The organism is Streptomyces sp. NPDC033131 (assembly GCF_055578365.1).
This window is the reverse complement of the sequence record NZ_JBVIPA010000007.1, coordinates 1-55,059: the sequence shown is the minus strand read 5'-3', so window position 1 is coordinate 55,059 and position 55,059 is coordinate 1. Positions and strand designations below refer to the sequence as shown.

Here is a 55,059-nt window from a genome sequence, read left to right as displayed (position 1 = left end):
GTGGCCAGCCACAGCACCGTCGGTACGACGATCGCGGCGACCAGCGTGCCCCAGGTCGCGCCGGTCAGGACCAGGGAGACGGCGAGGACGCCCGGCGGCACGCGCAACAGCTCGCGGGAGGGCGCCTCGCCGACCTCGTGTGCCGTCTCGGGCGCGAAGCCGGCGGCGCGGGCGAGGAGTTCCGCGCGCAGGGCCCGCGCCTCGCCCTCGCCCAGGAAGGCGAGTTCGTCCTTCTTGTCCGCGCCCACGACGTCGAGTTTGAGTTTCGCGACCCCCGCCACCCGGGCGAGCAGCGGCTGGGTGACGTCGACGGCCTGGATGCGTTCGAGCCGGATGTGCGCGGCGCGCCGGAACAGCAGGCCGGTACGGATGCGCAGTTCGGTGTCGGTCACCGCGAAGTGAGTGAACCACCAGGTCAGAAAGCCGTAGAGCGCGGCGGCCGGCACGAACACGGCGAGAGAGATCAGCAGCGTGGTCGTGGTCAGCCTCGTCAGCTGTTCCTGTGCCTGGCTGGGGTCGTGCACCGCCCACCCGATGATCACGGCGATCGGCGCCCAGGCCCGCCTGAGCGGCGTCACCGGGTGCAGCCGCCGCTCGGTGACCGGCGGCTTCTCGGGTATGGCCTCACCCACGCCCGGCGCCGTCACAGGCCCGCCGATCGGGCCTCGCCGAGTTCGGTGAGCCGGTCGCGCAGCCGTTCCGCCTCGTCCGGGGCGAGGCCCGGGATGGTCGCGTCGGTCGCCGCGGCCGCGGTGTGCAGCTGCACGCTGGCCAGCCCGAAGTGGCGTTCGACGGGTCCGGAGGTGACCTCGACCAGTTGCATCCGCCCGTACGGCACGACGGTCTCCTCCTGCCAGAGGACGCCCCGGCTGATCAGCAGGTCGTCGGCGCGCTCGGCGTAGCGCCAGGAACGCCAGTTGCGGCCGAGCATCACCCAGCCCCACACCGTCAGGGCCGGCGGCAGCAGCGCGAAGAGGGACCAGACCGGCCCCACGAGCAGGCCGAGCAGCAGTCCGAGCCCCAGAGCCAGCAGCCCCAGCCACACCACCAGCAACATCCGCCGCATCCGCAGCAGCCCCGGTGGGAGCCCGATCCACACCGGCTCGTCCCCCGTGGTCCCCGTGTCCGCCGTGCTCCCCGTCTCCATACGGCCAGCGTACGTAGGAGAGACTGTGTCCATGACTCCTACGACGGAGACCATGGTCGGTATCGGCGGCGCCGCGGAGAGCACCGACATGGTGCTCAACATCGGGCCCCAGCACCCGTCCACCCACGGTGTCCTACGCCTCAGGCTGGTGCTGGACGGCGAGCGGATCCAGCACGCGGAGCCGGTCATCGGCTACATGCACCGCGGCGCGGAGAAGCTGTTCGAGGCGCGCGACTACCGCCAGATCATCATGCTCGCCAACCGCCACGACTGGCTGTCGGCCTTCTCGAACGAGCTGGGTGTCGTCCTCGGGGTGGAGCGCATGCTCGGCATGGAGGTCCCCGAGCGCGCGGTGTGGACGCGCACGCTCCTCGCGGAACTGAACCGGGTGCTGAACCACATGATGTTCCTCGGGTCCTATCCCCTGGAGCTCGGCGGCATCACCCCGGTCTTCTACGCGTTCCGGGAGCGCGAGACGCTCCAGAACGTCATGGAGGAGGTCTCCGGCGGGCGCATGCACTACATGTTCAACCGCGTCGGCGGCCTCAAGGAGGACCTCCCGGCCGGCTGGACCACACGCGCGCGTGCCGCCGTCGCCTCCGTGCGCTCGCGGATGGACGTCTACGACGATCTGGTGCTCGGCAACGAGATCTTCCGGGGGCGCACCCGGGGCGTGGGCGTCCTCGCACCGGAGGCCGTGCACGCCTACGGAGTGAGCGGGCCGATCGCGCGCGCCTCGGGCGTCGACTTCGACCTGCGCCGCGACGAGCCGTACCTGGCCTACGGCGAGCTGCAGGACACCCTGAAGGTGGTGACCCGGAAGGAGGGCGACTGTCTCGCCCGCTTCGAGGTCCTGCTGGAGCAGACGCACAACGCCCTCGACCTCGCGGACGCCTGCCTCGACCGGCTCGCCGGTCTGCCGCCCGGGCCGGTCAACCAGCGGCTCCCCAAGGTCCTCAAGGCGCCCGAGGGCCACACGTACGCGTGGACCGAGAACCCGCTCGGCATCAACGGCTACTACCTCGTCAGCAAGGGCGAGAAGACCCCGTACCGGCTGAAGCTGCGCTCCGCCTCGTACAACAACATCCAGGCACTCGCGGTGCTGCTGCCGGGCACGCTGGTCGCGGACATGGTGGCGATCCTGGGGTCACTGTTCTTCGTGGTCGGCGACATCGACAAGTAGGCCGTCCAGTGGTGCGTCCGGGGTTCCGGCCGGAATGCCCACCGGCTGCAGCAGCCACCCGAAGTCGCCGAGGCCGCCCGTCGCCGTGAGCTCGGCGGCCTCCCCGGCGCTCGCCAGGGCGCGCACGTAGGCCGCGGGCTGGGTGGAGGCGAGCGCGAGCGGGGGGCGTGCGCCGGAGATGTCCAAGGCGCGCAAGGCCTCGCGCTGGGTCAGCACACGCCCACCGGGGAGCGCGCACGCGTCCAGGGCGACGTGCGCCGTGATGTCGCACGACCCGTCCGGCACGGGCGCCGTCTCGCGTCCCTCCCGGAAGCCGGTGAGCGTCCCGAACGGGGGACGCGCGCCCGCGGGGTGCGCATAGTCCACCGCCACCGCGAGCCCTCGGCCGACGGTCGCGACCGCCGCCGCCCACGCCTCGTCCCTGGGCAGGCCGATCTCGGCCCGCAGTCCCTCCTCGGCCGGCAGGGGCCACCAGCGCGCGAGCCACCGCGCCGCAGGACCGGAGACCGGCTCCCCGAGCCGCTCGCGCCCGTCCCGCCGTACGAGCACCTGCCGCGGTACGCCCGCGGAGTCGGCCTCGGCGACGTCCACGGGCACGTTGTCCAGCCACTCGTTGGCGAACAGCAGGCCGGTGATGCCCTTCGGCGGCTCGGCCAGCCACTCGATCCGGTGATCGAGGCCGGCGGGCCGGTCGGCGACCTCGACGGCGTACCCGCGCGCGCGGGAGGCCACGTCGGCGGGCAGCGCGGCCAGCACGCCGGTGACCAGCTCGCCCCGCCCCGCGGCCAGGTCGACGAAGTCCAGCGCCCGGGGCCGCCCCAGCGCCCCGTCGACCCGGCACAGCAGCCGGGCCACGGCCTCGGCGAACAACGGGGAGGCGTGCACGGACGTACGGAAGTGCGCACCCGGGCCCTCGGGCCTGCGGTAGAAACCCTCCGGTCCGTACAGAGCGGCCTCCGTGGCCGCCCGCCAACCGAGCCATTCACCCACCGTCTCCTCGCGCGTCACGCCGTCAGGTTAGGCGTACAGGGGAACGGGGCCTCCACCTTGCGGAGTATGCGCGCGGGACAGGGATCGGTCCTCCGGTTGACCCCTGCACGCATCTCCCTTCCCTACGCTGGGTTACGTGCAACGCCTCTATGACTTCCTCCGCAGGCACCCGACGTGGGTCGACGGCTTCTGGGCCGTCTTCCTGTTCGGGATCTCGGTGGTGGGGGAAACCACCCGTCAGGAGGCGCGGGGCACCGACGCCCCGGCGGTCGTCGTCCCGATCGTTCTCCTGTTGTGCCTGGTCATCGCGCTGCGCCGGCGCATGCCGGAGAACATGCTGCTGCTGGCCATGGCGCTGGGCGTGGCGCAGCTCGTGCTGGACGTGGAGACGACGGCCGCCGACTTCGCCTTCCTGGTGATCGCCTACACCGTGGCCGCGACGGGCGCCCGCTGGGCCTCCCGGCTCGCGCTGGCCGCAGGCCTGTTCGCCGCTCCCCTGGCACAACTGCGCTGGTGGAACGACGACACTGGCACGCTGGGCAACCTCGCGCAGATGATCTTCCTGACGGTGCCGTTCGTGCTGGCCTGGGTGCTGGGCGACTCGATCCGCACCCGCCGCGCCTACTTCGCACAGCTGGAGGAGCGCAACGCGCGCCTGGAGAAGGAGCGCGAGGCCCAGGCCAAGGTCGCGGTCGCCGCCGAGCGCGCCCGGATCGCGCGCGAACTGCACGACGTGGTCGCGCACAACGTGTCGGTGATGGTGGTGCAGGCCGACGGCGCCGCCTACGTCCTCGACGCCGCCCCCGACCAGGCCAAGAAGGCCCTGGAGACGATCTCCTCCACCGGCCGCCAGGCCCTCGCCGAGATGCGCCGCCTGCTGGGCGTGCTGCGCACCGGCGAGCACCAGGAGGGCGGCGAGTACGTTCCGCAGCCCGACGTCGAGCAGATCGACGAGCTCGTCGAGCAGTGCCGGGGCTCCGGCCTGCCCGTCGACTTCAAGATCGAGGGCACCCCGCGGCCGCTGCCCAGCGGCGTCGAACTCACCGCCTACCGCATCGTGCAGGAAGCGCTCACCAACACCCGCAAGCACGGCGGGCCGAACGCGGGTGCGAGCGTCCGCCTGGTCTATTTCGACGACGGGCTCGGTCTGCTCGTCGAGGACGACGGCAAGGGCGCCCCGCACGAGCTGTACGAGGAGGGCGGGGCCGATGGTGCCGGTCACGGCCTGATCGGCATGCGTGAGCGGGTCGGCATGGTCGGCGGCACCCTGGACGCGGGCCCGCGTCCCGGCGGAGGATTCCGCATCAGTGCCCTGCTCCCGCTCAAACCGGCGCACTGACACCGACGCACGTCTTTCGTTGACACCTGTAACGACCCAGCAAAAAGAGAGGCCCCGATGACGATCCGCGTGATGCTCGTCGACGACCAGGTGCTGCTGCGCACCGGGTTCCGGATGGTGCTCGCCGCCCAGCCGGACATGGAGGTCGTCGCGGAGGCGGGCGACGGCGTCGAGGCCCTCCAGGTGCTGCGCGCGAGCGCCGTCGACGTCGTGCTGATGGACGTGCGCATGCCGAAGCTGGACGGGGTGGAGACCACCCGCCGCATCTGCATGGAGTCCGACCCCCCGAAGGTACTGATCCTGACCACCTTCGACCTGGACGAGTACGCCTTCTCCGGGCTGAAGGCCGGTGCCTCCGGCTTCATGCTCAAGGACGTGCCGCCCGGCGAACTGCTGGCCGCCATCCGCGCGGTGCACAGCGGTGACGCCGTGGTGGCGCCCTCGACCACGCGCCGCCTGCTCGACCGCTTCGCGCCCATGCTCCCCAGCGCCGGCAAGGAACCCCAGTTCAAGGAGCTGGAGCGGCTCACCGACCGTGAGCGCGAGGTCATGGTGCTGGTCGCCCAGGGTCTGTCCAACGGCGAGATCGCGGCCCGGCTGGTGCTGTCCGAGGCGACCGTGAAGACCCATGTGGGCCGCATCCTGACCAAGCTGGGGCTGCGGGACCGGGTGCAGGTGGTGGTCCTGGCGTACGAGACGGGGCTGGTCCGGGCGGGCGGACTCGGCTGAGGCGGCTTTCTGCCGCTAGCGGAGTACGCCCTCCAGGAAGTCGCTGCCCAGCCGGGCCACCACCGTGACGTCCAGCTGGTGCAGGACGTACCGGCCGCGGCGGCGGGTGGTGACCAGGCCCGCCTTCTTCAGCACGCTCAGGTGCCGGGATATCTCGGGCGCGGTCATGCCGTGCACCAGGGTCAGCTCGCCGGTCGTGAACGCGCTGCGGGCCAGGCTGCGGCACAGCCGCATCCGCACCGGGTGGGACAGGGCGGCCATCCGAAGCGTCAACTGCTCGACCGAGGGCGGGGCGGCGAGTGCCGGCGAGCCGACCGGGTAGTGCAGCACCGGCTGCCAGTCGTGCCGGTGCAGGACCATCAGGTGGGGCCGGCCGAGGCTGGTCGGGACGAGCAGCAGACCGCCGTCCTTCGTGGCCGTATGGCCGTCGCCGAGCTTGTCGACGGTGATGCGCGCGGCCGACTCGTCGAGCGCCACCGCCGGGGACACCGAGGCCAGTGCCTCGGCCAGGCCCCTGCGCCGCAGGAGGTCCGTCTTGTGCCGCGCGTCCGCCGCCAGTTGGTGGCGCAGCCGGGACCAGGTCTCCGCGAAGAACGCCTCGTCGCAGTCCTCCAGGAACTGCCGCAGCCAGGCCCGGATCCGCGGCGGGTCGGCCAGCAGCCGTTCACTGAACCGCACCTGCTGCGGCCCGCGTGCTGCGGCCAGCTCCAGCGCCCGCCGGCGCAGCTCGGGGTCGGCGAGCACGGCGGGCCCGCTCGAGGTGTAGGGCAGGGCGCAGGTGAACTCCAGGGCCGCGTCCACGAACTGTTCGTCCGTCAGCTTGTCCAGCAGGGACAGTTCCTCGGCGAGGGTCGCACCGGGCAGCGCGGCCCGGCCCGGGATGCCCGCGCACGGCAGGAAGAGGTCCGAGAACGTCGTGCGCCACAGGAAGTCCGCCTCGCACATCCGGTCGGCCAGATGCGGGTCGAGCCCCGCGGTCACGCTCGTCACCCAGCCCTGCAGGCCCGGATGGTGCCCCGGCTCGGACAGCGCGTGCAGCGCCATGCCGAGCTCGGCCAGGGGCGAGGTCACGACGGCGACCCGCTCCGGCCGCAGCCCCGCGACGTCGATGCTCACGCTCATGCCCTCATGGTGCACCCCGCCACTGACAACGCCGCCCTCGATTGACGGCGGCCGTCAATCGACGCGACGTCGCCGCCGCAGGGGGCGCAGCCTGGGATCACCGGGGCGGCCGCGAAGCCCGTCCCCGTCCCTGGAAAGCGTCCCGAGAAGGCGATCCGCCATGAGCATCACGCAGCAGTACCTCCTCGACACCTACCGGGCCCAGCGCCTCGGTGAGCCCGCGCCGCCCGCGCCCGGCGCGCACGACCGGCAGGCCGTGCGCGAGCTGCGCGCTGACGCCCGGTTCCGTGCGGTCATCGCCGAGCGCCCGGCCCGCGGGCGGGTCCGTCAGGCCCTGGGCCGGTGGCTGCGGCCGGGCCCGCGTTCCGCTTGCTGACCGCCTGGGCTGTTGCCGCCGCTGCACCGGCCACCTCGGTCACGCGCGCGACGAAGTCCGCGACCGCTGCCTTCACGTCGTCGGCCGTCCACCCGAGGCCGTCGGCGCGCACGGTCACCTCGGTGGTGCCCAGGCCGGGTCCGCCCCGGCCCCAGGGGACGCCGAAGAGCAGTGTCTTCGTCTCCTCGGCCTGCCGGACGGCCGCCTCGGCGAGGACGTCCGGGTCGTACGGCAGCCAGACCTGGAACTCGTGGGTGTGCGGCTGTTCGGGAAAGACACGCGCCCACGAAACGCCGGACTCGGCGAAGCCCTCGCGCAGCGCGGCGGCGACCACGCGCGCGTGGGCCACGTACTGCGGCAGCCGGGGCAGCTCGCGTTCCAGGCCCACCAGCGCCGACAGCACTGTGGGGAACTGCTGGAAGATCATGCCGCCGTACCGGTGCCGCCAGGTCTTCGCCTCCTCCACGAGGGCCCCGGGGCCGGCCAGGGCCGCGCCGCCGAAGCCGTCGAGGGACTTGTAGAACGACACGTAGACGCTGTCCGCCAGCGCCGCTATCTCGTCCAGGGGGCGACCGAAGTGGACGGTGGACTCCCACAGGCGGGCGCCGTCGAAGTGCACCACCGCGTCGCGCTCGCGCGCCGCCTCCACGACCTCCGTCAGCTCCTCCCAGGAGGGCAGCACGAAACCGGCGTCCCTGAGGGGCAGTTCCAGCATCAGCGCCCCGAAGGGCTCCTCGAAGCCGCGCACCTCCTCGGCCGTCGGCAGCCGGGGCTCGCTCGTCAGGCGGACCGGGCGCAGCCCGGCGACCTCGCTGAGCGCGCCTCGTTCGTGCACCTCGGGATGGGCCAACGCGTGCAGCGCCACGGTGGGGTTGCCGGTACGGCCCGCCCAGCAGCGCAGGGCGATCTGCTGGGCCATGGTGCCGGTCGGGAAGAACGCGGCCGCCTCCGTGCCCAGCAGCGCGGCGACCCGGTCCTCGAGGGCCTCCACGATCCGGTTGCCGTACATGTCGCCGGGCTCGTCGAGGTCGTACACCTGGGGTGCCGCCTCCTGCAGCCATGCGAGCCGTTCGCGCAGGGTGCCGCGGAAGCCCGCTCGGGACAGGACGCGCTCCGCCCCCAGGCAGGCGGCCGCCCGCCGCTCCCGCAGCCGCTCCGGCGCCGACTGTTCCCCGTCCGGTTCCACCGTGTCCGTCATGCTCCGGATCATGCCGTGCGCCGGTCTGCGGGGGCATGCGCATTTCCGTCCTCCCGCAACCCACAGCCTGTGGACAACCGGACGCCCCCGGAACCGATCGCGTTAACATGACGAGAAATCGTCCGGTACCCAGAGCGGACTGGAACGGGAAGGCCGTCGTCGCGTGAGTACAGTCCACCAGCCAGATCCCAAGGACCGCCCCGCGCGGCTCACCGTCGGTGTCGTAGGCGCCGGCCGGGTGGGCCCCGCACTGGCCGCGTCCCTGCAACTCGCCGGACACCGCCCGGTAGCCGTCTCCGGGGTCTCCGACGCCTCCAGGAGGCGCGCCGCGCAGATGCTGCCCGACGTGCCGATCGTCACGCCCGCCCAAGTCCTGGAGCGTGCCGACCTCGTGCTGCTGACCGTCCCCGACGACGCGCTGCCCGGCCTCGTCGAGGGCCTTGCCGAGACCGGCGCCGTGCGGCCGGGACAGCTGCTCGTGCACACCTCCGGGCGGTACGGCGCGAAGGTCCTCGACCCCGCCCTTCGCGCGGGCGCGCTGCCGCTGGCCCTGCACCCGGCGATGACGTTCACCGGCACCGCCGTCGACGTGCAGCGCCTGGCCGGCTGCTCCTTCGGCGTCACCGCGCCCGACCAGCTGCGGCTGGCCGCCGAGGCGCTCGTCATCGAGATGGGCGGCGAACCCGAGTGGATCGCCGAGGAGAACCGGCCGCTCTACCATGCGGCCCTCGCCCTGGGCGCCAACCACCTGGTGACGCTGGTCGCCCAGTCCATGGAGCTGCTGCGCACAGCCGGCGTCGAGGCCCCCGACCGGATGCTCGGCCCGCTGCTCGGCGCCGCCCTCGACAACGCCCTGCGCTCCGGCGACTCGGCCCTCACCGGCCCCGTCGCGCGCGGGGACGCGGGCACGGTCGCCGCCCACGTCACCGAGTTGCGCAGGCACGCCCCGCAGGCCGTCGCCGGCTACCTGGCGATGGCACGCGCGACCGCGGACCGGGCACTCGCCCACGGACTGCTGAAACCGGAACTCGCGGAGGACCTCCTCGGGGTACTCGCCGACGGGAGCACCGGGACCACCGGCACCGAAGGGGACGCCTGATGACCACCGCCCTGCTGCGTACCGCCGATGAGCTGCACGCACGCGTGCGCGTGGGCCGCCGCGCCGTCGTGATGACCATGGGTGCCCTGCACGAGGGCCACGCCACCCTGATCCGCACCGCCCGCGAGATCGCGGGACCGGACGGCGAGGTCGTGGTCACCGTCTTCGTGAACCCGCTGCAGTTCGGCCAGGGCGAGGACCTCGACCGCTACCCGCGCACCCTGGACGCCGACCTCAAGATCGCCGAGGACTCGGGCGCCGACGCCGTGTTCGCACCCGGCGTCGAGGAGGTCTACCCGGGCGGCGAGCCCCAGGTCCGCGTCAGCGCCGGCCCCATGGGAGAGCGCCTGGAGGGCGCCTCGCGGCCCGGCCACTTCGACGGCATGCTCACCGTCGTCGCCAAGCTGCTGCACCTCACCCGCCCCGACGTCGCCCTGTACGGCCAGAAGGACGCCCAGCAGCTCGCCCTGATCCGCCGCATGGCACGGGACCTGAACTTCGGCGTCGAGATCGTCGGCGTACCGACCGTGCGCGAGGAGGACGGCCTGGCCCTGTCCAGCCGCAACCGCTACCTCGAGCCGGAGGAGCGGCGCACGGCACTCACGCTGTCCCGCGCGCTGTTCGCGGGCCGCGACCGGCACGCGGCGCAGGAGGCGCTGCGGGCGCGGGCACGTGAGGTGCCCGCCACGCACGCGCGTGCCGAAGCGCTGAGTGCCATAGGGGAGTCCCGCGCGGCGGCCGACACCCACGCCGTCGCCAAGGCCCGCACGTCACCCACCACCGCCCCAGGCCACGACGCTGCGCGTAGCCCCGGCCCCACGGGCGGCCCCGCGGCCGTCCGCGCGGCCGCCCGCCTGGTCCTCGACGACGCCGGCCGCCTGAACCCGCCGCTCGCGCTGGACTACCTGGCCCTCGTCGACCCGTCCGACTTCACCGAGATCGAGGACGACTTCACCGGCGAGGCCGTCCTCGCCGTCGCCGCCCGGGTCGGGACGACCCGGTTGATCGACAACATCCCCCTCACCTTCGGAGCCGCCTCGTGACCAGCACAGGCATACGACTGCACGCGCCCGCCCCGGGCTGGTCCATCGACGCCGACGTGGTCGTCGTCGGCTCGGGTGTCGCCGGCCTCACCGCCGCCCTGCGCTGCGAGTCCGAAGGCCTGCGGACGGTCGTCGTCACCAAGGCCCGCCTCGACGACGGCTCCACCCGCTGGGCGCAGGGCGGCATCGCCGCGGCCCTGGGCGAGGGAGACACCCCCGAACAGCACCAGGACGACACGCTGGTGGCGGGCGCGGGCCTGTGCGACGAGGAGGCCGTACGGATCCTCGTCACCGAGGGGCCCGACGCCGTCCGCAGGCTCATCGAGACCGGCGCCCACTTCGACGAGTCCGAGGAAGGCCTCCTGGAGCTCACCCGCGAGGGCGGCCACCACCGCCGCCGCATCGCCCACGCGGGCGGTGACGCGACCGGCGCGGAGATCTCCCGCGCGCTCGTCGAGGCAGTACGCGCGCGCGGGCTCCGTACGGTCGAGAACGCCCTCGTCCTGGACCTCCTCACGGACGCCGACGGCCGCACCGCGGGTGTGACCCTGCACGTCATGGGCGAGGGCCAGCACGACGGCGTGGGCGCCGTCCACGCCCCCGCGGTCGTCCTCGCGACCGGCGGCATGGGCCAGGTCTTCTCGGCGACCACCAACCCGTCCGTGTCGACCGGCGACGGCGTGGCGCTCGCCCTGCGCGCCGGGGCGGAGGTCTCGGACCTCGAGTTCGTGCAGTTCCACCCGACCGTGCTGTTCCTGGGCGCGGACGCTGAGGGCCAGCAGCCCCTGGTCTCCGAGGCGGTACGCGGCGAGGGCGCCCACCTGGTGGACGCCGACGGCGTGCGCTTCATGGCGGGCCAGCACGAACTCGCCGAACTCGCGCCCCGGGACATCGTCGCCAAGGGCATCATGCGCCGCATGCAGGAGCAGGACGCCGAGCACATGTTCCTGGACGCCCGGCACTTCGGCGCCCACATGTGGGAGCACCGCTTCCCGACGATCCTCGCCGCCTGCCGCGCCCACGGCATCGACCCGGTCCACGAGCCCATACCGGTCGCCCCGGCCGCCCACTACGCCTCCGGTGGCGTCCGCACCGACCCCCGGGGCCGTACGACCGTCCCCGGCCTGTACGCGTGCGGCGAGGTCGCCTGCACCGGCGTGCACGGTGCGAACCGGCTGGCGTCGAACTCCCTCCTGGAGGGCCTGGTCTACGCCGAGCGCATCGCCGCCGACATCGCGGCGCGCCGGGCGGAGAACGGCCTCCACGCGCGCGTGCCGGTGCCCGTCGAGCACCCCGAGAAGCCCGCGCACCCCCTGCTCGCACCCGAGGCCCGGTTCCTGATCCAGCGGACCATGACGCAGGGCGCGGGCGTCCTGCGCTCCGCCACGTCCCTCGCGACCGCCGCGGACGCCCTCCAGCGGCTCCACGCCGACGCCCGGATCGCCCTCGACGAGAACGGCAAGACCGCCGAGCCCGGCGTCGACACCTGGGAGGCCACCAACCTCCTGTGCGTGGCCCGCGTCCTGGTCGCCGCCGCGCGCCTGCGCGAGGAGACCCGCGGCTGCCACTGGCGCGAGGACCACGCCGAGCGCGACGACACGACATGGCGGCGCCACATCGTCGTCCGGCTGAATCCCGACCGGACGCTGGCCGTACACACCACGGACACCCCAGACTTCCCCCCGACCCGGCACCAGCAGCCCCACCGTCCCCAGGAGCAGTGACAGAAGTGAGCACCCCCGACCTTCCCCTCGCCCAGAGCGGCGGCTGCGGCGACGGCTGTGCCTGTGGCGCTGCCTCCGACACCGCCGAGGAGGAGTACCTGGAGTGCGGGCTCGACCCCGCGCTCGCGCAGCTCCTGGCCGACGCGGGACTCGACCCCGTGGAGGTCGAGGACATCGCCAACGTCGCCATCCAGGAGGACCTGGACCACGGAGTGGACGTGACGACGGTCGCGACCATCCCCGAGGACGCCGTGGCCACCGCCGACTTCACCGCGCGCGAGGCGGGCGTCGTGGCGGGCCTGAGGGTCGCCGAAGCGGTCGTCTCGGTCGTCTGCACGGACGAGTTCGAGGTCGAGCGGCACGTGGAGGACGGCGACCGCGTGGAGGCCGGGCAGAAGCTCCTGTCGGTCACCACGCGCACGCGTGACCTGCTCACCGCCGAACGCAGCGCGCTCAACCTGCTGTGCCGCATGTCGGGCATCGCGACCGCCACGCGCGCGTGGGCGGACCTTCTGGAGGGCACCAAGGCGCGGGTTCGCGACACCCGCAAGACGACGCCGGGGCTGCGCTCCCTGGAGAAGTACGCGGTGCGCTGCGGAGGCGGCGTCAACCACCGCATGTCGCTGTCCGACGCGGCTCTGGTCAAGGACAACCACGTGGTCGCCGCGGGCGGCGTCGCGCAGGCCTTCAAGGCCGTACGGGAGGCCTTCCCGGACGTGCCGATCGAGGTCGAGGTCGACACCCTGCACCAGCTGCGCGAGGTCGTGGACGCCGGGGCCGACCTGATCCTCCTGGACAACTTCACGCCGGGGGAGTGCGAGGAGGCGGTGGCCCTCGTCCACGGGCGTGCCGCGCTGGAGGCCTCGGGGCGGCTCACCCTCGAGAACGCCTCGTCGTACGCGGACACCGGCGTCGACTACCTCGCCGTGGGGGCCCTCACCCACTCCTCGCCGATCCTGGACATCGGCCTGGACCTGCGCGAGGCGGAGTAGTCGCGATGCTCCTCACGATCGACGTAGGCAACACGCACACGGTTCTGGGTCTGTTCGACGGCGAGGACATCGTCGAACACTGGCGGATCTCGACGGACGCGCGCCGGACGGCGGACGAGCTGGCGGTCCTCCTCCAGGGCCTGATGGGTATGCACCCCCTCCTCGGGGACGAACTGGGCGACGGCATCGACGGCATCGCGATCTGCGCGACGGTTCCGTCCGTCCTGCACGAGCTGCGCGAGGTGACGCGGCGGTACTACGGCGACGTGCCGGCGGTGCTCGTCGAGCCGGGCGTCAAGACCGGCGTACCGATCCTGACCGACAACCCCAAGGAGGTCGGCGCGGACCGGATCATCAACGCGGTCGCCGCGGTCGAGCTGTACGGGGGTCCCGCGATCGTCGTGGACTTCGGTACGGCCACGACCTTCGACGCGGTCTCCGCGCGCGGGGAGTACGTCGGCGGTGTCATCGCACCCGGTATCGAGATCTCCGTCGAGGCGCTGGGGGTCAAGGGGGCGCAGCTCCGGAAGATCGAGGTGGCCCGGCCGCGGAGCGTCATCGGCAAGAACACCGTCGAGGCCATGCAGGCGGGGATCATCTACGGGTTCGCGGGCCAGGTGGACGGAGTGGTGAGCCGCATGGCCCGGGAGCTCGCCGAGGATCCCGAGGACGTCACGGTGATCGCCACCGGGGGACTGGCGCCGATGGTGCTGGGTGAGTCTTCCGTGATCGACGAGCACGAGCCGTGGCTGACGTTGATCGGGTTGCGCCTGGTGTACGAGCGGAACGTGTCCCGCATGTGAGCGGTGGCGTGGGGGCCGGCGCCAGGTGTTCCCACTCAGCCGCCCCCGCCCGTACCCGGTCGTGCGGGCGCGGCGGTGGCGGTGCCGGGTGGGCCGGGAGCCGGGCGCGTCCGCTCGGGTGGCTCGTGCGCCACACCCGGCTGACTTATGTCGAATTTGTCTGATTAGCGCGTATCGTCGCCGCATGCCCACGCCATACGGATCCCGCGGCGGCATGGCGTTCGGTGTGGAGGAGCTGCGTGTGCTCCGCCGCGCTCTCGCCCTCGCCCTGCACCCCACGCCCGCCTCGGCCGAGGACGTTCAGGAATGCCTCCGCCTCGCCGAGTCCCTCGACGAGGCGACGCGTGAGGGCGCCCGGCTGCGTGCCTTCCTGGTGGCCGACCTCGCCCGCTACCGCGCCGCCCTGCCCGGTACAGCCGCCGGTTACCTCACACTCCTGGAGGAGGCGCTGAGCGCCGGGTACCGCCCGGAACCCGACGACCTGGCCGCGCTCCGCGCCCTGCGGGGCAACCCGGTCGCGGCCACCCTCCTGCACCGCTGCCAGGCCCTGGCCGAGCAGGACGTACGGGCCCGCCTGGCCTGCCGCGGAGGACGCACAGTGGTGCGGTCCGCCCCGACGGTGCCCGCCTCTCGTACCCGCCTTCTGGCGCTGCCAGGGGGGCTCTCCGCGGCTCCCGAGGGCCCCGCCGCGAGCCGGGACGCCGGGCCTCTCGGTGGCGGTCTCGCCAAGGAACCCGCCCCCGGTCCCGTCAAGAAACCCGCACAGAAGCCCGCGCAGAAGCCGGGCGAACGGCCCGCACAGCCCGAGCGGCCCGCTCCCAAGCCGGCGGTGCCCGACGCTCCCAAGCCCGCGCGGCCCATTCCCACCCCCGGCGAGGTCTTCCCCCGCCGCAAGCCGGCGCCCCCGCCCGCCGACACGCAGCAGCGTGCCGCCGGCTGAAGCGTTCCGGCCCGATTCGCCCCACCCCGGCCCGGCCGCCGTCCGGCCCGTGGCTACTCTGGACGTATGGACTACGTCTCCGCGCTCGTGCCCCCGGTCGTCATGGCCGTGTTCTTCATCGGTTTGATCCGGGTGATCGTGAAGACCCAGGGTGGGGCCAACAAGGCCAAGGAGGACGCGGCCGTGGACGCCGCCCTCGCGCGCGTGGAGGGTGACCGCCGGCCCTCCGCCTCTGCCGGCACCGAGGCCTGAGAGCACCGCTCTCACCGGCGTACGGCTCGTGGATTCCTCGAGCTGTACGCCCTTTTTGTGTTGTTTGTCGATGAAAGCGCACGTCCCCCACGCCAATGCCGGAAACTCCCACTATTGTGCTGAGCTGTGCCTCGCCCATTGGGAGAACTCGAAGACGCGGTCATGACGCGGGTGTGGAAGTGGAACCGCCCGGTCACCGTTCGAGAAGTCCTGGAAGACCTTCAGCAGGAACGGTCCATCGCCTACACCACGGTGATGACCGTTTTGGACAATCTCCATCAGAAGGGCTGGGTGCGCCGTGAGGCGGAAGGCCGGGCCTATCGATATGAGGCGGTCTCCACCCGGGCCGCCTACGCCGCCGCGCTGATGAACGACGCCTGGTCGCAGAGCGACAACCCCGCCGCCGCTCTCGTCGCCTTCTTCGGGATGATGAGCGAGGAACAGCGGCTCGCCCTCCGGGACGCCGTCCGGATCGTGGAGGGACCGGAAACGCCCGAAGCCGCTCCGCCGGCCGCCACTCATACCGCCGAGGAGAACCCCGGCTCGGCGGCGGAGGGCGACGGGCGATAGCGTCCGCACATGTCAGCAGAGAGCTCAGCGGAGAGTGCCTCCGCGGAGAGTCCCGAAGTCACCGCAAAAGCCATCACCGTCCGGCGGGCCCGTACCGGCGATGTCCAGGCCGTACGACGACTCCTTGACGCGTACGTCCGCGGCGGCATCCTGCTCGACAAAGCGATGGTCACGCTTTACGAGGACATCCAGGAGTTCTGGGTCGCCGAACGGGACGACAACGCCGAGGTCGTCGGCTGTGGCGCCCTGCACGTGATGTGGGAAGACCTCGCGGAAGTGCGCACTCTCGCCGTGAAGCCCGGACTGAAGGGCGCCGGTGTCGGACATCAGTTGCTGGAGAAGTTGCTGCACACCGCGCGCTGGCTCGGCGTTCGCCGCGTTTTTTGTCTGACCTTCGAAGTGGACTTCTTCGGCAAGCACGGCTTCGTCGAGATCGGTGAGACGCCCGTTGACACCGATGTCTACGCGGAGCTACTGCGTTCCTATGACGAAGGCGTGGCAGAGTTCCTCGGTCTCGAACGGGTGAAACCGAACACCTTGGGCAACAGCCGGATGCTTCTGCATCTGTGATCGACCGGCGGGACAAGCCCCCAAGGGACCTCAAGACAAGGGTCCGGAACGGAGCTCTATTCCGGCCGGACTCGCCCTGCCCAGGTTCCCTATGTCCGAAACGCGCATGTTTCCGGACTGGAGCGGGCCCGTCAGTCTCTGCCGGGGGTTTGTGTTTTTCCGGCAAAAGCGGTTTGCTTTCCGACGTACTGCAGTACTGCATATAACAGGGGACGGCGAAACGGCGGACGCCGCGACCCCCGACCCAGAAGTTTTGGATGAAAGGAAATCCGGTGGCACAGAAGGTTCAGGTCCTTCTTGTCGATGACATCGACGGCGGCGAGGCGGACGAGACCGTCACGTTCGCGTTGGACGGCAAGACGTACGAGATCGATCTCACGACCGCCAATGCGGACAAGCTGCGTGGTCTTCTCGACCCTTACGTGAAGGGCGGCCGTCGTACCGGAGGCCGTACTTCGGGTGGGCGCGGAAAGGCGCGAGCCGCTTCCGGTGGCAGCCAGGACACCGCGCAGATTCGCGCGTGGGCCAAGGAGAACGGTTACGAGGTCAATGACCGCGGCCGCGTTCCGGCGACGATTCGCAAGGCATACGAGGACGCCAACGGCTGATCACGGCCTACGGCACTTACGAGCGGGCGGGCTGCCCGGCGCATGCGCGTCGCAGCCGCAGGCGGTGGCACTGTGCTGCCATCGTGTCCACCACTCGTGCGAGATCGGGGGCGCCCCCTCCGCCCCCCACGGCCGACAACGTCGGCAGCGAGGCCTCGACCTCGTACCCGGGCTCGGGGGGCCGCAGCCATACGGCGGCCCCCTGCACGGCACCCGAGCAGGGCCGGCCCGGCGGCAGCGGCGCGTCCATCACGCCGCCTTCGCCGATCGCCGTGAGGTCGAGCGTCAGCGCTCCCCACTCCAGCCAGGCCAGGACTCCGGGCAGTTCCTCCGCGCTGCCCGCGGCCACCAGCAGCCGCATCCGGTCACCCTGAAGGGCCACCGGAGAGCCCTGCGACAGGTGGCGAAGCGCCGCGTGACCCGCCTCGGCCGGCACGTCGAGGACGTCGAAGCGCAGGCCCACGGACAGCCGTACCGGAGCCCCTGGCGCCCGTGGTGGAGCGCCTGGCGTCCGTAGCGGAATCCCTGGCGTTCCGAGGACCCCGTTTCCGTTTCCGGGGGATCCGGGGTGTGCGGGCACTGTCGGCCAGCCCAGTTCGTTCTCGTACCACCGGCGGACCTGATCGCTCGAATCGAGCGGCTGTCGGGGACGGGGAACCGTGATGAGTTCGGTGGTGACCGGGGGGAGGGTGCCAACCATGCCAAGTGCAACCGTCGAAAGAGCCCGCAAGTTACGCTGAGTGTACTGAAGAATGCGCAGAGTGCCGGAAAAAGTGACCTGTGGGGGCGCGGGGAGGAACAAGGTTGTTCGCCCATAGCGGAGGGAATCAGGGCGTGCGGCATGGACTGTCAGTCCCAGCGGGTAAGACTTCCCTAGTGGGAGGGGGCGACACGCAGGACAGGCCGTCTCACGTTCGCCATCGGCGTACTGATGGTAGGGGTAACTGCTTGGCCTGCGGGAACATCGTCTCGCACCATCAGGTTGGAGCAGATGTCGGCGTTCGGGGTCAGGAGGCCAAGGACGGTGTCGGCAGTTGGAATGAGCGGTCCCCGCTTGCGGGACTAAGCTGCGGAAGGACAGGGAGGGGAAGTTCCCCCCACTGCCTGACCGCTCTGAGGAGCGATTAACGATGTTCGAGAGGTTCACCGACCGCGCGCGGCGGGTTGTCGTCCTGGCTCAGGAAGAAGCCCGGATGCTCAACCACAACTACATCGGCACCGAGCACATCCTCCTGGGCCTGATCCACGAGGGTGAGGGTGTCGCCGCCAAGGCCCTTGAGAGCCTCGGGATTTCGCTCGAGGCGGTCCGCCAGCAGGTGGAGGAGATCATCGGGCAGGGGCAGCAGGCCCCGTCCGGGCACATCCCCTTCACCCCCCGTGCCAAGAAGGTCCTGGAGCTGTCGCTCCGCGAGGCTCTTCAGCTGGGCCACAACTACATCGGCACGGAGCACATCCTGCTCGGCCTGATCCGTGAGGGCGAGGGCGTCGCCGCCCAGGTCCTGGTCAAGCTGGGCGCAGATCTCAACCGGGTGCGGCAGCAGGTCATCCAGCTGCTCTCCGGATACCAGGGCAAGGAGACCGCCACCGCCGGCGGGCCTGCCGAGGGCACGCCCTCGACGTCCCTGGTCCTCGACCAGTTCGGCCGGAACCTCACCCAGGCCGCTCGTGAGTCCAAGCTCGACCCGGTCATCGGGCGCGAGAAGGAGATCGAGCGGGTCATGCAGGTGCTGTCCCGCCGCACCAAGAACAACCCGGTCCTGATCGGTGAGCCCGGCGTCGGCAAGACCGCCGTCGTGGAGGGACTCGCCCAGGCCATCGTCAAGGGCGAGGTGCCCGAGACCCTCAAGGACAAGCACCTCTACACCCTGGACCTCGGCGCGCTGGTCGCCGGCTCCCGCTACCGCGGTGACTTCGAAGAGCGCCTGAAGAAGGTCCTCAAGGAGATCCGCACCCGCGGCGACATCATCCTGTTCATCGACGAGCTGCACACGCTGGTCGGTGCGGGTGCCGCCGAGGGCGCCATCGACGCCGCTTCGATCCTGAAGCCGATGCTGGCCCGCGGTGAGCTGCAGACCATCGGTGCGACGACGCTGGACGAGTACCGCAAGCACCTGGAGAAGGACGCGGCCCTCGAGCGCCGCTTCCAGCCCATCCAGGTCGCGGAGCCGTCCCTGCCGCACACCATCGAGATCCTCAAGGGTCTGCGCGACCGGTACGAGGCGCACCACCGGGTCTCCATCACGGACGAGGCGCTGGTCCAGGCCGCGACGCTGGCCGACCGGTACATCTCGGACCGCTTCCTGCCGGACAAGGCGATCGACCTGATCGACGAGGCCGGTTCCCGGATGCGTATCCGCCGGATGACCGCGCCGCCGGACCTGCGCGAGTTCGACGAGAAGATCGCCGGCGTCCGCCGCGACAAGGAGTCCGCGATCGACTCGCAGGACTTCGAGAAGGCCGCTTCTCTCCGCGACAAGGAGAAGCAGCTCCTCGCCGCGAAGGCCAAGCGCGAGAAGGAGTGGAAGGCCGGCGACATGGACGTCGTCGCCGAGGTCGACGGCGAGCTGATCGCCGAGGTCCTCGCGACGGCCACCGGCATCCCGGTCTTCAAGCTGACCGAGGAGGAGTCCTCGCGTCTGCTGCGCATGGAGGACGAGCTCCACAAGCGGGTCATCGGCCAGGTCGACGCCGTCAAGGCGCTGTCCAAGGCGATCCGTCGTACGCGTGCCGGTCTGAAGGACCCGAAGCGTCCCGGTGGTTCGTTCATCTTCGCCGGCCCGTCCGGTGTCGGTAAGACCGAGCTGTCCAAGGCGCTCGCCGAGTTCCTCTTCGGTGACGAGGACGCGCTGATCTCCCTCGACATGTCGGAGTTCAGCGAGAAGCACACAGTGTCGCGTCTGTTCGGTTCGCCTCCCGGATACGTGGGCTACGAAGAGGGCGGCCAGCTGACCGAGAAGGTCCGCCGCAAGCCGTTCTCCGTCGTGCTCTTCGACGAGGTCGAGAAGGCCCACCCGGACATCTTCAACTCGCTGCTGCAGATCCTGGAAGACGGTCGCCTGACCGACTCCCAGGGCCGGGTCGTCGACTTCAAGAACACGGTCATCATCATGACGACCAACCTCGGCACCCGGGACATCTCCAAGGGCTTCAACCTGGGCTTCGCGGCCTCGGGCGACAAGAAGTCCAACTACGAGCGCATGAAGAACAAGGTCTCGGACGAGCTCAAGCAGCACTTCCGCCCCGAGTTCCTCAACCGCGTCGACGACGTGGTCGTCTTCCCGCAGCTGACGCAGGCGGACATCCTGCGGATCGTCGACCTGATGATCGGCAAGGTGGACGAGCGCCTGAAGGACCGGGACATGGGCATCGAGCTCTCCCAGTCCGCAAAGGAGCTGCTGTCAAAGAAGGGTTACGACCCGGTGCTGGGTGCGCGTCCGCTGCGTCGCACCATCCAGCGCGAGATCGAGGACTCGCTGTCGGAGAAGATCCTCTTCGGCGAGCTGCGTCCCGGTCACATCGTGGTCGTGGACACCGAGGGCGAGGGCGAGACCGCCACCTTCACCTTCCGGGGTGAGGAGAAGTCGGCACTGCCGGACGTTCCGCCGATCGAGCAGGCGGCCGGTGGGGCAGGTCCCAACCTGAGCAAGGACGCGTAAGCGTCACGTACGAGAGGGGCCGCCCCGGGACTTCGGTTCCGGGGCGGCCCCTTTTTTCGGCTCAAGCGCCGGCCCAGCACCGCTTCAGTGCCGCTTCAGCGGGGCTCAGGGGGCTTCAGCGCGGTCCAGGGTGCGGCCGGGTCAGTCAGTCGGCCGGGATCGGCCGGCGGGTGTCAGGACAGCTGGCCGTCGTAGTCCGGCAGCTTGTACGTCTTCTCGGCGTGGCCGCCCGACAGGTCGGTGGTGTTGTTGCCGATGTTCGCGATGATCGTGTAGCCCTTGGACTCGATGTCGACGCGCTGGGCGGTCTTGTAGGCGGCGACGTCCTTGAAGAGGTCGATGAAGCTTCGGACGTAGAGGCCGGAGACCTCGTAGCCGACGTGCTCCAGGTTGTAGTCGGTCACCGAGTAGATGATCCCGGGCCGGGCCGTCACGAAGAACAGGGCGACGCCGTGGTCCTGGGCGTACTCGGCGACGTCCAGGACCGGCTGGTTGGCCGGCGAGGGGTAGCTGAAGCCGAAGTCGGTCTCCAGGGTGGTGTTGTCGATGTCGAAGACGATCGCCTGCTTCTCGCCCGGCTTCGTGTTCGCTATCCGCTGCTTCAGGTAGGGCAGGGCCTGGCCCATCAGAGCCTGGCAGTCCTGCTGCCAGGTCGCGTAGTCGACGTCGGCGGCGGCGGCCGTGGCGGTCGTGGAGGTGCTGGTGGTCGTCGTCGCGGCCTCGGCGGGGACGGCCAGCGCCACGAGGGCGGCTGCTGAGACGGCGGTGACGGCTGCGCGGCGAGCCCAGGGGCGTCGTCGTGTCATGTGGGGGTTCCTCTCACGTCCGGACGTTCTGCAGTTGTCGGGTGCATGCTCGTGGGTGAGGGTGGCGCGAGGGGAACCGTAGGGTTACTGAGTGGTAAGTAGCCAGAGACGTGCGTCACATGGGGCGGGAATTCAAAGATCGGAGTTCTCGCGACCCGGTGACATGCCGCACAGGCGATTTGTCCGTTACTACGCGGAATAGTGGAAGTCGCCAGGTGGGCAAAAGGGACTTCAGGCCGGAATTGCCGCCATGAATTGCCGTCATAGGTGGGGTGATGACCGATTAATTCTGCATGGGTGTTCTGTCAAGAAGCGGGGAGCTTTGTGGGCAGGTACTACCTTTAGTCGTAGATCGCAGGTTTGGGAGTCCGTGGGGCCCCGGGTTACCAAGGGATGGCCCACCCGGCAGCTGCCTGTGCGCCGGGTGGCTCCTCTGTCCCCGTCCCCATGAGGTTTTCGATGTCCCAGCGTGTCTCGTCCCGTTCTTCCCGTACGTCCGTGCTCCGCACCCGTGCGGCCGTGCTGGCCACCGGCCTTGGAGTGTCGGTTGTGCTGGGGGCCGGAGTCGCGGCCGCCGCCGACACCGGCACGGCCACGGTCGCCGCCGCCAAGACCGCCACCAAGTCCGTCGCCGCCGCGAAGGCCGCTTCCTGGGTCGACCCGGTGACGAAGTACCGGCTGTCCGCGAGCTTCGCCCAGTCCGGCGGCATGTGGCAGTCCACCCACAGCGGGCAGGACTTCGCCGTGGCGACCGGCACCAAGGTCCTCGCCACGCACGGCGGCACGGTCGTCAAGGCGGGCGGCAACGGCGCGGGCGACGGCCCCGCGTACGGCAACGCCGTCGTCATCAAGCACGGCAACGGGACGTACTCCCAGTACGCCCACCTCTCGCGCATCGACGTGAGGATCGGTCAGGTCGTCAAGACCGGTCAGCGCATCGCACTGTCCGGCAGCACCGGCAACTCCAGCGGTCCGCACCTGCACTTCGAGATCCGCACGACCGCGAACTACGGGTCGGCCATCGACCCGGTCGCCTTCCTGCGCGCCAAGGGCGTGAAGGTCTGAGGCGGTCCCAGGCCGGCCTAAGACCTCTCCGAGGACCCGCCGGTGCCCTGATGGGCCTGGGTCACCAGGCCCGTCGCCACCTCCAGGACCGCCTTGCGTTTGGCCTCCGGGTCGCCTTCGAGGTCCTGGAGGACGTACATCCCGGCGTGCATGGTGAAGATCGCGCTGACGCAGCGGACCTGGTCGACCAGGTCCGCCGACGGGTCGATGAGGATGTCGCGCATGCCGAGCATGCGGGTCTTGAAGGTCTCGCCGACGCGCAGCTCGCGTACGGTCGCCTGGTTCTCCTGCATGAAGCGGAACAGGGGCGCGGCGCCGGCCAGGGCGTCGCTGTAGCGCCGTACGATCTCCTGCTTCGTCTCCAGGGTGTGCGGCTGGCCCTTGCCCCACTCGATGAGGTCCTCGATGGGCTTCGCCAGGTCCTCGAAGATGCTGACGAGGATCTCTTCCTTGGTCTTGAAGTGGTAGTAGAGCGCCGCCTTGGTGACGCCCAGGCGTTCGGCGATCTCGCGCAGCGAGGTCTTCTCGTAGCCCTGGTCGGCGAAGAGTTCGAGGGCGATGTCCTGGATGCGCTGGCGGGTGTTCCCGCGGCGCCGCTGCCTGGTGCCGTCCATGGTGCCGCCCATCGTCGCACTCCCCGCGCTTTCCCAAAAACTTACTTGACGCCCGGCTAGTTGCGGGTCTAATTTCCGAGTGTAGTCAGCTAGCCGGTCGGCAAGTAAGTGGTCGGCCGAGGCAGTACCCAGGGGAGTGGGAGCACGATGGCGGACGCGCAGACGGTCGAGGCCGAGGAACAACCGCGGAGCGTGCGGGTCGTCCTGCTCGCGCTCATGATCACGATGATGCTCGCGATGCTCGACAACATGATCATCGGCACCGCGATGCCGACGATCGTCGGCGAGCTCGGGGGACTCGAACACCTTTCCTGGGTCGTCACCGCGTACACGCTCGCGACCGCCGCCTCCACCCCGCTGTGGGGCAAGCTCGGCGACATGTACGGGCGCAAGGGCGTCTTCATGAGCTCGATCGTGCTCTTCCTCATCGGATCCGCGCTCAGCGGCATGGCCCAGGACATGGGACAGCTGATCGGCTTCCGTGCCGTGCAGGGTCTCGGCGCGGGCGGTCTGATGGTCGGCGTCATGGCGATCATCGGTGACCTGATTCCGCCGCGGGAGCGCGGCAAGTACCAGGGCATGATGGCCGGCGTCATGGCGCTCGCGATGATCGGTGGCCCGCTGGTCGGCGGCACCATCACCGACAACTGGGGCTGGCGCTGGTCCTTCTACATCAACCTGCCGCTCGGTGTGATCGCGCTCGCCGCGATCAGCGTCGTCCTGCAGCTGCCGAAGAAGCGGTCGCAGGCACGGATCGACTACCTGGGCGCCGGGCTGTTGACCGTCGGCATCACCGCCATCGTACTCGTCACCACCTGGGGCGGCTCGCAGTACGCCTGGACGTCCGCGCGGATCATGGAGCTCATCGGGATAGGCGTCGCCGCCCTCGTCGGGTTCGTGTTCTGGCAGACCAAGGCCGCCGAGCCGGTCGTGCCGCTGCACATCTTCCGCAGCCTCAACTTCACCCTGATGTCGGTCATCGGCTTCATCACCGGCTTCGTGATGTTCGGCGCGACCCTCTTCCTGCCGCTGTACCAGCAGTCGGTGCAGGGCGCCTCAGCGACCAACTCCGGGCTGCTGCTCCTGCCGATGCTCGGCGCGATGCTCGTCACCTCGATGGTCGCGGGACGGGTCACCACGAACACCGGCAGGTACAAGGTCTTCCCGGTCGTCGGCAGCGTCCTGATGGTCGTCGGGCTGTACCTGCTCTCCCTGATGGACACGGACACCTCGCGGATCACGTCCGGTGTGTACATGGCCGTCGTCGGTCTCGGCATGGGCTGTCTGATGCAGATCACCATGCTGGTCGCGCAGAACAGCGTGGAGATGAGGGACATGGGCGTCGCGTCCTCCTCCACGACGCTCTTCCGTACGCTCGGCTCCTCGTTCGGCGTCGCGATCATGGGCGCGCTGTTCAACAACCGCGTCCAGCACGTCATGTCCGAGCGGGCCGGTGCGCTGGGCTCCAAGGTGACCGAGGAGTCGGCGCAGTTGGACGCGGCGAGCCTGGCGAAGCTGCCGGAGGCGGCGCGAGAGGCGTACCAGCACGCGGTGTCGGCCGGCACGCACTCGGCGTTCCTGCTGGGGGCCGCGGTGGCGTTGGTCGCGATGGTGGCGTCGTGGTTCGTGAAGGAGGTTCCGCTGAAGGGCGCGGGACCGCAGAAGGAGCAGAAGGGTTCGCCCGAGGAGACCGCGGCACAGCCGCCGGTGTCCGAGATCGTCTGACCCGGACCCGGACCCGGACCCGAAGCGAGGGCCTCCCGGCGGTGTCCGCCCCGGGGGGCTTTCTTCGTGCGCGCGTGCCCGGCCTCGGGTGGCTCTTCGTGCGCGCGTGCGGGCGATGTGCCGCCTCGTTGTCAGTGCCCCGTGCCACCATCAACCGTATGGACAAGACCCGGCAGGTGCGGCTGGCCAAGGACGCCATGGACCGTGACTGGGCCGACCCGGAGCTGGATCTGGACGCGGTGGCCGCCCACGCCGGGTACTCGCGGTACCACTTCCTGCGGGCCTTCAAGGAGGCCTACGGCGAGACGCCCGGCCAGTATCTGACGCACCGTCGCATCGACCGCGCGGAGGACCTGCTGCGGACCGCCGACCTGACGGTGACGGAGGTCTGCCACCTCGTCGGCTTCAGTAGTCTCGGCACGTTCTCGGCCCGCTTCAAGGCCTGGACCGGGCTGACCCCCACCGAGTACCGCACGAAGCACGTGGGCCGCGGGGCGGCTCTCATACCGGGCTGCTACGCCATGTTCTGGGCCGGAGGCTTCAGATCGGCCCCCGGCCGGGCAGAGCGCAATTCTGGAGAAGCGGACTGACAGCGCCGGTGCCTACGGTGACGGGGCAGGGCACCGCCACGGGCATGAGGAGCACATCATGATCAAGGGTCTCGCCATCTCGACCGTCTGGGTCCTGGACCAGGACCGGGCCAAGGAGTTCTACACGGAGAAGCTGGGCCTGGAGGTCCGTACGGACATGACGATGGGCGAAGGCGGCATGCGCTGGCTCACTGTCGGTTCCCCGGACCAGCCGGACGTCGAACTGACGCTGATGGTCCCGGGCGGGGGCGCGATGGACCCGGAGTCCGCCGAAATGATCAAGAAGCTGGTGGTCAAGGGGGTGCTCGGCGCGGGCGTGCTGACCACCGACGACATCCACGGCGACTACAAGAAGCTCAAGGACCGCGGCGTGGAGTTCCTGCAGGAACCGCAGGAGCGCCCCTACGGCACCGAGGCCCTCTTCCGGGACGACTCCGGCAACTGGTTCTCCTTCACCCAGCCCCGGGACGGCGGCCTCGACACCGACAAGGACTGGTCGTGCTAGCTCACTTCCCGGACGCCTTCCCGGTTGCCGGCATCATCGGATAGCTCCCGGTGGCCGTCGGCGCGTGCTCCGGCAGCCACAGCACCGCCACCGCCCCCTCCGCCGGTACCTCCTCCGGCGCGCCCGCCGGCCGTACGTTGCGGAAGGTCAGGCGGGCGCCGAGCACCCGCGCCTGCCCGGCCGCGATGGTCAGGCCCAGGCCGTGGCCGCGGCCGGACCGGTCGGTGCTGCCGGTGCGGAAGCGGCTCGGGCCGTCGGCGAGGAGGTCCTCGGGGAAACCGGGGCCATGGTCGCGGACCCGGATGACCCGGCCCTCGACGGTGACCTGGATCGGCGGCCTGCCGTGCCGGGCGGCGTTGGCGAGCAGGTTGAACAGGACGCGCTCCAGGCGTCGCGGGTCGGTCGTGACCTCGGACTCGTGCACCACCCGGACCTCGATCGCGGGGTCCTTCGCCGCCACCCGCCGGCTGACGAACTCGCCCAGCATGATGTCCTGCAGCTCGGCCCGCTCGGAGGCCCCGTCGAGGCGGGCCACCTCCAGCACGTCCTCCACGAGCGTGCGCATGGCCTTGGCCCGGTCGAGGACCAGTTCCGTGGGGCGGCCCGGCGGCAGCAGTTCGGCGGCCGTCAGCAGCCCGGTCACCGGCGTGCGCAGCTCGTGCGCGATGTCCGCGGTGACCCGGCGCTCCGCCTCCAGCCGCTGCTGCAACGCGTCCGCCATCGCGTCCACCGCGCTGGCCAGATCGTCGGTCTCGTCCCGTACGACCCCGCCGATGGCGTCCCGCACCCGCACGTTCGACTCGCCGCCCGCGACCTGGTTCGCCGCGGCGGCCGCCTTGCGCAGCCGGCGCGACAGCTGCCCGCCGATGAGCACGCCGAGCGCGCTGCCGCCGAGGACGACCGCGATGGAGCCGATCACCAGGGCCTGGTCGAGGTCGTTGAGGATGTCCGTGCTGCGGTCGGTGAACCCGGTGTGCAGCGACAGCACATGGCCGCCCTTGACCGGCACGGCGGCCCAGATGTCCGGCACGCCGTCCGGCCGGTCGGAGACGTAGGTGGCCCGGCGTCCCTGCTCGACCTTCTCCCGCAGTGCCGTCGGCAGTTCCGGGTCGTCGATCTTGATGTTGGGGAAGTTGGGCCGCTGGGCCACCTCGTAGTTGCGCTGTGCGATCTGGACGCGCTCGTCGGCGAGGTCCCGCGCGTTGTCCAGCATCGAGACCCGGGCCGCGTTGTGCACGACGAGGCTGAGCGTGATCGCCACCAGCGCTCCGACCAGCGCGATGGCCGCGCTCAGCTTCCATCTGAGTCCCGTACGCATGCCCGGAAGGGCGATGCGCGAGCCCGGGAGGCCGCTCCGGGCGCCTGGAGTGCCGATACGGGCGTCCGGGAACCCGGCACGCGTGCCGGCCGCCGTGCGTATGCCCGCGCGCTCCGGGACCGGGCGCCGAAGGTTCCCCCGCATAACCCGATACCCCTACCTGCTCAGGCCTTCAACTTGTAGCCGAAGCCGCGGACCGTCTCGATCCGGTCCTGGCCGATCTTCGTGCGCAGTCGCTGCACATGGACGTCGACGACGCGAGTGTCACCGCCCCAGCCGTAGTCCCACACCCGCTCCAGGAGCTTGTCGCGCGAGAGCACCGTGCCCGGCGCGGAGGAGAATTCGAGGAGCAGCCGCATCTCGGTGGGGGTGAGTGCCACCGGTTCCCCGGCCCGGCGCACCTCCATGCCCTCGGTGTCGATCTCCAGTTCGCCGAAGGTCAGCAGGCCGCCGCCGGCCGCCGGGCCCGCGGAGTCGTCCGTACGGTCGCCGCCGCCGGCGTGCCCGAAGCGGCGCAGCACCGCGCGGATCCGGGCGACCAGGACCGCGCCGTCGAAGGGCTTGGTGACGTAGTCGTCGGCGCCCGCCTCCAGGCCCAGCACGACGTCGATCGAGTCGGCGCGCGCGGACAGCATGATCACCGGGACGGTCGACTCGTCACGGATGCGCCGGCACAGGCTGACCCCGTCGAGCCCGGGGACCATCACGTCCAGCAGGGCGATGTCGGGGCGGTCCGCACGGAACGCCTCCAGGCCCGACAGCCCGTCGGGCATGGCCGTGACCGCGAAGCCGTCCCGCTCCAGGGCGAGCTGGGTGGCCTCGCGGATGACGTCGTCGTCCTCGACGAACAGGACGTGGGTCTGGTCTGCCATCCCGTTGCTCTCTGCTCTCAGTGCTTGTGTCGTGCCGTCACCAGGTGATCGGTTCAAGGGCCCCGATCGGTTCACGGCGCGGGTCAGTTCCCCGGAACCGGGCTGGGCTCGCCGCCCGCGGCCTTGCTGTAGTCCGTACGCGTGCTGAACTTCCGCACGAAGCGGTCCGTGGTCCAGAGATAGGTGGTGACCTCCTCGCCGGACGGACTCGACAGCCGGTCGCCCTTCTCGTACACCTGCCGGGTCACCACCAGGGCGCCGCGGTCGATCTCCGCGTAGAGCGGGGGCTCCTCGGCCTTGAAGACATTCCGGTACGAACCGCCTTCCTCGCGATACACGTACGAGCCGATGCCGACAGCGTCACCGCAGGTCAGCACGTTGACGACGACGTCGTCGGACGAGGTGCCGGTCAGGTCGCCGTACGACACGTCGACGGGGTACTCGTCGCCCACGCAGGGCTTCAGCTCGCGCTTGACGTCCGCGGAGACCGCCGGATCGTCCTTGACGAGCCGCACCGCGTCCACGCGGGCGCCCGTCGTGGAGACGGCGGGCGAGGCCGCGCCCGCCACCGAGTCGCTGCGGGCCGGCCCCTCGTCACGGGCGCCGGTGCCGCCGGTGCCGCAGGCGGACACGAAAAGGGTGAGGGCGGCGAGCGCGGCCACAGCCGCGATCACCGCCTGAAGGGTCCCCCGGCCGGGTGGCACGAACGCGGGCCGGGGGGTTCCACTGCCGTCGGAACCCTCATCCGTCTCCCGCTCGATGCCACCGGCCCTCGTGCCTAGGCCGCGCAACGCTCCCGCTCCTCACGCTCCAGCGCGCGTGCGTCCAGATCGCGGCTCTCCAGCTCCTCGCGAAGCCGGGCGAGCGCCCGGTGCAGCGTGCTCTTGACCGTTCCGGCCGACATGCCGAGGGCGGCGGCCGTCTCCTCCGTGGACATCTGCTCCCAGTGTCGCAGCACCACGACGCTGCGCTGCTTCGGGGCGAGCACCTTCATGACGTCCATCAGCAGCGCCCGGTCCGCGTGCTGCTCGGTGGCGTCGTCGACCGAGGCGTCCGGAAGCTGCTCGGTCGGCACCTCCTCCAGCTTGCGGGCCCGCCACCACTCGGTACGCGTGTTGATCATGACGCGGCGCAGGTAGGCGTCGGCGAGGCGCTTGTCCGCTATGCCGTCCCAGCGGCCGTACGTCCGCACGAGCGCCGTCTGGAGCAGGTCCTGCGCGTCGACCGGGTCCGGGACCAGCCGGCGGGCACTGCGCAGCAGCGCCTCCTGCCGGGTGCGTACGTACTCCTCGAACTCGAGCACCTCGCCCTGCGCCATGGTGACCGCCTCCCGCTTCCCCGTTCCCGGCCGGCCTGGTCGCCGTCGGATTCCTTGCCTGTGGTGCCTGTCGGGCACGGAAACGAAGTTACGGAGGGGTTGTCACGGGGCTGTCCGAAGCAGCCTTCGGCCAGCGCTCGGCTGTCCGTCGGTTGTGTAACAGCAGTGAGGCCAGGGCCGGTTGTTGTACCGAAGAGGAATGGTCTGAGGTGATCTGCCCTCGCCGTCAGGTCAACGGCAGCCGATACAGACCACCCGGCAGTGGCTCCACCAGACCGTCCGCGACCAGACCGTCCAGCGCCCGGGCGCGCTGCACCGGCTCGTGCCACACCCGGTCCAGGGCCGCCTGCGGGACGGGAGCGGGCGCCTCCCGCAGGACGGCCAGCAGCTTGCCGCGGACCTGACGGTCGGTACCGGCGTACGTCTGTCCGCGGCGCGGCGGACCGTCGTGCTCGGGCTTGCCCGCGAGTCGCCAGGCGCACTGCGCGGCGATCGGGCAGCGGTGGCAGTTCTCGTTGCGGGCCGTGCACACCAGCGCGCCGAGCTCCATGGACGCGGCGGCCCAGCGGGCGGCGCTCCGCTCGTCCGCGGGCAACAGCGCGCGGGCCAGCTTGCGTTCGGCGGCGGTGGTGGCGTTCGGCGGGTACTGCACACCGGTGACGGCCCGCGCGAAGACCCGGCGGACGTTGGTGTCCAGCACGGCGTGCCGCTGCCCGTACGCGAACGACGCCACGGCCGCGGCCGTGTACTCCCCGATACCCGGCAGCGCGAGCAGCTGCGCGTGGTCCGTCGGTACGTCACCGCCGTGCCGTTCCGTTATGGCGACCGCCGCTCCGTGCAGGCGCAGGGCGCGGCGCGGATAGCCGAGCCGGCCCCAGGCGCGCACGGCCTCGCCGGGGGCCTCCGCGGCCAGGTCGGCGGGGCGCGGCCAGCGGGCGAGCCACTGCTCGTAGACGGGAAGGACGCGGTTCACCGGCGTCTGCTGCAACATGAACTCGCTGACCATCACCCCCCACGGGCCGGCCTCGGGCCGCCGCCAGGGCAGGTCGCGGGCGTGCTCGTCGAACCAGTCGATGACGGGGGCGTGGAACGGCTCGCCGGGGGCGTCAGCGACAGGGCTGTTCACGGGGTGCGGGGACTTCGTGGGCACAGTCATGGCCTACCGATCCTGCCATGCGGGGACGGTCCCCCGGGCGTACCGCCACCCCTGGGAGCGACAGGACCTGACGATCGGCAGCAGCGCGGCCCCGACGGCCGCTTGTAGCGTCGGGCGGATGGAACGTCCTCACCTCTGGAGGGCCTGCCTCCTGTGGGCCGCCCTCGCGCTGCCCGCGCTCACCGCGGACCCCCTGGGGCTGAACGAGCCGCGCGCCTTCTGGCCGCAGCTCGCCGGTCTGGGCGTGCTCGCGGCGGCGGTCGCGTCGGCCCGACGGCAGCCCGCCGTGGCCTTCGGTTTGACGGCCGTACTGAGCCTGTTCGCCGCCCCCGCCCTGTTCACCGTCTCCTACGGCCCCGCCCTGGGCGTTCTCGCCCTGCTGCTCGGCCTGCGGTCGCCCCGGGTGCTCCCGGCGGCCGCGCTCTTCGCCGCCGTCGGCTGCGCCGGCACCGCGAAGGTCGCACTCGTCGGCGCCGACCCGGCGGCGCAGGGGGTGGTCCTGACGGGCACCCTGCTGTTCGGCTGCGTCTTCCCGTGGCTCGGCGGTCGCTACTGGCGGCAGAGCCGCGAACTGGCCCGGGCCGGCTGGACACGCGCCGCCCGCCTGGAGGACGAGCAGCGCGGGGCCGAGGAGCGGGCGCGGCTGCGCGAACGGGCCCGGATCGCCCAGGACATGCACGACTCGCTCGGCCACGAGCTGAGCCTGATCGCCCTGCGCGCTGGGGCCCTCCAGGTCGCCCCCGACCTGCCCGAGGGGCACCGGGCCGCCGTGGCCGACCTGCGCGCGGCCGCCGCCGACGCCACGGACCGGCTGCACCGGATCATCGGCGTCCTGCGCGAGGACGACGAGCCGGTGCCGCTGTCCCCGCCCGGCGAGAGCGTCGAGCGACTCGTCGCCCGCGCGGCCGAGTCGGGTCTGCCGGTGTGCTGGCAGCCGGCCGGGTCCGGTACGGCCGGACAGCCGGGCTCGGTCGCCGAACGCATCCTGCACCGGGTGGTGCGCGAGGCGCTGACCAACGCGGCCCGGCACGCGCCCGGCGCACCGGTGACCGTCGCGGCGGCGGGGGAGGCGGGCGGCACGACGGTCACCATCACCAACGGGCGGGCCGCGCAGCCCGGTTCCCCGTCCGTCGGCGGATCCGGCCTGCTCGGCCTGCGCGCGGCGGTCACCGGGTCCGGGGGTGACTTCGAGGCGGGCCCGCACGGCGACGGCTTCCGGGTCCGGGCGTACGTCCCCGAACAGCCGACGCCCGGGGCGGCGCGTACCGTCGCGCCCTCGGCCCCCTTCACCCGCGCCCGCCGCCGCGTCGCCGTCGCCATCGGTGCCGCCGCCTGCGCGGGCGTCGTGCTCGTCGGCGGGGCCTTCGCCTGGTACGCGTACACGGAGTCGCACTCGGTCCTGCAGCCCGCCGCGTACGCGAGGCTCGCGCCGGGCGCCACGGCCGCCGAGATCGCGCCGGTGCTGCCGGACCGCACCGCCCGCGACGCCCCCGTCGAACGCGCCCCCGCGCCCCCGAAGCACGCCGAGTGCCGCTACTACCGCGCGAGCGGCGAACTCCTCGTCTCCGTCGACCACTTCCGGCTGTGCTTCGACAGCGAAGGGCGCCTGGTCGCCAAGGACGTGATTCCCCGGGCAGGTCTGCAAGCCGGCACACCCGCCGACACACATGAGGAGTTCGCACGGTGATCCGCATCCTGCTGGCCGACGACGAGGCGATGGTCCGCGCGGGCGTGAAGGCGATCCTGGCCAGCGGTGGCGGGACCGAGGTCGTCGCCGAGGCGGGCGACGGGCGCGAGGCGGTCGAACTGGCCCGCGCGCATCGACCGGATGTGGCCCTGCTCGACATCCGCATGCCCCGCCTGGACGGACTCGCCGCGGCGGAAGAGATCGTGCGGACCGTCCCCGGCACGGCCGTCGCCATGCTCACCACCTTCTCCGAACAGGCTTACGTCGCCCGCGCACTCGGCGGCGGCGCCACCGGCTTCCTGCTCAAGTCCGGGGATCCCTACGAACTGATCGCGGGCGTACGGGCGGTGGCGGCCGGGGGCGCGTTCCTGTCGCCGAAGGTCGCCCGGTACGTCATCGACGGCCTCGGGGGCGGCGGTGGGCGCCTGGGACGCGAGACCGCCGCACGCGCGCGCGTGCAGGAGCTCAGCCCACGCGAGCGCGAGGTCCTCGGCCTCGTCGGCGCGGGCCTGTCCAACCCGGAGATCGCCGCCCGGCTGCACCTCGTCGAGGGCACGGTGAAGGCGTACGTGAGCTCGGTCCTCGACCGGCTCGGGGTGCGCAACCGGGTGCAGGCGGCGATCGTCGCGTACGAGGCGGGGCTGGTGGCGAAGTGAGGGTCAGCGGCGCGGGCCGTACGGCGCGGCGTGGGCGCGGGGTGAGCCCGGGCCGGTGAACCAGCGTGCGGCGGCGGGTGCCGTGGGTGCGCGCAGGGCCTCGGCCAGCCGCGCCGCCGGGCTGCTGCACAGCCGTACGACCGCGAACGCGACGGCCGCTCCGAGGGCCAGCCCCGCGGCCACGTCGTGCGGGTAGTGCACGCCGACGAAGACGCGGGAAGAGGCCATCAGGAGGGCGAGCGGGGCGGTCAGCCACAGGGCCGTGCGCCGGACCAGGGCCAGGGTGACTGCCGCGGCGCCCGCGATCGTGGCGTGGTTGCTGGGGAAGGACCAGTCGCCGGGCGGCGGGCAGGCGGCGAGGGAGGGAGCCGCGTCGGTGACCGCCCGGCACGGACGTTCCTCGGCGAAGCCGGATTTCAGCACCTCACTGCACAGATACGCCACAGCCGTGGCCAGAGGTGCAAGCGCCGCGATCGCGAACGCGTGGGGGGCGCCACGCCGGGCCCGCCACCACGCCGCAGCGAACAGGGCGGCGAAGAGCAGGATCCCGGCCTCCGTCCAGATCTCGACGGTGTGCTGTAACCACGTAGGGGTGTCCTGGGCGGCATCGGTGATGTCGCGGTAGAGCTCGGTGTCCTCGAAATCCATGGTCACGGACGGTAGGCGGCGGGCCGATACCGTCACAGCTTGCGATCGTCGGGTGCCGCACCTGACGAACGACAGGGGCGGAGCGGCCGGTTCCGGGATGATGATCCGGAAAAGTTGTCGACCCTGGCGGCGGGTGGGGCCAGCGAAGGCGCCGATCTCTCGTACAGTTTGCGCCGTGGGATCTCTGCGCAATCCGGTCGGGCCGCTTCCCTCCACCATCTACTGGCGACGGAGGGCCGTACTGCTGTCTGTGACGGCCTTGTTGGCGCTGCTGATCGTCTGGATCGTGTCCTCGGGCGGCGGAGGCGGCAACAACGGTGCCGACGGATCCAACGGCAAGAATCCCTCACCCTCGACGATCACGCCGGGGCCGTCCGGCTCCGGGCCCGCGATCAGCCAGGCGCCGGGCGGGCGGGACGATTCGAGCGGCGGTGACTCCAACGGATCCGGGTCGGACGGTGGCTCCGGTGACGGCTCGGGGAGCGGTTCCGGGTCGGCCGAGGGCGCCGGTTCCGGTTCCGGTGGCGCGGGTGGGTCGGCGGGCTCCGTCGGCGGTACGGGCGCCGGGGTCGGCAGCGGCGACACGCTCCCGGCGGGCTCCGCACTGCCCGACTGCACCGTCGGCGCCGTGAAGTTGAGCGTGCGCAGCCTGCACAACGCGTACGAGCCCGGTCAGACGCCCACGCTGCTGCTCACGGCGACGAACTCCTCCGCCGGCGACTGCAAGGTCGATCTCGGGCCGAGGAACGCGGTGGTGACGATCACTCAGGCCGGCAGCGAGGACGCGTACTGGTCCTCCGCCGACTGCCCCAAGGTCTCCGGCAGCCTGGTCTTCCGGGCGCCCGCCGGCGCCGCCATCACGTACACCGTGAAGTGGGACCGCAAGCCGAGTGCTTCGCGGTGCGCGACGCCTCCCGCGGGGTCGGCCGGGGCCGGGACGTATCTGGTGGAGGCGAAGACACCGGGGTTCGGTACGGCGCAGGCGTCCTTCGTGCTGGAAGCCGACTAGACCTGCTGGGCCGCGCGGCCGGGGCGCGGTGCGTCTGCCCGGCCGGGCCGCCCGACCGGGCGGAGTGAACCTGCTGGGCGGCGCGGCTGGGCGGGCTAGACGTACCGCTCCAGGATCGACGACTCCGCCAGCCGGGAAAGACCCTCGCGCACGCTCCGCGCCCGCGCCTCGCCGACACCGTCCACCGTCTGCAGGTCGTCCACGCTCGCGGCGAGCAGCTTCTGCAGGCCGCCGAAGTGCTCCACCAGCCGGTCGATGATCGCGCCCGGGAGCCTCGGTACCTTCGCCAGCAGTCGGAAGCCCCGCGGCGACACCGCCGAGTCCAGTGCCTCCGGAGATCCGGTGTAGCCCAGTGCCCGCGCCACCGTGGTCAGTTCGAGCAGTTCGGCGTGGCTGAGGGCGTCGAGTTCGTACAGCGCCTCCTCGACCGTGCGGGAGCGTTTCGCGGTGGGTTCCGGGACGTAGTCGCGGACGACCAGTTCGCGATCGGGCTCGACGCCGGCGATCAACTCGTCGAGCTGGAGGGTCAGAAGACGCCCGTCCGTGCCGAGCTCGACCACGTACTCGGCGATCTCGGTGGCGATGCGGCGGACCATCTCCAGACGCTGGGCCACGGCCGAGACGTCCCGGACGGTCACCAGGTCCTCGATCTCCAGCGCGGACAGAGTGCCCGCGACCTCGTCGAGGCGGAGCTTGTAGCGCTCCAGGGTCGCCAGGGCCTGGTTGGCGCGGGACAGGATCGCCGCCGAGTCCTCCAGGACGCGGCGCTGGCCGTCGACGTACAGGGCGATGAGCCGCATCGACTGGGAGACCGAGACGACCGGGAAGCCGACCTGCTTGCTCACGCGGTCCGCAGTGCGGTGCCGGGTGCCCGTCTCCTCGGTGGGGATCGTCGGGTCGGGGAGCAGCTGGACGCCCGCCCGGAGGATCTTCGACAGGTCGGAGGACAGCACGATGCCGCCGTCGAGCTTGCACAGCTCCCGCAGGCGCGTCGCCGTGAACTCGACATCCAGGACGAAACCGCCCGTACACATCGATTCGACGGTCTTGTCGGAGCCGAGCACCATGAGACCGCCGGTGTTGCCGCGCAGGACCCGCTCAAGGCCGTCGCGCAGGGGAGTGCCGGGAGCCACAGCGCTCAGTGAGGCGCGCATGAGGCCATCGGCACCGGAACTCCCGCCGGACTTTCCGGGAGCTGCTGCCCGGTCGTTGGCTGCCACTGCACTCCTCCGGTCGCAGGTTCTGAGGCGCTCCCGTTTCGCACACTTGGTTCGTACGGACGGGCGAGACCTGGGCAAAGTCTACCGGCGGTCCTCCTCGTCCCGTGGGGCCTCTCGCCGACGCGAGCGCGGAAGGACCCTCAGGGCGTCCCCTATGTCCGCTACCTCCAGGACCTTCATGCCGGGCGGGATCTTGCCCGGATCGCCCGGAACGAGCGCGTGCGTGAAGCCCAGACGGTGTGCTTCGGAGAGCCGGCGCTGCACGCCCGTGACCCGTCTGACCTCGCCCGCAAGGCCGACTTCGCCGATCGCGACGAGGTTCTTGGGCAGGGGGGTGTCGCTGGCCGCGGACGCCAGGGCGAGGGCGATGGCGAGGTCCGCGGCGGGCTCCGACAACTTCACACCGCCGACCGTCGCGGAGTAGATGTCTCTCTTGCCCAGGGCGCTGATCCGGCCGCGCTGTTCCAGGACGGCCAGCATCATCGAGACGCGGGAGGTCTCCAGGCCGGAGGTGGTCCGCCTGGGGGAGGGGATCTGGGAGTCGACGGTGAGTGCCTGGACCTCGGCGACCAGGGGCCGGCGGCCCTCCAGGGTGACGGTCAGGCAGGTGCCGGGCACCGGCTCGGCCCGGCGGGTCAGGAACAGTCCGCTCGGGTCGGCGAGGCCGGTGATGCCCTCGTCGTGCAGCTCGAAGCAGCCGACCTCGTCCGTGGTGCCGTAGCGGTTCTTGACGCCTCGCACCAGACGCAGGCGCGCGTGCCGGTCGCCCTCGAAACTCAGCACCACGTCCACGAGGTGCTCCAGCAGGCGCGGGCCGGCGATGGCGCCGTCCTTGGTGACATGTCCCACAAGGAGCGTGGCCATGCCGCGCTCCTTGGAGACGCGGATCAGGGCGCCCGCCACCTCGCGCACCTGGGACATGCCGCCGGGGGCGCCGTCGATCTCCGGGGAGGCGATGGTCTGCACGGAGTCGAGGATCAGCAGGGACGGCTTCACCGCGTCCAAGTGGCCGAGCACAGCGGACAGATCGGTCTCGGCCGCGAGGTACAGGTGGTCGTCGATCGCCTTGATGCGGTCGGCGCGCAGCCGGACCTGGCTCGCCGACTCCTCGCCGGTCACATAGAGGGTGCGGTGCTCGTCGCTCGCCGACTTGGCCGCCACGTCGAGGAGCAGCGTGGACTTGCCGACACCGGGCTCGCCCGCGACCAGGACCACCGCGCCGGGCACCAGACCGCCGCCGAGCACCCGGTCCAGCTCGGGCACGCCGGTGGAGCGGGCGGTGGCCTGCCGGCCGTCGACCTGGCCGATGGGCACGGCGGAGGTGGTGACGCGGCCCGGGGCCGTCGTACGGACCGCGGGCGTGCCGTACTCCTCGACCGTCCCCCAGGCCTGGCACTCGGGGCAGCGGCCGAGCCATTTGGCCGTCTGCCAGCCGCACTCGGTGCAGCGGTAGGACGGGCGCTCCTTGGCGGACTTCGTACGGGCAGCCATGGACGAACCGTAACCGCCGCCACTGACAGCGCGGGCGGCAGCCGCCCAAGGCGCCCCGGGCGGCCCGCTCCCCGGCCGCGTGAACCTGCCGGAATCGGCCACTCCGCTCGGGAACGAGCCGCGGAACGAGACGTTCCTGTCCCCTATTGAGGGATCGTTTCACCCGTACGGATTAAAAGTGCTCAAGGGTACCGAAGGGGCCAACTCCGGCCCCCTACGGTCCACGGGTGATGAGCAGCAGTCCGGAGACCTCGACCCGCACCACCGGCGCACACCGGTCGCACCGGGAGGCACGCGACGGCGCGGCGGCGCGCACGCCGTCGCACCGCCCGCCCGCGCGCTACGAGCCCTACCTCGACGGCCTGTTCACCTACTGCCTGTCCGTGCTGTGCGACCACGACACCGCGACCGCCGCCCTGGGCGACGTCCTCGCGCTCGCCGACAAGCGCCGCGGCCCGGACGCGGCCGGCGACCGCCGGGCCTGGCTGTACGCGCTGGCCCGCTGGGCCTGTCTGCGCAAGCTGTCCGAGGCCAAGCAGAAACGTCATGGCACGCACGCGGCGGGACGCGCCGGCGCCGAGCGCCGCCCGCCCGCCACCCCGCCGGTCTCCGACGGGACGCAGGAGCAGCGCCGGCGCGAACTGGCCCTGCTCGCCTGGCCGGAGGCCGCGGGCACCACCCCGGAGCAGCGCGAGGCGCTCGAACTCGCGGTTCGCCACCATCTCGCCGCCCAGGAGGTCGCCGCCGTCCTCGGCATGGACCTGGCCGCCGCCCGCGAACTGCTCGCCTCCGCCGCCTGCGAGGTCGAGCGCACGCGCGCGGCCCTCGCCGTCGTCGAGACCGGCGGCTGCCCGGGCGTGGCCCGGCTCACCGGCGACAACCAGCTGGTGCTCAGCGCCGCCGTGCGCCGCGAGCTGGTCCGGCACGTCGACGACTGCCCGCGCTGCCGTCGTACGGCCGAGCGCGCGGTCCCCGGCCGCTGGCCCGGCGCCGCCGTCACCCCTGCCGAGCTGCCCGTCCTGGAGGCCCCCCGCGCGACCCTGCACATGGTCCTGGCGCACCTTCCGCGCGCGCGGGGCGCCGCCGCGCCCCGCTTCGACCGGCGTGGCTTCCCGATGGACCCCAAGGACCGGGCCGCCCGAAGGGACCGGCTACGCGCGCGTGCCGTCACGACGACCGTCGTCGCCACCGTCGTGGCCGCCCCCGTGCTCGCCCTCTGGGCCGCCTACCGAGGCGCTCCCACGGGCGAGGGACCGGGCGGCGGCATCGCCAGCGCCGGCGAGGCGCACGGCCCGGACAGCCTCGACGGAGAGTCGGCGACCGGCGGCTACGAGAACGCCGGCAACGCCAGCACCCGACCCGGCGGCCGCTTCACCGACGGTGACAAGCCCGACGTGTCCGTGGAGGTCATCAGCGTCGTGGGCGTGGGCAAGAAGGGCGCCGGGCACCTGGAGGTGGTCGCCGACAACAGCGGCGACACCACGCTGGTCACCCTCACCGCGACCGGCTCCGCGCCGGTGCGCTGGTCCGCGGCCACCCGAGCCTCCTGGCTCTACCTCAGCCAGTCGGCGGGAACGCTCGCACCGGGCGAATCGTTGACGATCAAGGTGTACGTCGACCATCTGCGCGAGCCGTCGGGGTACTGGAGCGCGCGCGTGGCCATCGCACCGGCCGGTGCAGTCGTCGCCATCGAGGGTTACGGCACCGCACCCGGCCCCTCCGGCCCCGATCCCGACCCGGGACACGGCCACGACCCCGGTCCCGGCCATCCCAGCGACCCGCCCCCCTCCGAGCCCGACCCGACCCCGACGAACCCGGCCCCCTCGGACCCCGCCCCGAGCGACCCGCCCGCGTCACCCGGCCCGCAGCCCACGCCCACCGACTCCCCCTCGACCGGCCCCGGGGATCCGACACCACCGCCCGGCGGCGGCGACCCGAGCCCGGCCACGTCGTAGGCCGTACGGGTCTCGAGCCGTGTCAGCCGACAGGGTCCGCCGGATGCGGTGCCAGCAGCGGCAGCTGCGCGGCCAGTCGCTCCTCGCACAGCTCGACCAGGCGGTCGTAGCCCGCCTTGCCCATCAGCTCGACCAGCTCGGGCCGGTAGGAGACGTACACCGGGTCGCCCGCGCCGTGCGCCGAGGTCGCCGACGTGCACCACCAGTGCAGGTCGTGGCCGCCCGGGCCCCAGCCCCGGCGGTCGTACTCGCCGATCGACACCTGGAGCACGCGCGTGTCGTCGGGCCGGTCGATCCACTCGTACGTCCGCCGCACCGGCAGCTGCCAGCAGACGTCCGGCTTGGTCTCCAGCGGCTCGCGGCCCTCCTTCAGGGCGAGGATGTGCAGCGAGCAGCCCGCGCCGCCGGCGAACCCCGGCCGGTTCTGGAAGATGCAGGAGCCCTGGTGGGGGCGGGTCTGGCGGTCGCCGTCCTCGTCCTCGGAGATCCAGCCGTTGCGTGTGCCCTCGTCGTGGTACTGCCAGGTCTCCGGCGTGAGCCTGGCCACATGTTCGGCGACCCGCTTCTCGTCGTCCTCGTCGGAGAAGTGGGCACCCAAGGTGCAGCACCCGTCGTCCGCGCGGCCCGCCTGGATGCCCTGACAGCCACTGCCGAAGATGCAGTTCCAACGGGAGGTCAGCCATGTCAGATCGCAGCGGAAGACCTGCTCGTCGTCCGCCGGATCAGGGAATTCCACCCATGCGCGCGCGAAGTCGAGCCCCTTCTCGTCGCCTGCCGGGGCCTGCTTCGACTTCTTCGGTGCTTTCGCCTGCGAAGAACCCTTGGCTGTTTTGGCCGTCTTGTCGGTCTTCGCCTTTTTCGTCTTTGGCACCTGTCCAGGGTAAGTCGCCCGAGGCCGGTCCAGGGCCAGCCACATGGACGGCTTCAAGCGCGGCTCCGGCAACAGCGCCCGCCTCGGCTGGCAGTAGCGTGCCCTACATGAGACTCGGAGTCCTCGACGTGGGATCCAACACGGTGCATCTGCTGGTGGTGGACGCGCACCCCGGCGCGCACCCGCTTCCGGCCCACTCGCACAAGGCGGAGCTGCGCCTTGCCCAACTCCTCGACGGGGACGGAGCGATCGGCCCCGAAGGCGTCGACAAGCTCATAGGGGTCGTCCACGAGGCCCTCCAGGCCGCCGAGGACAAGGGCGTCGAGGACCTGCTGCCGTTCGCCACCTCCGCGGTGCGCGAGGCCAGCAACGCCGACGACGTCCTCGCGCGCGTGCAGGACGAAACCGGCGTGGAACTCCAGGTCCTCAGTGGAGCCGAGGAGGCCCGGCTCACCTTCCTCGCCGCGCGCCGCTGGTTCGGCTGGTCCGTGGGCAAGCTCCTCGTCCTCGACATCGGCGGCGGCTCCCTGGAGATCGCGTACGGCATGGACGAGGAACCCGACGCCGCCGTCTCCCTACCCCTCGGCGCGGGCCGCCTCACCGCGGGCTGGCTTCCCGGCGACCCCCCGGACGCCGAGGCGATACGGGCCCTGCGACGCCACGTCCGCGCCCAGATCGCCCGCACCGTCGGCGAGTTCACCCGCCTCGGCGCCCCCCACCACGTCGTCGCCACGTCCAAGACCTTCAAGCAGCTGGCCCGCCTCGCCGGTGCCGCCCGCTCCACGGAGGGCCTGTACGTCCAGCGCGAACTGAAGCGCGAGTCCCTGGAGGCCTGGGTCCCCCGGCTCGCCGGCATGACGACCGCCGAGCGGGCCGACCTCCCCGGAGTCTCCGAGGGCCGCGCGAACCAGCTCCTCGCGGGCGCGCTGGTGGCGGAGGGGGCGATGGACCTGTTCGGTGTGGAGAGCGTGGAGATCTGTCCGTGGGCGCTGCGGGAGGGCGTGATCCTGCGGCGGCTGGATCACATGGGGTCCGTGTAGCGCCCCTTGGGGCTCGGGGCGACCCGGCGTTCCTTGGGGCTCGGGGCTGTATCGACCCGGCGTCCCTTGAGGCGCGGGGCTGTATCGGACCAGTCCCGCTTGAGGCGCGGGGTCGTATCGGGCCAGTCCCGCTTGAGGCGCGGGGCCGTACCGACCGGCGGCCGCGCCGCGGGGTGCGACGAGCCACGCGGTGCGCGACAGCGACCACGAACCCGCACCCGCCGTATGGCGAACGCCACAACGGCGAAGAGCCACCCCGCACCCACCCGACCGCACCCCGTAATCTGTCCCCCATGGCAGAGCCAGTCGTACGCGTTCCGGATGCGAAGGTCGCCCTGTCCACGGCCTCCGTCTACCCGGAGTCGACGGCGACCGCCTTCGAGATCGCCGCGCGCCTCGGGTACGACGGCGTCGAGGTCATGGTGTGGACCGACCCCGTCAGCCAGGACATCGAGGCGCTGCGCAGACTCAGCGACTACCACCGGATCCCGATCCTGGCGGTGCACGCCCCCTGTCTGCTCATCACCCAGCGCGTGTGGTCCACCGACCCGTGGACCAAACTCCAGCGCGCCCAGGCGGCCGCCGAGAAGCTCGGCGCGAGCACCGTCGTCGTGCACCCGCCGTTCCGCTGGCAGCGCCAGTACGCTCGTGACTTCGTCACCGGGATCTGGCGCATGGCGAACGAGACGGACGTACGGTTCGCCGTCGAGAACATGTACCCCTGGCGCTACCGCGACCGCGAGATGCTCGCCTACGCGCCCGACTGGGACGTGACGAAGGAGGACTACCGTCACTTCACGATCGACCTCAGTCACGCGGCGACGGCCCGTTCCGACGCCCTCCAGATGATCGACCGCATGGGCGACCGGCTCGGCCACGTCCACCTCGCGGACGGCCGGGGCTCCGCCAAGGACGAGCACCTCGTCCCGGGCCGCGGCACCCAGCCCTGCGCCGAGGTGCTGGACCGTCTCGCCCTGACCGGCTTCGACGGCCATGTCGTCATCGAGGTCAACACCCGGCGGGCCATGTCCAGCGCCGAACGTGACGCCGACCTCGCCGAGGCCCTGGCCTTCACGCGCCTGCACCTGGCCTCGGCGGCGAAGGTCCCCCGGCGGTGAACGACGTCACCGCCCGCAAGCGGGGCCGCCCCCGTCGTACGGAAGCGGCCGGCACCCGCGACCGCATCCTGACCGTGGCCCGCGAGGAGTTCTCCGAGCGGGGCTACGAGAAGACCTCCGTGCGCGGCATCGCGAAGGCGGCCGGGGTCGACTCGGCCCTGGTCCACCACTACTTCGGCACCAAGGAGCAGGTCTTCGAGGCGGCCGTCGAGGTCGCCCTCGCCCCTGTTCTCACGGCCCGCGACATGGTCTTCGACGGCACGCTCGACGCCGTCGGGGAGCGCTTGACCCGCGTGTTCTTCGGTCTCTGGGAGGCCCCGGTCACCAGGATCCCGCTCCTGGCGATCGTCCGGTCGGCGGTGAACAACGACACCGCGGCCACCGTCTTCCGCCGGCTGGTCTCCACGCAGCTGGTGTCCCGTATCGCGGGCGAGGTCGGCGCCCCCGACGCGGAACTGCGCGCCGAGCTGGCGGCCGCGCAGCTGGTCGGCATCGCCATGCTGCGGTACGTGATCAAGGTGGAGCCGCTGGCGTCGGCGGACGTCGAGGGGATCATCGCGCGGGTGGCGCCGGTGGTGCAGGGGCACCTGACCGGTCCGCGGGAAGTGTGAGACGCGCATCCCGCATTCCGGACAACCTGTCCGCCCCCTGGATGACCGGCGTACGCTCGTTATCAGTCAGAAGTCTCTGATCGCAGTCCCCGCAGTCCCTGAAGGAGCGAGCGACGATGCCCGAGCTGAGGTCCCGCACAGTCACCCACGGCCGCAACATGGCGGGCGCACGCGCCCTTATGCGCGCCTCCGGTGTACCCGGTGCGGACATCGGCCGCAAGCCGATCATCGCGGTCGCGAACAGCTTCACGGAGTTCGTCCCCGGCCACACCCACCTGCAGCCGGTCGGCCGGATCGTCAGCGAGGCGATCGTCGCCGCCGGCGGCATCCCGCGCGAGTTCAACACCATCGCCGTGGACGACGGCATCGCGATGGGGCACGGAGGGATGCTCTACAGCCTCCCCTCCCGCGACCTGATCGCGGACAGCGTGGAGTACATGGTCGAGGCGCACTGCGCCGACGCCATGGTCTGCATCTCCAACTGCGACAAGATCACGCCGGGCATGCTGAACGCCGCGCTGCGGCTGAACATCCCGACGGTCTTCGTCTCCGGCGGCCCGATGGAGTCCGGCCGCGCGACCCTGGTCGACGGCACGGTCCGCACGCTCGACCTGGTCGACGCGATCTCCGACGCGGTGAACGACAAGATCTCGGACGAGGACATCCTCCGTATCGAGGAGAACGCCTGCCCCACCTGCGGCAGCTGTTCCGGCATGTTCACCGCCAACTCCATGAACTGCCTGACCGAGGCGATCGGCCTGTCCCTGCCGGGCAACGGCTCGGTCCTGGCCACCCACACCGCCCGCAAGCAGCTGTACGTCGACGCCGCGCGCACGGTCATGGACATCACGCGGCGTTACTACGAGCAGGACGACGAGACGGTCCTGCCCCGCAACATCGCCACCCTCGAGGCCTTCGAGAACGCGATGGCCCTGGACATCGCCATGGGCGGCTCGACCAACACGATCCTGCACCTGCTGGCGGCGGCCCAGGAAGCGGGCGTCCCCTTCGGCCTGGAGGAGATCAACGAGGTCTCGCGCCGCGTGCCCTGCCTCGCCAAGGTCGCCCCGAACGTCGCGAAGAACCGCACGTACTACATGGAGGACGTGCACCGCGCCGGCGGCATCCCCGCCCTCCTCGGCGAACTGCACCGCGCGGGCCTGCTCAACGAGGGCGTGCACTCCGTCCACAGCCCGTCCCTGTCGGACTGGCTCAAGACGTGGGACGTCCGCGCCGGCTCGCCGTCCCCCGAGGCCCTGGAACTGTGGCACGCGGCGCCCGGCTGCGTCCGCTCCGCCGAGGCCTTCTCCCAGTCCGAGCGCTGGGAGGCGCTGGACGAGGACGCCGAGGGCGGCTGCATCCGCTCCGCCGAACACGCGTACTCCAAGGACGGCGGCCTCGCGGTCCTCCGGGGCAACCTCGCTGTCGACGGCTGCGTGGTGAAGACGGCCGGCGTCGACGAGTCGATCTGGACGTTCGAGGGCCCCGCGGTGGTCTGCGAGTCGCAGGAAGAAGCCGTGGAGAAGATCCTCAACAAGCAGGTGACGGACGGCGACGTCGTCGTCATCCGCTACGAGGGCCCCAAGGGCGGCCCCGGCATGCAGGAGATGCTCTACCCGACCTCCTTCCTCAAGGGCCGCGGCCTCGGCAAGACCTGCGCCCTGATCACCGACGGCCGCTTCTCCGGCGGCACCTCGGGCCTGTCCATCGGCCACGCCTCCCCGGAGGCGGCGTCCGGCGGCACGATCGCCCTCGTCGAGAACGGCGACCGCATCCGCATCGACATCCCGAACCGCACGATCGAGCTGCTGGTCGACGAGACCGAGCTGGCCCGCCGTGAGCAGGCCCTGGGCGGCGTCTACGCCCCCAAGAACCGCGAGCGCAAGGTGTCGGCCGCGCTGCGTGCCTACGCGGCGATGGCCACCAGTGCGGACAAGGGCGCGGTGCGCGACGTGAGCATGCTGGGCTGAGTGTTCGTCTTCAGGGGCCGTCTCCTCGGAGGCGGCCCCTCCCTTCTTTGATCCGTCAGGCTTCGACCCGTCAGGCTTTGATCCGTCAGGCTTCGACCCGTCAGGCTTTGATCCGTCAGGCTTCGACCGGTCAGGCTTTGACCAGTCAGAATTTGATCCACCGGGCCTCGGTCTACCAGGCGGCCGGATGGTTCGCGGCGACGGCGAAGACCGTGCCGTCGGGGGCGCTCGCGTAGACGTGGCCGTCGGCGGTCACGGGGGTGGGTAGCGCGCCGGCGATCCGGTCCGCGTGGGTGTCGAGCCGCGGAGGCGTCTGCCCGAGAAGCCCGCCGTCCGCGGCGTCCACCGCGAGCAGCCGCCCGTCGGGCGCGGTGACGTACACGTGCCGTCCGTCGGCGACCGGCGCGGAACCCCGGCTCACGCCCGTTTCCAGGCTCCACCGCTGCTTCTGGGCGGCCATGTCGACGGCCACCAGCGACCCGCCGACCCCCATGAGGTACACGAGGTTCCCGCGTACGGTGCCCTGCGCCCGTTCCAGCGGTACGGCCAGAGGCACCCGCCGCGAGGTCCCGTCCTCCGGGCTGTAGCGGACCACGCCACTCGCGTCCCCGTAGACCAGGTCGACGGCGACGAGGAAGACCGATCCGCCCGAGGTGCCGACGAGTTCCAGCGACCCCTTCAGCCGCTTGTCCCACCGCACGTCACCCGTGTCCGGGTCGACGGCGGTGACGCGCGTGCTCGTCCCGTCGTCGGACGCACTCGTGACGTACGCCAGCGGATCTCCGGCGAAGGAGACGAAGTACGGCGCCTGATGCCCGGGGATCCGGCGGTTCCACTTCGTGTCGCCCGAAGCGCCGTCCACACCGGTGACCGTGCCGTCGGCGCCGGTGAGCAGGAGCATGCCGCCCACGGGCTCCAGCCCGCTGTACGCGGGCATGGTCCGCTGCCAACGCGCCTTGCCCGAACCCGGATCGAGCGCCGTCAGGCGCCGGCCCCGGTCCAGCGCGGGCTGGACGAGTCCACCCGACACGACGGGCCGCCCCTCGCGCGCCTCGGCGACGGCACGCCGCCACAACAGGCGGCCGTCGGACGGATCGACGGCGAAGACCAGACCGTTCTGCCCACACAGCAACTTCCCCGCCCGGTACGTGCATTGGGGTGTGCCCTTGCCGGGCGCCGCCGTCTCCCACGGGCTGAACGCGGTCGACGTGGGCCGTGGCGTGCTGCTGCTCCGCGCCGCCGCGTCGTTGCCGTCGAGCAGCTGGACCGAGGTCAGGGCGACGATCGCGGCGAGACCCAACGCCCCGGCTCCCAGCGCCGCCCACCTGCCCCGGCGTCTCGCGGGCCGCGGTGCCGGCTTCTCCACGCGTGGCTCCGGCGCCGGCGGGCTCTCCGTCCGCTGCGCCGGTATGAACGTCTGCGTGTCGTACGACGCCGCCACCGACCGCAGTTCCCGCATCAACTCGTCGGGCGTGGGCCGGTCCTCCGGCTCCTTGGCGAGACACCGCAGCACGAGCGGCGCCAGAGTCTCCGGCACACCGGTCAGGTCCGGCTCGTCATGGACGACCTGGTAGGCGACGACATACGGGCTGTCGGAGTCGAACGGCCCGCGCCCCGTGGCCGCGTGCACCATCACGGACCCGAGCGCGAAGAGGTCGGCGGCGGGCCCGACCTCCCGCGGCCGGCGGAACTGCTCGGGCGCCATGAACGGCGGCGTCCCGATCAGTTTCCCGGTCTCCGTCCGCAGTTCGCTGTCCTTTGGCCGGGAAATGCCGAAGTCGATGACCTTCGGACCGTCCTCGGCGAGCAGCACGTTGCTCGGCTTGAGATCCCGGTGCACCACGCCGACCCGGTGGATGTCACGCAGCGCCTCGGCCAGCCCGGCCATCAGCCGACGCAACTGGGCAGGGCTCATGGCCCCGTTCCGCTTCACGTGCTCGGACAGGGTGGGCCCCGGGATGAACAAGGTGGCCATCCAGGGGCGCTCGGCCTCCGAGTCGGCATCGACGACGGACGCGGTGAAAGCCCCGCTGACCTTCCGCGCGGCCGCCACCTCCTGCCGGAACCGCCCTCTGAACTCGGGGTCCTTGGCGAACTCGGCGTGGACGACCTTCACCGCGAGCTTCATCCCCGAGGTGCTCCGCGCGAGGTGCACGATGCCCATGCCGCCAGAGCCCAGACACGACTCCAGGCGGTAGTGGCCGGCGTACTCGGGAAGTTCCGCTTCCGCGCCCGCCCCCGTGTTGCGCTGTGGCGCCATGCGACCACCCCCGTGCTGTCCGTTCGCGCGCGCGACGCACGGAGCCTAGTCGATGACTCGTGCGAGACAGAGGCGGCTTGCTAGCTTCTCCGTGCGAGTCGCGAACGTGTGTTTCGTGGCGCGTTTCCAGGGAATCAACGGGGCCCCATGGCAGTCATGGGGTCGAACGGGGGAGGTCTTTTCATGTCTGTCGACGGCATCGAAGTGGCAGAGGGCGGGGAGGCGGCGGAAGCCGTCACCATGGCGGCGGCCACGACCACGGCGGCGGCCACGACCACGGCGCTGCGCTACTACTCGGTCGCCCCGGGCGTCCGCCTGAACGTCCGCAGCGGTCCCGGCACCAACTACACCGTCGTCCGTGTCCTGGCCGAGGGAGCCAAGGTCCCGATCTTCTGCCAGTCCCCGGGCACGACGGTCTCGGGCCCCTACGGCACCACGAACATCTGGGACAACATCGACAACGGCCAGTACGTCTCGGACTCCTATGTGAACACCGGCAGCGACGGCTACATCCGACCGCGTTGCTCCTGATCCCACCGGGGTGACGACGGCCGCGGCGCCTGCCGCCGCGGCCGTGCCCGCCCCACCGGAGCCCGCGGCCGACCCGGAGCCATAATCAACGGGTGAGCGACGAACAAGGCACCCCGTCCGCGGGCTCCCCGGGCACTCCCCGCCCCGAACCCCTCCGCCTCTTCGGCACCACCTGGGTCGGCCACGACAACGGCTACGCCCTCCGCCGCATCGCCGCCTCCATCGGCTCCCTGGCCGCCGCGACCGTCTCCTGCCTGGTCCTCCGCTTCGCCTACGAAGGCCTCCAGCTCGCCGACACCGGCAGCTTCGTGACCGTCCTCGTCGTCGCGATGTTCGCCATCTGCAGCGCCCTCGCCTTCCGCCACACCTGGGACGGCTTCGCCAGGCGCCCCGACCTCGACCGCCAGGCCTCCCTCCGCGGCCTCCTGGCCATCGGCTTCGTCGGCTCCCTCCTCGCCTACTTCTTCCGCTCCCTCACCGAGGCCCCCGGCGAGAAACTCCACCGCGAGGAGTACGAGACGGCCCTGAAGAAACACGAGAAGCGCACGACCCGCCGCCCCGGCAACCCCTCGAAGAAGCGCCGCCGCAACTAGGCCGGGTCCTTCGGATCAGCCGACGCAGAGAGAGCCGAGACCGCGGCTCGGGATGCCCCGGCGACGGCGTGCCGGCCCCTGCCCCCGGCGTCTCGCGCGAACTCCCGCCCATGCCTGAGCGTCGCCCCCTCTCACCGAAAACTCACCGCACCCCGCCCCCACGGTCGGCCACCATGGCCTCATGACGGCTTCCTCCCGCACCAGCCGAGCCCAGTCCTTCAACGCTGCCGCAGCCCAGTACGCCGCCAACCGTCCCTCGTACCCGCCCGCCCTCTTCGACGCGATGGAAGACCTGGCAGGCCGCCCCCTCACCGGCGCCCGCGTCGCCGACATCGGGGCAGGCACCGGTATCGCGACCGCCCTCCTGCACGCCCGAGGCGCAGACGTGGTCGCCGTGGAGCCCGGCGACGGCATGGCGGCCCAGTTCCGCCGTGCCCACCCCGGCATCCCGATCATCCGGGGCGACGGCAACACCCTCCCCCTGGTCAGCTCCTCCGCCGACTTCCTCACCTACGCCCAGGCCTGGCACTGGACCGACCCCGCCCTGGCCGTCCCGGAAGCCATACGTGTCCTGCGTCCGGGCGGCGCGCTCGCCCTGTGGTGGAACACCGACGCCCTCGACGTGCCGTGGATCGCCGAGGCCGCGGACCGCACCGACCGCTACTTCGGCGTGAACGTCCCCGCCGAGAAGAGGGCGGTCAACGCACAGGTCGTCGACCCCACCGGCCGCCTCGACTTCGCCCGCCGCGAGGTCCGCTGGAGCCGCCGCGTCCCCATCGACACCCATCTCGCCAACCTCGGCAGTCACTCGGTCCTCCTGGTCCAGAGCGAGGAGACGAGCGCGGCCTTCCTCGCCGAGGAGCGGAACCACCTGGCGAAGGTCTTCCCGGACGGGATCGTCGAGGAGATCTACGACGTGATCCTGCTCCTGGCCACGAACCCCTGACCCCACCACCCCACACCACGGCCCTCAGCGCGGCCGCCCCCTCGAAGGCACCGCAACCAGACCTACGACACCTCCTTCCCGCTTCCCACCGGCTCCTCCCCGCGCCCGGCGGCCCACCCCTCCAGGGCCGCCGCGCACGCGTGGTCCAGGTGCCGCAGCCCGCCCAACTCCAGCCGCACCTCCCGATCCCGCGGCAACGCCTCCAACGCGTCGAGCAGCTTCGGCAACCGCAGGAACGTCGCATGCCCCTGCACCCGTACGACGATCCCGGCCTCGCCCCGGTCCTCGGTCTCCACGTGCACATGGCTGATGTCCCACGCCGTCTTCACCACGGCCAGCGCCAGCCCCACCAGCACCCCCTCGAACAGATTCCCGACCATGATCGCCACAGCCGTCACCGCCAGCACGGCCGCCTCTCCTGGATGCCCGCGCCACAACATCCGCACGTCCCGCACCGGCACCAGCCTGCATCCCGCGAGCACCAACAGCCCGGCAAGCGCGGCCACCGGAATCACCCCCAGCACCCCGGGCAACAGCACGGTGAACACCAGCAGCCAGACCCCGTGCAGCACCCGGGAGGCCCGCGTCCGCGCCCCCGCGTGCACGTTCGCCGCACTCCGCACGATCACCGCGGTCAGCGGCAGCGCCCCCAGCACCCCGCACACGGTGTTTCCCGCCCCCTGCGCGATCAACTCCCGGTCATAGTCCGTCCGAGCCCCCGACTGCAGCCGGTCCACGGCCGCCGCGCTGAACAACGACTCCGCGGACGCGATCAACGCGAACGCGACGACCGTCCCGATCACCCCCACTTCCAGCAGCCGCCCGAAATCCGCCCCTTCCGGCACCCGCACGGCATCGACCAGCCCCCGCACCTCGACCCGCCGCACCTCCAGGTCGAACACCCCGGTCACCAGGGCCGCCAGCGCCACCGCCACCAGCGGTGCGGGCAGCACCCGCGCCCCCGGTCGCCACCGCGGCCACAGGAGCAGCACGGCCATAGTGGCGGCCCCCACTGACAACGCCACCGGATTCACCCGCCCCGGCAGCGACACCAGCCCGGCAAGCCTCCCGAGCCCGCTCTCCGGGGCCGAAGCGTCACCCAGCGCGTAGACCTGAGCGGCGACCAGCACGAGCCCGATCCCGGCGAGCATCCCCTGCACGACGGCCGCGGACACGGCCCGGAACCACCGCCCGAGGCGCAGCACGCCGAGCCCGACCTGCACCAGCCCGGCCCCCAGCACCAGCACCCCGAGCACTTCGAGGCCATACCTCTGAACGGCCTCGTACACGAGCACGGTCAACCCGGCCGCCGGCCCGCTCACCTGCAGACGACTGCCGGGCAACGCCCCGGCGACCAGCCCGCCGACGATCCCCGTGACCAGTCCCAGCTCGGCAGGCACACCGGAGGCGATGGCGATCCCCACGCACAAGGGCAACGCCACGAGAAACACCACGACGGACGCGAAGAGATCGGCCTTGCCTACGCCACGGAGCGTCACGACAGCACCTCCGCTGATCAGCGGCAGAAGAAGGGGAGACGGAGATGCGCGGGCCGCCGGACCGGGAGGAGGGCGCGGCCGACGTAGCTGCTCGGCATATGACCTCGCACTGAAACCCATTGTCGGGACGCCGAGTTGATCGCGCACCCGCTTCCCGTGGTCATCCGGTGCATCCAAGGGCGCGCGACCGGATCCGCCTGCCCCCGCTCGCGCCCCCGCGCGCCTGCGCCACCCCATGCACCGGCCCGCACCCCACTTGACGGCTCGCCGCCCGCAAGAGGAATATTCATCGCATGATGAATATAAATCCCGACCCACCAGGCGGGGGAACGACCTCCGCAGGCGACACCCCGTCCGTCAGCGCCGACACCCCATCGGTGAACGCCGGCGCACCGGCCGTCCGCGCCGAGGACCTCACCGTCGTACGAGGCCCCCGCACCGTCCTGCGCGGCCTCGACTTCACCGTCCCGCGCGGCCAGATCACCGGACTGCTGGGCCCCTCCGGGTGCGGCAAGTCCACCCTCATGCGAGCGATCGTCGGCACCCAGGCCAAAGTCACCGGCACCCTCGACGTCCTGGGCAACCCCGCCGGCCACCCCTCCCTCCGCACCCGCATCGGCTACGTCACCCAAGCCCCCTCCGTCTACGACGACCTGACCGTCCACCAGAACCTCGACTACTTCGCCGCGATCCTCGCCCCCGGCCGCGCATCAGCCGACCGCCGCCACGAGAACGTCACCCGCGCGATCGCCGACGTCGATCTCACCAGCCACGCCGACGCCCTCGCCGGCAACCTCTCCGGAGGCCAACGCAGTCGCGTCTCCCTCGCGGTCGCCCTCCTCGGCACCCCCGAACTCCTGGTGCTCGACGAACCGACCGTCGGCCTCGACCCCGTCCTCCGCCGCGACCTGTGGAACCTCTTCCACGACATCGCCGCACAGCGAGGAGCGACCTTGCTGATCTCCTCCCACGTCATGGACGAGGCCGAGCGCTGCCACCGCCTCCTCCTGATGCGCGAGGGCGAGATCCTCGCCGACAACACCCCGGACGCCCTCCGCACCCGCACCCACTCCGACACGGTCGAGGCGGCCTTCCTCCACCTCGTCGACGAGGCCGTCGAAGCCGGCCGCCGGAAGGAGACGACCCGATGACCACGACGACCAGCACGGCGCACCCCATCGCCCCCGCCGCCCCCGGCGCCCTGAACCCGGCCCGCACCATCTCCACCGCGACCCGGGTACTGCGCCAGCTCCGCCACGACCCGCGCACGATCGCGTTGCTGATGCTCATCCCCTGCGTGATGCTGTTCCTGCTCCGCTACGTCTTCGACGGCAGCCCGCGCACCTTCGACAGCATCGGCGCCTCCCTCCTCGGGATCTTCCCGCTGATCACGATGTTCCTGGTCACCTCCATCGCCACCCTGCGCGAACGCACCTCCGGCACGCTCGAACGCCTCCTCGCCATGCCCCTCGGCAAAGGCGACCTCATCGCCGGCTACGCCCTCGCCTTCGGCGCCCTCGCGATCATCCAGTCCACCCTCGCCACCGGCCTCGCCGTCTGGTTCCTAGACCTGGACGTCACCGGCAGCCCCTGGCTCCTCCTTCTCGTCGCCCTCCTCGACGCCCTGCTCGGCACCGCCCTCGGCCTCTTCGTCTCGGCCTTCGCCGCCTCCGAATTCCAGGCCGTCCAGTTCATGCCGGCGGTGATCTTCCCCCAACTCCTCCTCTGCGGCCTCTTCACTCCCCGGGACAACATGCACCCCGTACTGGAGGCCATTTCCGACGTCCTCCCCATGTCCTACGCAGTCGACGGCATGAACGAGGTCCTCCACCACACCGACATGACGGCCGCGTTCGTCCGCGACGCGTTGATCGTCGCGGGCTGCGCACTGCTGGTCCTCGGCCTGGGCGCGGCCACCCTGCGCCGCCGCACGGCATGACCCACCCACCCGGACCGGCGCGAAGGCGAGGCCACCGACACGTCCGCCTTCCGGACAGCCGAGCCACACCCCCGCCCCCGATGCGAGGATGAACCCCGGACGACGCACCCCCGGAGGGCACCCCGCCATGACCCAGAAAGTCGCAGTCCTCGGCACCGGCAAGATCGGCGAAGCCCTGCTCAGCGGAATGATCCGCGCCGGCTGGGCCCCGGCCGACCTCCTGGTCACCGCCCGCCGCCCCGAGCGAGCCGAAGAACTCCGCACCCGCTACGGAGTCGCCCCGGTCACCAACCCGGAGGCCGCCAAGACCGCCGACACCCTGATCCTCACGGTCAAGCCGCAGGACATGGGCACCCTCCTCGACGAACTCGCCCCGCACGTCCCCGCCGACCGCCTGGTCATCAGCGGCGCCGCGGGCATCCCCACCTCCTTCTTCGAGGAGCGCCTCGCGCCCGGCACCCCCGTAGTCCGCGTCATGACGAACACCCCCGCCCTCGTCGACGAGGCCATGTCCGTCATCTCCGCCGGCACCCACGCCACCGCCGACCACCTCGCCCACACCGAGGAGATCTTCGGCGCCGTCGGCAAGACGCTCCGCGTCCCCGAATCCCAGCAGGACGCCTGCACGGCCCTCTCCGGCTCCGGCCCGGCGTACTTCTTCTACCTGGTCGAAGCCATGACGGACGCCGGTATCCTCCTCGGCCTGCCCCGCGACAAGGCCCACGACCTGATCGTCCAGTCCGCGATCGGCGCCGCCACCATGCTCCGCGACAGCGGCGAACACCCGGTCAAGCTCCGCGAGAACGTCACCTCCCCCGCGGGCACGACCATCAACGCCATCCGCGAACTCGAGAACCACGGCGTACGAGCCGCACTCATCGCCGCCCTCGAAGCCGCCCGCGACCGCAGCCGCGAACTGGCCTCAGGCAACAGCTGACGCCGCGCGGCCCCCCGCCAAGGGGGGCCGCACGCCCCCGCACGCCCCCTCACCCGCCGACGGCCGCCCCCTTCACCGTCTTCGCAGCAGCCGCGACCGCAGGCAACAACCCGATCGCCCGATACGCCTCATCGACGATCGGCCGCGCCATGCCCCTGGCCCTCTCAGCCCCATCCCGCAGCACCCCCTCCACATAACCAGGATCCGCGCACAACTCCTGGTGCCTCTCCTGCACAGGCCTGAGAACCTCGACCACCGCCTCCGCGGTGTCCTTCTTCAAAGCGCCGTACGACTCATATACACCGCTCAGGTCCGATGGGTTCCCATCCGTACAGGCTGCGAGGATTTCCAGCAGGTTGGCCACCCCCGGCCGCGCCTCCCGGTCGTACACGACCTCCTGCCCGCTGTCGGTCACTGCCCGCAGCACCTTCTTCCGCACGGCCTCCGGCTCGTCCAGCAGATAGACGATCCCCGGCCCGACGTCGTCGCTCTTCCCCATCTTCGACGTCGGCTCCTGAAGGTTCATCACCCGTGTCGCCACCACCGGATGCGTGGCCCGGGGCACCACGAAGGTGTGCCCGTACCGCTGGTTGAACCGCACCGCCAGATCCCGCGCCAGCTCCACGTGCTGAGTCTGATCGTCCCCGACCGGCACCTCGTCGGACCCGTACGCCAGGATGTCCGCCGCCATCAGCACGGGATATGTCAGCAGCGACAGCCGCACACTCCCGCCCCGCTCCCGCTCGCGCCCGGCCTTCTCCCTGTACTGGATCATCCGCCGCATCTCGCCGTCCGTGGCCACGCACTCCAGCAGATACGACAGCCGCGCGTGTTCATCCACATGACTCTGTACGAAGACGGTGCACAGCTCCGGTTCAAGTCCCGTCGCCAGCAGCAACGTCGCCGCCTGCCTGCTGAGCCGGCGCACCCGCGCCGGATCGTGGTCCACCGTCAGCGCGTGCAGATCGACGATGCAGAACAGCGCATCAGCCCGGTGCTGATCGACGGCGGCCCACCGCCGCATGGCCCCGAGGTAGTTCCCCAGCGTCAGATGCCCGGTCGGCTTGACCCCGCTGAAGACCCGCGTCATCTCTCCACCTCCTGGTCGAGACCGCCGTCCCGGCCGGCCGGCCCTCTGGAGCTCTGGAGGGAAACGAAAACGGCCGCCGAGGCGGCGGCCGTTGAGTGCATACGTGAGCACGGCCGCCGTCAGGCGGCCCACCACAGCTGGGTGCACGTACGCGTAGTCATGCGACCCAGAGTACGCGTGCAGGGCACCGCGCGGACCGAAGTTGACACACCCCGAGCCGCTCCGTACTGTTCTCCGAGTTGTCCGCCGTGAGCGCCGACCCCGGTCGGTCCCCGGACAGCCATTCCGCAAGTACCAGCCAACCTCGACGACAGTGTTCTGCCGTCGCGCCATTGGCGTGCGTATTCGCGAAATGAGGAATCCGCGTTCGAAAGGACGCAGCCCTCGATTAGCGTCGGGAGCAGGGAATCCGCTAAAGTCTCACTCGTCGGAACGGCCCGAGTGGCCGCGAGGACAACCCCCTCTGACTGGGAGTCAGGCCCGAAAGGATCTGATAGAGTCGGAACCGCCGGAAAGGGAAACGCGAGAGCGGGAACCTGGAAAGCACCGAGGAAATCGGATCGGAAAAGGATCTGATAGAGTCGGAAACGCAAGACCGAAGGGAAGCCCGGAGGAAAGCCCGAGAGGGTGAGTACAAAGGAAGCGTCCGTTCCTTGAGAACTCAACAGCGTGCCAAAA

General features: G+C 71.4%; 53 protein-coding genes (1 of these 53 only partly in view). 33 read left to right on the top strand and 20 right to left on the bottom strand.

Annotation, left to right across the window (positions count from 1 at the left end; all coding sequences use genetic code 11):
• Both ACZ5XS_RS12070 and ACZ5XS_RS12065 read right to left on the bottom strand, forming a co-directional pair.
• Positions 1–647 carry the 5' portion of a PH domain-containing protein gene (locus tag ACZ5XS_RS12070; RefSeq protein ID WP_468650286.1) on the bottom strand. 691 nt of this gene lie to the left of the window's left edge, so only the first 647 of its 1,338 coding nucleotides appear in the window; its start codon is at positions 645–647; its stop codon lies beyond the left edge, outside the window.
• Positions 644–1,147, bottom strand: a complete 504-nt coding sequence (locus ACZ5XS_RS12065) for a PH domain-containing protein (protein WP_468650284.1) — start codon at positions 1,145–1,147, stop codon at positions 644–646. Before ACZ5XS_RS12065 ends, ACZ5XS_RS12070 begins: the two co-directional genes overlap by 4 nt.
• A gap of 31 nt (positions 1,148–1,178) precedes the next feature.
• Between ACZ5XS_RS12065 and ACZ5XS_RS12060 the strand changes: the two genes are divergently transcribed.
• Positions 1,179–2,330 (top strand): NADH-quinone oxidoreductase subunit D, encoded by a 1,152-nt coding sequence (locus ACZ5XS_RS12060; protein WP_468650282.1) that lies wholly within the window; start codon positions 1,179–1,181, stop codon positions 2,328–2,330.
• Here the strand turns inward: ACZ5XS_RS12060 and ACZ5XS_RS12055 are convergent.
• Positions 2,295–3,338, bottom strand: a complete 1,044-nt coding sequence (locus tag ACZ5XS_RS12055) for an SAM-dependent methyltransferase (protein ID WP_468650280.1) — start codon at positions 3,336–3,338, stop codon at positions 2,295–2,297. The two genes, ACZ5XS_RS12060 and ACZ5XS_RS12055, sit on opposite strands and share 36 nt — an antisense overlap.
• Before the next feature lie 118 nt (positions 3,339–3,456).
• Between ACZ5XS_RS12055 and ACZ5XS_RS12050 the strand changes: the two genes are divergently transcribed.
• Together ACZ5XS_RS12050 and ACZ5XS_RS12045 are read left to right on the top strand one after the other, a co-directional pair.
• A complete protein-coding gene (locus ACZ5XS_RS12050; protein ID WP_468650278.1) occupies positions 3,457–4,659 on the top strand; it encodes a sensor histidine kinase in 1,203 nt (400 codons plus the stop codon).
• 57 nt (positions 4,660–4,716) lie between these two features.
• Positions 4,717–5,388, top strand: coding sequence for a response regulator (locus ACZ5XS_RS12045; RefSeq protein ID WP_468650276.1), 672 nt, complete (start codon positions 4,717–4,719; stop codon positions 5,386–5,388).
• Between the two features lie 15 nt (positions 5,389–5,403).
• On the opposite strand, the gene ACZ5XS_RS12040 is transcribed toward ACZ5XS_RS12045, so the two are convergent.
• Positions 5,404–6,510 carry a DUF5937 family protein gene (locus ACZ5XS_RS12040; protein ID WP_468650274.1) on the bottom strand — a complete coding sequence of 369 codons (1,107 nt, stop codon included), beginning with the start codon at positions 6,508–6,510 and terminating at the stop codon, positions 5,404–5,406.
• Between the two features lie 160 nt (positions 6,511–6,670).
• On the opposite strand from ACZ5XS_RS12040, the gene ACZ5XS_RS12035 reads away from it, so the two are divergent.
• On the top strand, positions 6,671–6,886 hold the full coding sequence (locus ACZ5XS_RS12035) for a hypothetical protein (RefSeq protein ID WP_468650273.1): 216 nt from the start codon (positions 6,671–6,673) through the stop codon (positions 6,884–6,886).
• On the opposite strand, the gene ACZ5XS_RS12030 is transcribed toward ACZ5XS_RS12035, so the two are convergent.
• Positions 6,804–8,084, bottom strand: a complete 1,281-nt coding sequence (locus tag ACZ5XS_RS12030; protein ID WP_468650271.1) for a threonine aldolase family protein — start codon at positions 8,082–8,084, stop codon at positions 6,804–6,806. The two genes, ACZ5XS_RS12035 and ACZ5XS_RS12030, sit on opposite strands and share 83 nt — an antisense overlap.
• Positions 8,085–8,247: 163 nt before the next feature.
• On the opposite strand from ACZ5XS_RS12030, the gene ACZ5XS_RS12025 reads away from it, so the two are divergent.
• From ACZ5XS_RS12025 to ACZ5XS_RS11980, 10 genes are all read left to right on the top strand, one after another.
• Positions 8,248–9,183 (top strand): Rossmann-like and DUF2520 domain-containing protein, encoded by a 936-nt coding sequence (locus ACZ5XS_RS12025; protein ID WP_468650269.1) that lies wholly within the window; start codon positions 8,248–8,250, stop codon positions 9,181–9,183.
• Complete coding sequence (gene panC, locus ACZ5XS_RS12020) at positions 9,183–10,226, top strand: pantoate--beta-alanine ligase (RefSeq protein WP_468650267.1); 1,044 nt, start codon at positions 9,183–9,185, stop codon at positions 10,224–10,226. The genes ACZ5XS_RS12025 and panC overlap by 1 nt, the downstream gene beginning before the upstream one ends.
• Complete coding sequence (locus ACZ5XS_RS12015) at positions 10,223–11,950, top strand: L-aspartate oxidase (protein WP_468650265.1); 1,728 nt, start codon at positions 10,223–10,225, stop codon at positions 11,948–11,950. Before panC ends, ACZ5XS_RS12015 begins: the two co-directional genes overlap by 4 nt.
• A gap of 5 nt (positions 11,951–11,955) precedes the next feature.
• Positions 11,956–12,942, top strand: a complete 987-nt coding sequence (nadC, locus tag ACZ5XS_RS12010; protein ID WP_468650263.1) for a carboxylating nicotinate-nucleotide diphosphorylase — start codon at positions 11,956–11,958, stop codon at positions 12,940–12,942.
• Between the two features lie 5 nt (positions 12,943–12,947).
• On the top strand, positions 12,948–13,745 hold the full coding sequence (locus ACZ5XS_RS12005) for a type III pantothenate kinase (RefSeq protein WP_217235022.1): 798 nt from the start codon (positions 12,948–12,950) through the stop codon (positions 13,743–13,745).
• A 214-nt stretch (positions 13,746–13,959) separates the two neighbouring features.
• Positions 13,960–14,685 (top strand): serine/threonine-protein kinase, encoded by a 726-nt coding sequence (locus tag ACZ5XS_RS12000; protein WP_468650595.1) that lies wholly within the window; start codon positions 13,960–13,962, stop codon positions 14,683–14,685.
• 66 nt (positions 14,686–14,751) lie between these two features.
• Positions 14,752–14,937 carry a hypothetical protein gene (locus ACZ5XS_RS11995; protein WP_468650261.1) on the top strand — a complete coding sequence of 62 codons (186 nt, stop codon included), beginning with the start codon at positions 14,752–14,754 and terminating at the stop codon, positions 14,935–14,937.
• Between the two features lie 126 nt (positions 14,938–15,063).
• A complete protein-coding gene (locus tag ACZ5XS_RS11990; RefSeq protein WP_468650259.1) occupies positions 15,064–15,507 on the top strand; it encodes a BlaI/MecI/CopY family transcriptional regulator in 444 nt (147 codons plus the stop codon).
• A 9-nt stretch (positions 15,508–15,516) separates the two neighbouring features.
• Positions 15,517–16,077 (top strand): amino-acid N-acetyltransferase, encoded by a 561-nt coding sequence (locus tag ACZ5XS_RS11985; protein WP_217235025.1) that lies wholly within the window; start codon positions 15,517–15,519, stop codon positions 16,075–16,077.
• A gap of 272 nt (positions 16,078–16,349) precedes the next feature.
• A complete protein-coding gene (locus ACZ5XS_RS11980; protein WP_217235026.1) occupies positions 16,350–16,685 on the top strand; it encodes a histone-like nucleoid-structuring protein Lsr2 in 336 nt (111 codons plus the stop codon).
• A 16-nt stretch (positions 16,686–16,701) separates the two neighbouring features.
• On the opposite strand, the gene ACZ5XS_RS11975 is transcribed toward ACZ5XS_RS11980, so the two are convergent.
• Positions 16,702–17,385, bottom strand: a complete 684-nt coding sequence (locus tag ACZ5XS_RS11975; protein ID WP_468650257.1) for an SCO3374 family protein — start codon at positions 17,383–17,385, stop codon at positions 16,702–16,704.
• A 430-nt stretch (positions 17,386–17,815) separates the two neighbouring features.
• Here ACZ5XS_RS11975 and ACZ5XS_RS11970 point away from each other — a divergent pair, with 430 nt between their 5' ends.
• Complete coding sequence (locus tag ACZ5XS_RS11970; RefSeq protein WP_468650255.1) at positions 17,816–20,341, top strand: ATP-dependent Clp protease ATP-binding subunit; 2,526 nt, start codon at positions 17,816–17,818, stop codon at positions 20,339–20,341.
• A gap of 173 nt (positions 20,342–20,514) precedes the next feature.
• Here the strand turns inward: ACZ5XS_RS11970 and ACZ5XS_RS11965 are convergent, their stop codons facing one another.
• On the bottom strand, positions 20,515–21,147 hold the full coding sequence (locus ACZ5XS_RS11965; protein ID WP_468650253.1) for an HAD family acid phosphatase: 633 nt from the start codon (positions 21,145–21,147) through the stop codon (positions 20,515–20,517).
• Between the two features lie 459 nt (positions 21,148–21,606).
• Here ACZ5XS_RS11965 and ACZ5XS_RS11960 point away from each other — a divergent pair, with 459 nt between their 5' ends.
• Entirely contained in the window at positions 21,607–22,212 is a 606-nt protein-coding gene (locus ACZ5XS_RS11960; RefSeq protein ID WP_217235030.1) for a M23 family metallopeptidase, read from the top strand.
• Between the two features lie 17 nt (positions 22,213–22,229).
• Here ACZ5XS_RS11960 and ACZ5XS_RS11955 read toward each other — a convergent pair whose 3' ends face one another.
• Complete coding sequence (locus ACZ5XS_RS11955) at positions 22,230–22,838, bottom strand: TetR/AcrR family transcriptional regulator (RefSeq protein WP_468650251.1); 609 nt, start codon at positions 22,836–22,838, stop codon at positions 22,230–22,232.
• Positions 22,839–22,973: 135 nt separating this feature from the next.
• Here ACZ5XS_RS11955 and ACZ5XS_RS11950 point away from each other — a divergent pair, with 135 nt between their 5' ends.
• The 3 genes from ACZ5XS_RS11950 to ACZ5XS_RS11940 all read left to right on the top strand — a co-directional run bounded on the left by ACZ5XS_RS11950 (position 22,974) and on the right by ACZ5XS_RS11940 (position 25,646).
• Entirely contained in the window at positions 22,974–24,551 is a 1,578-nt protein-coding gene (locus ACZ5XS_RS11950) for an MDR family MFS transporter (RefSeq protein WP_468650250.1), read from the top strand.
• A 158-nt stretch (positions 24,552–24,709) separates the two neighbouring features.
• Entirely contained in the window at positions 24,710–25,141 is a 432-nt protein-coding gene (locus ACZ5XS_RS11945; protein ID WP_468650248.1) for a helix-turn-helix transcriptional regulator, read from the top strand.
• Positions 25,142–25,199: 58 nt separating this feature from the next.
• Positions 25,200–25,646, top strand: coding sequence for a VOC family protein (locus ACZ5XS_RS11940; RefSeq protein WP_468650246.1), 447 nt, complete (start codon positions 25,200–25,202; stop codon positions 25,644–25,646).
• 1 nt (position 25,647) lies between these two features.
• On the opposite strand, the gene cseC is transcribed toward ACZ5XS_RS11940, so the two are convergent.
• From cseC to ACZ5XS_RS11915, 5 genes are all read right to left on the bottom strand, one after another.
• On the bottom strand, positions 25,648–27,108 hold the full coding sequence (gene cseC / locus ACZ5XS_RS11935) for a two-component system sensor histidine kinase CseC (RefSeq protein WP_468650244.1): 1,461 nt from the start codon (positions 27,106–27,108) through the stop codon (positions 25,648–25,650).
• 20 nt (positions 27,109–27,128) lie between these two features.
• Positions 27,129–27,836: a two-component system response regulator CseB gene (gene cseB / locus ACZ5XS_RS11930; RefSeq protein WP_217235034.1), complete on the bottom strand. Its 708-nt coding sequence runs from the start codon at positions 27,834–27,836 to the stop codon at positions 27,129–27,131.
• Positions 27,837–27,919: 83 nt separating this feature from the next.
• Complete coding sequence (locus tag ACZ5XS_RS11925) at positions 27,920–28,510, bottom strand: hypothetical protein (RefSeq protein ID WP_468650242.1); 591 nt, start codon at positions 28,508–28,510, stop codon at positions 27,920–27,922.
• Between the two features lie 104 nt (positions 28,511–28,614).
• The gene (locus ACZ5XS_RS11920) at positions 28,615–29,154 is read right to left on the bottom strand and encodes a SigE family RNA polymerase sigma factor (RefSeq protein ID WP_030043385.1); all 540 of its coding nucleotides are present in this window, start codon (positions 29,152–29,154) and stop codon (positions 28,615–28,617) included.
• A 226-nt stretch (positions 29,155–29,380) separates the two neighbouring features.
• Complete coding sequence (locus ACZ5XS_RS11915; protein WP_468650239.1) at positions 29,381–30,310, bottom strand: HhH-GPD family protein; 930 nt, start codon at positions 30,308–30,310, stop codon at positions 29,381–29,383.
• A gap of 118 nt (positions 30,311–30,428) precedes the next feature.
• Between ACZ5XS_RS11915 and ACZ5XS_RS11910 the strand changes: the two genes are divergently transcribed.
• The gene (locus ACZ5XS_RS11910; protein ID WP_468650237.1) at positions 30,429–31,997 is read left to right on the top strand and encodes a sensor histidine kinase; all 1,569 of its coding nucleotides are present in this window, start codon (positions 30,429–30,431) and stop codon (positions 31,995–31,997) included.
• Positions 31,994–32,653, top strand: a complete 660-nt coding sequence (locus tag ACZ5XS_RS11905) for a response regulator transcription factor (protein WP_468650235.1) — start codon at positions 31,994–31,996, stop codon at positions 32,651–32,653. Before ACZ5XS_RS11910 ends, ACZ5XS_RS11905 begins: the two co-directional genes overlap by 4 nt.
• 3 nt (positions 32,654–32,656) lie before the next feature.
• Here the strand turns inward: ACZ5XS_RS11905 and ACZ5XS_RS11900 are convergent, their stop codons facing one another.
• The gene (locus ACZ5XS_RS11900) at positions 32,657–33,301 is read right to left on the bottom strand and encodes a phosphatase PAP2 family protein (protein ID WP_468650234.1); all 645 of its coding nucleotides are present in this window, start codon (positions 33,299–33,301) and stop codon (positions 32,657–32,659) included.
• Between the two features lie 175 nt (positions 33,302–33,476).
• Here ACZ5XS_RS11900 and ACZ5XS_RS11895 point away from each other — a divergent pair, with 175 nt between their 5' ends.
• Positions 33,477–34,310: a hypothetical protein gene (locus ACZ5XS_RS11895; protein WP_468650232.1), complete on the top strand. Its 834-nt coding sequence runs from the start codon at positions 33,477–33,479 to the stop codon at positions 34,308–34,310.
• Positions 34,311–34,405: 95 nt separating this feature from the next.
• Here the strand turns inward: ACZ5XS_RS11895 and disA are convergent, their stop codons facing one another.
• On the bottom strand, positions 34,406–35,530 hold the full coding sequence (gene disA, locus ACZ5XS_RS11890) for a DNA integrity scanning diadenylate cyclase DisA (protein ID WP_468650230.1): 1,125 nt from the start codon (positions 35,528–35,530) through the stop codon (positions 34,406–34,408).
• An 81-nt stretch (positions 35,531–35,611) separates the two neighbouring features.
• Entirely contained in the window at positions 35,612–37,021 is a 1,410-nt protein-coding gene (radA, locus tag ACZ5XS_RS11885) for a DNA repair protein RadA (protein WP_468650228.1), read from the bottom strand.
• 230 nt (positions 37,022–37,251) lie between these two features.
• Here radA and ACZ5XS_RS11880 point away from each other — a divergent pair, with 230 nt between their 5' ends.
• A complete protein-coding gene (locus ACZ5XS_RS11880; protein ID WP_468650226.1) occupies positions 37,252–38,976 on the top strand; it encodes a BACON domain-containing protein in 1,725 nt (574 codons plus the stop codon).
• 22 nt (positions 38,977–38,998) lie between these two features.
• Here ACZ5XS_RS11880 and ACZ5XS_RS11875 read toward each other — a convergent pair whose 3' ends face one another.
• Positions 38,999–39,847 (bottom strand): DUF3109 family protein, encoded by an 849-nt coding sequence (locus tag ACZ5XS_RS11875; RefSeq protein WP_468650224.1) that lies wholly within the window; start codon positions 39,845–39,847, stop codon positions 38,999–39,001.
• Positions 39,848–39,954: 107 nt separating this feature from the next.
• Here ACZ5XS_RS11875 and ACZ5XS_RS11870 point away from each other — a divergent pair, with 107 nt between their 5' ends.
• The 4 genes from ACZ5XS_RS11870 to ilvD all read left to right on the top strand — a co-directional run bounded on the left by ACZ5XS_RS11870 (position 39,955) and on the right by ilvD (position 44,586).
• Positions 39,955–40,887: a Ppx/GppA family phosphatase gene (locus tag ACZ5XS_RS11870; RefSeq protein ID WP_468650222.1), complete on the top strand. Its 933-nt coding sequence runs from the start codon at positions 39,955–39,957 to the stop codon at positions 40,885–40,887.
• Positions 40,888–41,180: 293 nt separating this feature from the next.
• Entirely contained in the window at positions 41,181–42,005 is an 825-nt protein-coding gene (locus tag ACZ5XS_RS11865; RefSeq protein ID WP_468650220.1) for a sugar phosphate isomerase/epimerase family protein, read from the top strand.
• Complete coding sequence (locus ACZ5XS_RS11860; protein ID WP_468650218.1) at positions 42,002–42,616, top strand: TetR/AcrR family transcriptional regulator; 615 nt, start codon at positions 42,002–42,004, stop codon at positions 42,614–42,616. Before ACZ5XS_RS11865 ends, ACZ5XS_RS11860 begins: the two co-directional genes overlap by 4 nt.
• A gap of 116 nt (positions 42,617–42,732) precedes the next feature.
• Positions 42,733–44,586, top strand: coding sequence for a dihydroxy-acid dehydratase (gene ilvD, locus ACZ5XS_RS11855; protein WP_468650216.1), 1,854 nt, complete (start codon positions 42,733–42,735; stop codon positions 44,584–44,586).
• A 172-nt stretch (positions 44,587–44,758) separates the two neighbouring features.
• Here the strand turns inward: ilvD and ACZ5XS_RS11850 are convergent, their stop codons facing one another.
• Positions 44,759–46,846 carry a serine/threonine-protein kinase gene (locus ACZ5XS_RS11850; protein WP_468650215.1) on the bottom strand — a complete coding sequence of 696 codons (2,088 nt, stop codon included), beginning with the start codon at positions 46,844–46,846 and terminating at the stop codon, positions 44,759–44,761.
• A gap of 183 nt (positions 46,847–47,029) precedes the next feature.
• On the opposite strand from ACZ5XS_RS11850, the gene ACZ5XS_RS11845 reads away from it, so the two are divergent.
• The 3 genes from ACZ5XS_RS11845 (at position 47,030) to ACZ5XS_RS11835 (ending at position 48,916) form a co-directional block, all read left to right on the top strand.
• Positions 47,030–47,377, top strand: coding sequence for an SH3 domain-containing protein (locus ACZ5XS_RS11845; RefSeq protein WP_468650213.1), 348 nt, complete (start codon positions 47,030–47,032; stop codon positions 47,375–47,377).
• Between the two features lie 92 nt (positions 47,378–47,469).
• Positions 47,470–47,970, top strand: coding sequence for an EamA/RhaT family transporter (locus ACZ5XS_RS11840; protein WP_468650211.1), 501 nt, complete (start codon positions 47,470–47,472; stop codon positions 47,968–47,970).
• 181 nt (positions 47,971–48,151) lie between these two features.
• Positions 48,152–48,916, top strand: coding sequence for a class I SAM-dependent methyltransferase (locus ACZ5XS_RS11835; protein WP_468650209.1), 765 nt, complete (start codon positions 48,152–48,154; stop codon positions 48,914–48,916).
• Between the two features lie 62 nt (positions 48,917–48,978).
• Here ACZ5XS_RS11835 and ACZ5XS_RS11830 read toward each other — a convergent pair whose 3' ends face one another.
• Positions 48,979–50,415, bottom strand: coding sequence for a SulP family inorganic anion transporter (locus ACZ5XS_RS11830; RefSeq protein WP_468650207.1), 1,437 nt, complete (start codon positions 50,413–50,415; stop codon positions 48,979–48,981).
• Between the two features lie 293 nt (positions 50,416–50,708).
• Between ACZ5XS_RS11830 and ACZ5XS_RS11825 the strand changes: the two genes are divergently transcribed.
• The 3 genes from ACZ5XS_RS11825 to proC all read left to right on the top strand — a co-directional run bounded on the left by ACZ5XS_RS11825 (position 50,709) and on the right by proC (position 53,291).
• Positions 50,709–51,566: an ABC transporter ATP-binding protein gene (locus ACZ5XS_RS11825; RefSeq protein ID WP_468650205.1), complete on the top strand. Its 858-nt coding sequence runs from the start codon at positions 50,709–50,711 to the stop codon at positions 51,564–51,566.
• The gene (locus ACZ5XS_RS11820) at positions 51,563–52,354 is read left to right on the top strand and encodes an ABC transporter permease (protein WP_468650203.1); all 792 of its coding nucleotides are present in this window, start codon (positions 51,563–51,565) and stop codon (positions 52,352–52,354) included. Before ACZ5XS_RS11825 ends, ACZ5XS_RS11820 begins: the two co-directional genes overlap by 4 nt.
• 127 nt (positions 52,355–52,481) lie before the next feature.
• Complete coding sequence (gene proC, locus ACZ5XS_RS11815; RefSeq protein ID WP_217235054.1) at positions 52,482–53,291, top strand: pyrroline-5-carboxylate reductase; 810 nt, start codon at positions 52,482–52,484, stop codon at positions 53,289–53,291.
• Positions 53,292–53,340: 49 nt separating this feature from the next.
• Here the strand turns inward: proC and trpS are convergent, their stop codons facing one another.
• Positions 53,341–54,381, bottom strand: a complete 1,041-nt coding sequence (trpS, locus tag ACZ5XS_RS11810; RefSeq protein ID WP_468650201.1) for a tryptophan--tRNA ligase — start codon at positions 54,379–54,381, stop codon at positions 53,341–53,343.
• Positions 54,382–55,059: the final 678 nt, after the last annotated feature.

What these genes read in the sequence shown, in the direction of transcription:
- ACZ5XS_RS12065 (WP_468650284.1), bottom strand. Translation starts at nt 1,147, where the DNA reads ATGGAGACGGGGAGCACGGCGGACACGGGGACCACGGGGGACGAGCCG.
- ACZ5XS_RS12060 (WP_468650282.1), top strand. Translation starts at nt 1,179, where the DNA reads ATGACTCCTACGACGGAGACCATGGTCGGTATCGGCGGCGCCGCGGAG.
- ACZ5XS_RS12045 (WP_468650276.1), top strand. Translation starts at nt 4,717, where the DNA reads ATGACGATCCGCGTGATGCTCGTCGACGACCAGGTGCTGCTGCGCACC.
- ACZ5XS_RS12040 (WP_468650274.1), bottom strand. Translation starts at nt 6,510, where the DNA reads ATGAGCGTGAGCATCGACGTCGCGGGGCTGCGGCCGGAGCGGGTCGCC.
- ACZ5XS_RS12035 (WP_468650273.1), top strand. Translation starts at nt 6,671, where the DNA reads ATGAGCATCACGCAGCAGTACCTCCTCGACACCTACCGGGCCCAGCGC.
- ACZ5XS_RS12030 (WP_468650271.1), bottom strand. Translation starts at nt 8,084, where the DNA reads ATGACGGACACGGTGGAACCGGACGGGGAACAGTCGGCGCCGGAGCGG.
- panC (WP_468650267.1), top strand. Translation starts at nt 9,183, where the DNA reads ATGACCACCGCCCTGCTGCGTACCGCCGATGAGCTGCACGCACGCGTG.
- ACZ5XS_RS12005 (WP_217235022.1), top strand. Translation starts at nt 12,948, where the DNA reads ATGCTCCTCACGATCGACGTAGGCAACACGCACACGGTTCTGGGTCTG.
- ACZ5XS_RS12000 (WP_468650595.1), top strand. Translation starts at nt 13,960, where the DNA reads ATGGCGTTCGGTGTGGAGGAGCTGCGTGTGCTCCGCCGCGCTCTCGCC.
- ACZ5XS_RS11995 (WP_468650261.1), top strand. Translation starts at nt 14,752, where the DNA reads ATGGACTACGTCTCCGCGCTCGTGCCCCCGGTCGTCATGGCCGTGTTC.
- ACZ5XS_RS11985 (WP_217235025.1), top strand. Translation starts at nt 15,517, where the DNA reads ATGTCAGCAGAGAGCTCAGCGGAGAGTGCCTCCGCGGAGAGTCCCGAA.
- ACZ5XS_RS11975 (WP_468650257.1), bottom strand. Translation starts at nt 17,385, where the DNA reads ATGGTTGGCACCCTCCCCCCGGTCACCACCGAACTCATCACGGTTCCC.
- ACZ5XS_RS11970 (WP_468650255.1), top strand. Translation starts at nt 17,816, where the DNA reads ATGTTCGAGAGGTTCACCGACCGCGCGCGGCGGGTTGTCGTCCTGGCT.
- ACZ5XS_RS11965 (WP_468650253.1), bottom strand. Translation starts at nt 21,147, where the DNA reads ATGACACGACGACGCCCCTGGGCTCGCCGCGCAGCCGTCACCGCCGTC.
- ACZ5XS_RS11960 (WP_217235030.1), top strand. Translation starts at nt 21,607, where the DNA reads ATGTCCCAGCGTGTCTCGTCCCGTTCTTCCCGTACGTCCGTGCTCCGC.
- ACZ5XS_RS11955 (WP_468650251.1), bottom strand. Translation starts at nt 22,838, where the DNA reads ATGGGCGGCACCATGGACGGCACCAGGCAGCGGCGCCGCGGGAACACC.
- ACZ5XS_RS11950 (WP_468650250.1), top strand. Translation starts at nt 22,974, where the DNA reads ATGGCGGACGCGCAGACGGTCGAGGCCGAGGAACAACCGCGGAGCGTG.
- ACZ5XS_RS11945 (WP_468650248.1), top strand. Translation starts at nt 24,710, where the DNA reads ATGGACAAGACCCGGCAGGTGCGGCTGGCCAAGGACGCCATGGACCGT.
- ACZ5XS_RS11940 (WP_468650246.1), top strand. Translation starts at nt 25,200, where the DNA reads ATGATCAAGGGTCTCGCCATCTCGACCGTCTGGGTCCTGGACCAGGAC.
- cseC (WP_468650244.1), bottom strand. Translation starts at nt 27,108, where the DNA reads ATGCGGGGGAACCTTCGGCGCCCGGTCCCGGAGCGCGCGGGCATACGC.
- cseB (WP_217235034.1), bottom strand. Translation starts at nt 27,836, where the DNA reads ATGGCAGACCAGACCCACGTCCTGTTCGTCGAGGACGACGACGTCATC.
- ACZ5XS_RS11920 (WP_030043385.1), bottom strand. Translation starts at nt 29,154, where the DNA reads ATGGCGCAGGGCGAGGTGCTCGAGTTCGAGGAGTACGTACGCACCCGG.
- ACZ5XS_RS11915 (WP_468650239.1), bottom strand. Translation starts at nt 30,310, where the DNA reads ATGACTGTGCCCACGAAGTCCCCGCACCCCGTGAACAGCCCTGTCGCT.
- ACZ5XS_RS11910 (WP_468650237.1), top strand. Translation starts at nt 30,429, where the DNA reads ATGGAACGTCCTCACCTCTGGAGGGCCTGCCTCCTGTGGGCCGCCCTC.
- ACZ5XS_RS11900 (WP_468650234.1), bottom strand. Translation starts at nt 33,301, where the DNA reads ATGGATTTCGAGGACACCGAGCTCTACCGCGACATCACCGATGCCGCC.
- radA (WP_468650228.1), bottom strand. Translation starts at nt 37,021, where the DNA reads ATGGCTGCCCGTACGAAGTCCGCCAAGGAGCGCCCGTCCTACCGCTGC.
- ACZ5XS_RS11880 (WP_468650226.1), top strand. Translation starts at nt 37,252, where the DNA reads ATGAGCAGCAGTCCGGAGACCTCGACCCGCACCACCGGCGCACACCGG.
- ACZ5XS_RS11870 (WP_468650222.1), top strand. Translation starts at nt 39,955, where the DNA reads ATGAGACTCGGAGTCCTCGACGTGGGATCCAACACGGTGCATCTGCTG.
- ACZ5XS_RS11865 (WP_468650220.1), top strand. Translation starts at nt 41,181, where the DNA reads ATGGCAGAGCCAGTCGTACGCGTTCCGGATGCGAAGGTCGCCCTGTCC.
- ilvD (WP_468650216.1), top strand. Translation starts at nt 42,733, where the DNA reads ATGCCCGAGCTGAGGTCCCGCACAGTCACCCACGGCCGCAACATGGCG.
- ACZ5XS_RS11850 (WP_468650215.1), bottom strand. Translation starts at nt 46,846, where the DNA reads ATGGCGCCACAGCGCAACACGGGGGCGGGCGCGGAAGCGGAACTTCCC.
- ACZ5XS_RS11845 (WP_468650213.1), top strand. Translation starts at nt 47,030, where the DNA reads ATGTCTGTCGACGGCATCGAAGTGGCAGAGGGCGGGGAGGCGGCGGAA.
- ACZ5XS_RS11835 (WP_468650209.1), top strand. Translation starts at nt 48,152, where the DNA reads ATGACGGCTTCCTCCCGCACCAGCCGAGCCCAGTCCTTCAACGCTGCC.
- ACZ5XS_RS11825 (WP_468650205.1), top strand. Translation starts at nt 50,709, where the DNA reads ATGATGAATATAAATCCCGACCCACCAGGCGGGGGAACGACCTCCGCA.
- ACZ5XS_RS11820 (WP_468650203.1), top strand. Translation starts at nt 51,563, where the DNA reads ATGACCACGACGACCAGCACGGCGCACCCCATCGCCCCCGCCGCCCCC.
- proC (WP_217235054.1), top strand. Translation starts at nt 52,482, where the DNA reads ATGACCCAGAAAGTCGCAGTCCTCGGCACCGGCAAGATCGGCGAAGCC.
- trpS (WP_468650201.1), bottom strand. Translation starts at nt 54,381, where the DNA reads ATGACGCGGGTCTTCAGCGGGGTCAAGCCGACCGGGCATCTGACGCTG.